49 protein-coding genes and 2 pseudogenes (1 of these 51 only partly in view) are annotated in these 57,671 nt (G+C 41.2%); 6 read left to right on the forward strand and 45 right to left on the reverse strand.

Annotated features, from left to right (window positions below):
* From BQ7344_RS08830 to BQ7344_RS08905, 17 genes and pseudogenes are all read right to left on the reverse strand, one after another.
* Positions 1-180, reverse strand: partial view of an MFS transporter gene (locus BQ7344_RS08830; protein WP_072522290.1) — the 5' end (the start) only. It extends 1,185 nt beyond the left edge of the window; 180 of the gene's 1,365 nt are visible here — the first part of the coding sequence; it begins with the start codon at positions 178-180; its stop codon lies off the left edge, out of view.
* Between the two features lie 32 nt (positions 181-212).
* Positions 213-1,241 carry a zinc-dependent alcohol dehydrogenase gene (locus tag BQ7344_RS08835; RefSeq protein ID WP_072522291.1) on the reverse strand — a complete coding sequence of 343 codons (1,029 nt, stop codon included), beginning with the start codon at positions 1,239-1,241 and terminating at the stop codon, positions 213-215.
* 252 nt (positions 1,242-1,493) lie between these two features.
* Positions 1,494-2,597 (reverse strand): ROK family transcriptional regulator, encoded by a 1,104-nt coding sequence (locus BQ7344_RS08840; protein ID WP_072522292.1) that lies wholly within the window; start codon positions 2,595-2,597, stop codon positions 1,494-1,496.
* A gap of 140 nt (positions 2,598-2,737) precedes the next feature.
* Positions 2,738-4,087, reverse strand: coding sequence for an alpha-galactosidase (locus tag BQ7344_RS16505; RefSeq protein ID WP_330392832.1), 1,350 nt, complete (start codon positions 4,085-4,087; stop codon positions 2,738-2,740).
* Between the two features lie 16 nt (positions 4,088-4,103).
* Entirely contained in the window at positions 4,104-4,685 is a 582-nt protein-coding gene (locus tag BQ7344_RS16510; protein WP_235816083.1) for a glycoside hydrolase family 36 N-terminal domain-containing protein, read from the reverse strand.
* A gap of 29 nt (positions 4,686-4,714) precedes the next feature.
* Positions 4,715-4,939, reverse strand: coding sequence for a hypothetical protein (locus BQ7344_RS16515; protein WP_235816084.1), 225 nt, complete (start codon positions 4,937-4,939; stop codon positions 4,715-4,717).
* Between the two features lie 12 nt (positions 4,940-4,951).
* Positions 4,952-5,083, reverse strand: a pseudogene (locus BQ7344_RS16815) (DUF624 domain-containing protein); the annotation flags it as partial.
* Positions 5,084-5,237: 154 nt separating this feature from the next.
* A complete protein-coding gene (locus BQ7344_RS08860; protein WP_072522294.1) occupies positions 5,238-7,460 on the reverse strand; it encodes an alpha-galactosidase in 2,223 nt (740 codons plus the stop codon).
* A gap of 226 nt (positions 7,461-7,686) precedes the next feature.
* Complete coding sequence (locus tag BQ7344_RS08865; RefSeq protein ID WP_072522295.1) at positions 7,687-8,247, reverse strand: chromate transporter; 561 nt, start codon at positions 8,245-8,247, stop codon at positions 7,687-7,689.
* The gene (locus tag BQ7344_RS08870; protein WP_072523401.1) at positions 8,244-8,861 is read right to left on the reverse strand and encodes a chromate transporter; all 618 of its coding nucleotides are present in this window, start codon (positions 8,859-8,861) and stop codon (positions 8,244-8,246) included. Before BQ7344_RS08870 ends, BQ7344_RS08865 begins: the two co-directional genes overlap by 4 nt.
* A gap of 248 nt (positions 8,862-9,109) precedes the next feature.
* Complete coding sequence (locus tag BQ7344_RS08875; RefSeq protein WP_072522296.1) at positions 9,110-10,324, reverse strand: carboxynorspermidine decarboxylase; 1,215 nt, start codon at positions 10,322-10,324, stop codon at positions 9,110-9,112.
* Positions 10,324-11,583, reverse strand: coding sequence for a saccharopine dehydrogenase family protein (locus BQ7344_RS08880; protein ID WP_072522297.1), 1,260 nt, complete (start codon positions 11,581-11,583; stop codon positions 10,324-10,326). The genes BQ7344_RS08875 and BQ7344_RS08880 overlap by 1 nt, the downstream gene beginning before the upstream one ends.
* A gap of 85 nt (positions 11,584-11,668) precedes the next feature.
* On the reverse strand, positions 11,669-12,526 hold the full coding sequence (gene speB / locus BQ7344_RS08885) for an agmatinase (protein ID WP_072522298.1): 858 nt from the start codon (positions 12,524-12,526) through the stop codon (positions 11,669-11,671).
* 3 nt (positions 12,527-12,529) lie between these two features.
* The gene (gene speE, locus BQ7344_RS08890) at positions 12,530-13,384 is read right to left on the reverse strand and encodes a polyamine aminopropyltransferase (RefSeq protein WP_015541672.1); all 855 of its coding nucleotides are present in this window, start codon (positions 13,382-13,384) and stop codon (positions 12,530-12,532) included.
* 2 nt (positions 13,385-13,386) lie between these two features.
* Positions 13,387-14,859 (reverse strand): aminotransferase class I/II-fold pyridoxal phosphate-dependent enzyme, encoded by a 1,473-nt coding sequence (locus tag BQ7344_RS08895; RefSeq protein WP_015541671.1) that lies wholly within the window; start codon positions 14,857-14,859, stop codon positions 13,387-13,389.
* 566 nt (positions 14,860-15,425) lie between these two features.
* Positions 15,426-16,049, reverse strand: a complete 624-nt coding sequence (locus BQ7344_RS08900; RefSeq protein WP_255367538.1) for an Rpn family recombination-promoting nuclease/putative transposase — start codon at positions 16,047-16,049, stop codon at positions 15,426-15,428.
* 212 nt (positions 16,050-16,261) lie between these two features.
* Positions 16,262-16,621 (reverse strand): annotated as a pseudogene (locus BQ7344_RS08905) (bifunctional 4-hydroxy-2-oxoglutarate aldolase/2-dehydro-3-deoxy-phosphogluconate aldolase); the annotation flags it as partial.
* Positions 16,622-16,797: 176 nt separating this feature from the next.
* Here BQ7344_RS08905 and BQ7344_RS08910 point away from each other — a divergent pair.
* Entirely contained in the window at positions 16,798-17,646 is an 849-nt protein-coding gene (locus BQ7344_RS08910; protein WP_072522301.1) for a DegV family protein, read from the forward strand.
* Positions 17,647-17,670: 24 nt separating this feature from the next.
* Here BQ7344_RS08910 and BQ7344_RS08915 read toward each other — a convergent pair whose 3' ends face one another.
* The 7 genes from BQ7344_RS08915 to BQ7344_RS08945 form a co-directional block, all read right to left on the reverse strand.
* Positions 17,671-19,023 carry an MATE family efflux transporter gene (locus tag BQ7344_RS08915; protein WP_072522302.1) on the reverse strand — a complete coding sequence of 451 codons (1,353 nt, stop codon included), beginning with the start codon at positions 19,021-19,023 and terminating at the stop codon, positions 17,671-17,673.
* A complete protein-coding gene (locus BQ7344_RS08920) occupies positions 19,013-19,465 on the reverse strand; it encodes a MarR family winged helix-turn-helix transcriptional regulator (protein ID WP_072522303.1) in 453 nt (150 codons plus the stop codon). The genes BQ7344_RS08915 and BQ7344_RS08920 overlap by 11 nt, the downstream gene beginning before the upstream one ends.
* Positions 19,466-19,719: 254 nt before the next feature.
* Complete coding sequence (locus BQ7344_RS08925; protein WP_072522304.1) at positions 19,720-20,787, reverse strand: Rpn family recombination-promoting nuclease/putative transposase; 1,068 nt, start codon at positions 20,785-20,787, stop codon at positions 19,720-19,722.
* Between the two features lie 215 nt (positions 20,788-21,002).
* On the reverse strand, positions 21,003-21,890 hold the full coding sequence (locus BQ7344_RS08930) for a putative ABC transporter permease (RefSeq protein WP_072522305.1): 888 nt from the start codon (positions 21,888-21,890) through the stop codon (positions 21,003-21,005).
* 189 nt (positions 21,891-22,079) lie between these two features.
* Positions 22,080-22,922, reverse strand: a complete 843-nt coding sequence (locus BQ7344_RS08935) for a 4Fe-4S binding protein (protein ID WP_072523402.1) — start codon at positions 22,920-22,922, stop codon at positions 22,080-22,082.
* A gap of 7 nt (positions 22,923-22,929) precedes the next feature.
* The gene (locus BQ7344_RS08940; protein WP_015541666.1) at positions 22,930-23,082 is read right to left on the reverse strand and encodes a CD1871A family CXXC motif-containing protein; all 153 of its coding nucleotides are present in this window, start codon (positions 23,080-23,082) and stop codon (positions 22,930-22,932) included.
* Between the two features lie 59 nt (positions 23,083-23,141).
* The gene (locus tag BQ7344_RS08945) at positions 23,142-24,317 is read right to left on the reverse strand and encodes a TlpA family protein disulfide reductase (protein WP_072522306.1); all 1,176 of its coding nucleotides are present in this window, start codon (positions 24,315-24,317) and stop codon (positions 23,142-23,144) included.
* 278 nt (positions 24,318-24,595) lie between these two features.
* Here BQ7344_RS08945 and BQ7344_RS08950 point away from each other — a divergent pair, with 278 nt between their 5' ends.
* Both BQ7344_RS08950 and BQ7344_RS08955 read left to right on the forward strand, forming a co-directional pair.
* Positions 24,596-25,273, forward strand: coding sequence for a response regulator transcription factor (locus BQ7344_RS08950; protein ID WP_015541664.1), 678 nt, complete (start codon positions 24,596-24,598; stop codon positions 25,271-25,273).
* Positions 25,270-26,445 (forward strand): sensor histidine kinase, encoded by a 1,176-nt coding sequence (locus tag BQ7344_RS08955; RefSeq protein ID WP_072522307.1) that lies wholly within the window; start codon positions 25,270-25,272, stop codon positions 26,443-26,445. Before BQ7344_RS08950 ends, BQ7344_RS08955 begins: the two co-directional genes overlap by 4 nt.
* A gap of 50 nt (positions 26,446-26,495) precedes the next feature.
* On the opposite strand, the gene BQ7344_RS08960 is transcribed toward BQ7344_RS08955, so the two are convergent.
* The 8 genes from BQ7344_RS08960 to BQ7344_RS08995 form a co-directional block, all read right to left on the reverse strand.
* Positions 26,496-27,704, reverse strand: a complete 1,209-nt coding sequence (locus BQ7344_RS08960) for a phosphopentomutase (RefSeq protein ID WP_072522308.1) — start codon at positions 27,702-27,704, stop codon at positions 26,496-26,498.
* Positions 27,705-27,809: 105 nt separating this feature from the next.
* Complete coding sequence (locus tag BQ7344_RS08965) at positions 27,810-28,511, reverse strand: response regulator (protein ID WP_072522309.1); 702 nt, start codon at positions 28,509-28,511, stop codon at positions 27,810-27,812.
* Positions 28,504-30,276 (reverse strand): DUF4118 domain-containing protein, encoded by a 1,773-nt coding sequence (locus BQ7344_RS08970; RefSeq protein ID WP_083585518.1) that lies wholly within the window; start codon positions 30,274-30,276, stop codon positions 28,504-28,506. Before BQ7344_RS08970 ends, BQ7344_RS08965 begins: the two co-directional genes overlap by 8 nt.
* Positions 30,277-30,288: 12 nt before the next feature.
* Complete coding sequence (locus BQ7344_RS08975; protein ID WP_072522310.1) at positions 30,289-30,939, reverse strand: potassium channel family protein; 651 nt, start codon at positions 30,937-30,939, stop codon at positions 30,289-30,291.
* Positions 30,940-30,951: 12 nt separating this feature from the next.
* Positions 30,952-32,289 carry a TrkH family potassium uptake protein gene (locus tag BQ7344_RS08980; protein ID WP_072522311.1) on the reverse strand — a complete coding sequence of 446 codons (1,338 nt, stop codon included), beginning with the start codon at positions 32,287-32,289 and terminating at the stop codon, positions 30,952-30,954.
* 263 nt (positions 32,290-32,552) lie between these two features.
* The gene (locus BQ7344_RS08985; protein WP_072522312.1) at positions 32,553-33,563 is read right to left on the reverse strand and encodes a hypothetical protein; all 1,011 of its coding nucleotides are present in this window, start codon (positions 33,561-33,563) and stop codon (positions 32,553-32,555) included.
* Between the two features lie 40 nt (positions 33,564-33,603).
* Positions 33,604-35,010 carry a hypothetical protein gene (locus BQ7344_RS08990; RefSeq protein WP_072522313.1) on the reverse strand — a complete coding sequence of 469 codons (1,407 nt, stop codon included), beginning with the start codon at positions 35,008-35,010 and terminating at the stop codon, positions 33,604-33,606.
* Positions 34,977-35,345: a helix-turn-helix domain-containing protein gene (locus BQ7344_RS08995; RefSeq protein ID WP_143143550.1), complete on the reverse strand. Its 369-nt coding sequence runs from the start codon at positions 35,343-35,345 to the stop codon at positions 34,977-34,979. Before BQ7344_RS08995 ends, BQ7344_RS08990 begins: the two co-directional genes overlap by 34 nt.
* Before the next feature lie 174 nt (positions 35,346-35,519).
* Here BQ7344_RS08995 and BQ7344_RS09000 point away from each other — a divergent pair, with 174 nt between their 5' ends.
* The gene (locus tag BQ7344_RS09000; RefSeq protein ID WP_072522315.1) at positions 35,520-36,329 is read left to right on the forward strand and encodes a hypothetical protein; all 810 of its coding nucleotides are present in this window, start codon (positions 35,520-35,522) and stop codon (positions 36,327-36,329) included.
* 57 nt (positions 36,330-36,386) lie between these two features.
* Here the strand turns inward: BQ7344_RS09000 and rhaD are convergent, their stop codons facing one another.
* From rhaD to BQ7344_RS09050, 10 genes are all read right to left on the reverse strand, one after another.
* Complete coding sequence (rhaD, locus tag BQ7344_RS09005) at positions 36,387-37,217, reverse strand: rhamnulose-1-phosphate aldolase (RefSeq protein WP_015541647.1); 831 nt, start codon at positions 37,215-37,217, stop codon at positions 36,387-36,389.
* A 153-nt stretch (positions 37,218-37,370) separates the two neighbouring features.
* On the reverse strand, positions 37,371-38,831 hold the full coding sequence (locus BQ7344_RS09010; protein ID WP_072522316.1) for an ATP-binding cassette domain-containing protein: 1,461 nt from the start codon (positions 38,829-38,831) through the stop codon (positions 37,371-37,373).
* Positions 38,806-39,861 carry a sensor histidine kinase gene (locus BQ7344_RS09015; protein ID WP_072522317.1) on the reverse strand — a complete coding sequence of 352 codons (1,056 nt, stop codon included), beginning with the start codon at positions 39,859-39,861 and terminating at the stop codon, positions 38,806-38,808. The genes BQ7344_RS09010 and BQ7344_RS09015 overlap by 26 nt, the downstream gene beginning before the upstream one ends.
* Positions 39,854-41,464, reverse strand: coding sequence for a response regulator transcription factor (locus tag BQ7344_RS09020; protein WP_072522318.1), 1,611 nt, complete (start codon positions 41,462-41,464; stop codon positions 39,854-39,856). Before BQ7344_RS09020 ends, BQ7344_RS09015 begins: the two co-directional genes overlap by 8 nt.
* 206 nt (positions 41,465-41,670) lie before the next feature.
* Entirely contained in the window at positions 41,671-42,651 is a 981-nt protein-coding gene (locus BQ7344_RS09025; protein WP_072522319.1) for an ABC transporter permease, read from the reverse strand.
* 38 nt (positions 42,652-42,689) lie between these two features.
* Entirely contained in the window at positions 42,690-44,177 is a 1,488-nt protein-coding gene (locus BQ7344_RS09030; protein ID WP_072522320.1) for a sugar ABC transporter ATP-binding protein, read from the reverse strand.
* 94 nt (positions 44,178-44,271) lie between these two features.
* On the reverse strand, positions 44,272-45,348 hold the full coding sequence (locus BQ7344_RS09035) for a sugar ABC transporter substrate-binding protein (protein WP_072522321.1): 1,077 nt from the start codon (positions 45,346-45,348) through the stop codon (positions 44,272-44,274).
* 17 nt (positions 45,349-45,365) lie between these two features.
* The gene (locus BQ7344_RS09040) at positions 45,366-46,253 is read right to left on the reverse strand and encodes a D-psicose 3-epimerase (RefSeq protein ID WP_072522322.1); all 888 of its coding nucleotides are present in this window, start codon (positions 46,251-46,253) and stop codon (positions 45,366-45,368) included.
* Positions 46,254-46,274: 21 nt separating this feature from the next.
* Positions 46,275-47,339, reverse strand: a complete 1,065-nt coding sequence (locus BQ7344_RS09045) for an alcohol dehydrogenase catalytic domain-containing protein (protein WP_072522323.1) — start codon at positions 47,337-47,339, stop codon at positions 46,275-46,277.
* A gap of 19 nt (positions 47,340-47,358) precedes the next feature.
* The gene (locus BQ7344_RS09050; protein WP_072522324.1) at positions 47,359-48,405 is read right to left on the reverse strand and encodes an NAD(P)-dependent alcohol dehydrogenase; all 1,047 of its coding nucleotides are present in this window, start codon (positions 48,403-48,405) and stop codon (positions 47,359-47,361) included.
* A 193-nt stretch (positions 48,406-48,598) separates the two neighbouring features.
* Between BQ7344_RS09050 and BQ7344_RS09055 the strand changes: the two genes are divergently transcribed.
* Positions 48,599-49,150 carry a prolyl-tRNA synthetase associated domain-containing protein gene (locus BQ7344_RS09055; RefSeq protein WP_072522325.1) on the forward strand — a complete coding sequence of 184 codons (552 nt, stop codon included), beginning with the start codon at positions 48,599-48,601 and terminating at the stop codon, positions 49,148-49,150.
* Complete coding sequence (locus tag BQ7344_RS09060; protein WP_072522326.1) at positions 49,147-50,001, forward strand: YitT family protein; 855 nt, start codon at positions 49,147-49,149, stop codon at positions 49,999-50,001. The genes BQ7344_RS09055 and BQ7344_RS09060 overlap by 4 nt, the downstream gene beginning before the upstream one ends.
* 97 nt (positions 50,002-50,098) lie before the next feature.
* Here BQ7344_RS09060 and BQ7344_RS09065 read toward each other — a convergent pair whose 3' ends face one another.
* From BQ7344_RS09065 to BQ7344_RS09075, 3 genes are all read right to left on the reverse strand, one after another.
* Positions 50,099-50,458 carry a hypothetical protein gene (locus tag BQ7344_RS09065; RefSeq protein ID WP_072522327.1) on the reverse strand — a complete coding sequence of 120 codons (360 nt, stop codon included), beginning with the start codon at positions 50,456-50,458 and terminating at the stop codon, positions 50,099-50,101.
* 42 nt (positions 50,459-50,500) lie between these two features.
* A complete protein-coding gene (locus tag BQ7344_RS09070) occupies positions 50,501-56,239 on the reverse strand; it encodes a SpaA isopeptide-forming pilin-related protein (protein ID WP_072522328.1) in 5,739 nt (1,912 codons plus the stop codon).
* 219 nt (positions 56,240-56,458) lie between these two features.
* Entirely contained in the window at positions 56,459-57,466 is a 1,008-nt protein-coding gene (locus BQ7344_RS09075; RefSeq protein WP_072522329.1) for a PD-(D/E)XK nuclease family transposase, read from the reverse strand.
* Between the last annotated feature and the right edge of the window lie 205 nt (positions 57,467-57,671).

Here is a 57,671-nt window from a genome sequence, read left to right on the forward strand (position 1 = left end):
GAATCTTGAAAAGAGCATCAGGGCTGACACTGCAGCCATACTGATTCCAAACACGTCTGTATAAAAAATCATCAGAAAATTACTGACAAACATCCAGCTGAAATTACAGCCTACATCTCCAAATCCATATGCGATCTTACTGATCAGTGGCACTTTCCCATTATTACTTTCGTTCCCCATATCTTCCTCCCTGTCAGAATGTTGTTGGAATTCTATTTTTCCTGAACGTTAATGATAACCTTCATGGTAGTCTCGCGGTTGTCATCAATATACTGATATGCCTTCAGATAATCCTTAAATGCAAATGTTTTGGATATCAAAGGTCTTAAATGTACCTTTTCATCATTTACAAGTGTGATTCCATCGATATAATCATCGTGACGATACATCATAGTACTCTTAATATCCAGTTCATGATCATTTGCGACTGCAAGATCAATTGATGCCATGCCTGCAAATACAGCTACCAGAACAATCACGCTTCCTTTTCTTGCATATTTGATAGCCTGTCCCATTGTGATATTATTTCCTGCACAATCATAGATCACATCCGCTTTATCCGGTCCAAATGCTTCAACCATTGCCTCCCCGAAATCTTTCTCTTTTGTATTTACACATACATCAATGCCGCATTCCTTCGCTTTATCCAGACGAAGATCACTGACATCAGTAATCATAACCTTTGCTGCTCCCATTCCTTTCGCAGCCTGTGCAACCAGATTTCCAATCGGACCAGCACCAAGAACTGCAATGTTCATTCCTTTTACATCGCCCATTTGCTTCACAGCATGTACAGCTACAGCAAGAGGCTCGATCATTGCACCTTCTTCATAAGACATCTCTTCCGGAAGCAGTGTTACCTTGGATGCATCTACTGCAAAATACTCTGAAGCAGTTCCTGTTGTCTGGAATCCCATAACCTTCAATTCTTCGCAAAGATTGTATTTTCCGTGACGACATGGATAGCAGTGTCCGCAATAAACCTGCGGTTCAATTGTTACTTTCTGTCCCTCCCGAAAAACTGAAGCATCTTTTCCAACTTTTACGATTTCTCCTGATACTTCATGTCCCTGCGTAACCGGATATTTGGTAAATGGATGTTTTCCATGATATACATGAATATCAGATCCACAGATTCCAATGTTCATGATCTTGACCAATACCTGATCATCTTTTATTTCTGGAACCGGAACTTCTCTGAAAATAATTTCTCCTGGATTTGTCATTACCTGCTGTAGCATAATTAATTCCTCCTTTATTTATTATCTTTTATTAATCGTTTTATTAAAGTAATTACATTATTATTCACTTGCCAGTATTTGTCAATATCCTTTTATTCACTTCTGCCTATTGCACAAGTTTGTTCCTCTGATTTTATGCATTTTTACTACAATATTAAGGAGTAATTTCCTTCAAAGCAAAAAATCCAGAAAGAAAACACTCTTTTCTGTGTTTTCTCTCTGGATTTTAAATTTATGATGCTGACATCATGATTATATATTTTTTATAAATTCCTGCAGGAAATGCTTTGCCGCCCCCACTGCAGATGCCTCTCTCTTGTAAGAACACATTTTCAGATATCGCACATCATGGTCGAAACCATTATATTCCATTACTTTTTCTCCTAATGGAATCATATACTCTGTAAGATATCCTCCAATTTCACCTCCCAGAATAATATCCATATCATATGCCATTCGTAAATTTGATATCAAAATTGCCAGATTTTTCAAATATTCCTGCCAGAGGTCTTCTGCTTTGGTTTCCTTATTTTCCAAACTCTTCATAAACTCTTCCAGTGTCTGGCATGTTTCATCTGTCAATGCACTCGCTGCACAATAAGCATCCGCACATCCCAGCTTTCCGCAATAACATTGCTTTCCTTCCGGGACCAGAATCATATGCCCAAATTCACCGGCTTTCTGATTCTCTCCCTGTATTAATTTTCCATCAATACAAAATGCTCCACCAAGAGTATTATTCAGAGACAGATACAGTGCATTTTTATATCTGTCTAAATCTTCTGCCATCATTGCTGCATTTGCATCGTTCACAAAATATACAGGAAGCGAGAATGTCTGCTCAAGAAAACCAAGACCATAGTTTTCTAATTGAAGCGCATGTGATTTGATCAGTATTCCATCACCTGGCTTTATAATTCCCGGAACAGAAATACCAATTCCAAGAATTCTGTCCTGATTTTCTACATCTGCAAGAAAATGATGCAGTTCTTCTCTGAGCCGTGAATAATAAGAAGCTTCTGTTGAAAATTCCAGCCGGATTCTTTTATACTTTTCAATTTCGGATTTCAGATTTACAAGCACAAACTCTACATGTTTTGCAGTAATTCTAATTCCAACTGCATAACGATATGCAGGATTGATACTGATCATTTTTGCTTTTCGTCCGCCTGTAGATTCATACTCTCCCATTTCAACTGCAATTCCACTGGCAAGCAGCTCATTTACATTAGACAAGACCGTTGGCATACTGAGATTCAGATTCCTGGACAATTCCACTTTAGACGTTGCCTTATGATTTATAATATAATTGATAATTTGAAATTTTGTACTGTTTTTCTTTTCCGTTCCAGCCATCTCAAAGTTTCCTTTTATAAAATATTTTATAAAAGAATCTTACCTTTTCCGAATGGATTTGTAAAGTCACTTTTGTACAAAAAACATTATACTCCGCTTATTCCTCTCCAAGATAATATCTGCCATACGCATCTGCTGCCTTAATTGCTGCAAATACACTCTCCGGTGTAACTGTAAATGGCATATTGTGAAGTGTATCCCCTTCTGCACAGGGCGGCTTTGGCAACTTCCATCAGGGTATCAAAGCAAAGCTCTGCAGGTGCCATAGCAGCACCTGTATACACTTTTCCAGTAACAACATCTTCATATTTCATATCTGCATCCAGACCCTGTGGGTAGAACAGATAGATATGTGGATTTGCTTCGCTGTGAAGTCTGACTCCGCATACAACAGTCTCTTTCTTATCCTTGGAAACAAACTGCCAGAGCACATGGTTGTTATTTTCAAATGGATTCACAAGACGATAGTAATCCCCGGTCTGCACCAGATGTTCCATCTCTTTATATTTCAGAATCTGCTCTCTTGCAATCTTTTTCTCTTCTTCAGACATCTTTATCAGATCCAGCTCGTATCCGAAAGTTCCTGCTGATGCTACGATTCCTCTTGTCTCAAACGGTGTGATTCTTCCGGACTGGTGGTTCGGACATACACTCACGTGAGACCCCATTGCACTGATCGGATATCCAAAAGATGTACCGTACTGAATCTTCAGTCTGTCGATTGCATCTGTATTGTCACTGCACCAGATCTGCGGAGAGTAATAAAGCATTCCGGCTTCAAATCTTCCGCCACCGCCAGAGCAGCCCTCAAATAAAAGATCCGGATATCTCTGAACGAGACTTTCCATCATTTCGTAAACTGCAAGAACATATCTATGATAAACCTCTCCCTGACACTCTCGCGGAAGTGCTGCTGAGAAGACATTATCTACGCTGCGGTTCATATCCCATTTCACATAATCCACTTTGCATGCATCCAGAACACTGAATATCTGATTCATGACATGATCACGAACTTCTTTTCTTGTAATGTCCAGATTCAACTGATGACGGCTTCTGTTCATGGCACGTCCCGGAATTTTTAATGCCCAGTCTGGATGTTCTCTGTAAAGATCACTGTCCTCATTGATCATCTCAGGCTCCACCCAGAGTCCAAATTTCAAGCCGAGACCATGGATTCTCTCTGCAAGTGCCGGAAGTCCGCCTTTGATCTTCTCTTCGTTTACTACCCAGTCGCCAAGTGCACAGAAATCATTGTCTCGCTTGCCAAACCAGCCATCATCCAGAACAAACATATCAAGACCGATATTTTTCGCCTCTTCTGCGATATGATACAGCTTATCTGCGTCAAAATCAAAGTATGTAGCTTCCCAGTTATTTACCAGGATCGGTCTCGGCTGCTCCACATATTTACTGCGGATCAGGTTGCTTCTGTATGCATCATGATAATTTCTGGAAAGCTTTCCAAAACCTTCTGCGGAATATGTCATGATCACTTCCGGAGTCTCAAAAATGTCTCCGTTTTCCAGAGTCCATCTCCATGGACATTGCTTTTTTTACTGTGACCGGTGCGGTACCTGTATTTTCCAGGCGTACTGCTCTTGTGATCACATCAAGCTGCGGAAATACTCCATAAAGAAGATGCGCACGCAATCCGCTTGCATGGTCTTTCAGAACGATTTCCAGTGTTTCTGCCTCATCTTCCTTTGCAAACATTGCCGGAAGTCCCTCGAGGCTGTATTTACCTTTTGAGATCTCATAGGATTCATATTTCAGATTTGCAGTGTCACTTCCGTCCGCCTGCTCTGTCTCCAGACCATTGATACGATAGTCTCCATTTCCATATGCTGTATATTCCTGTGGAAGTGTATCCAGGGAAAATGTCTTATCTTTTCCTGCTTCATAAGGATTTCCGGAAAATCCTCTGTCCACACCAATGATTCTGTCTGTGATGAGTGTATCTCCTACCGGACTTCCATAATACAGATGAACCAGAGTATCATACTCTCTTACCTGCATCTGATAAGTGCTGTTTTTTGTTTTTAACTCAAATACTTTTTCTTTTTCGTGATACTTAATCCATTCCATAATCTGTACCTCTCGTTTATAAAATATTTTTAGAAGACGTATTGATCCGGTTCTGTATCTTTCACAAACTCTTCCCCGTCATCCTGGGCAAAATACGGGCGGAACAATTTCCACATAAACCATGAATCTGCATAAGCTGTCAGTGAAAATCCCACCATCGGCCAGATCAGCATATATACCGGGAAAAGTTTGGCGTCTACAAGTGTCATTGTCATTGGCAGGATTGTAATCACTGCCAGAGCGCTTTTTTCCATATGGATCAGCACTCCGGCTGCCAGCATCAGAATCCAGATAAGTGTCGACTGTTTAAAATTCTGTTTGAAACTCCTAAAAAAGTCATGAATTACTCTGATATCTCCATCTTTATGGAGCTTTAATGTACAGTAGAATAATGCAATGGTCGATGCCCCTGCCTTTTATCACTTTTAATCATTTATTTTTTTAAAGTTTACCACCTGATGTTGCAATACCTTCGATGAACTGCTTCTGGAAGATCAAATAATGAAAAGCAGATAGATGATCCTGTGTGATCATCTATCTGCTTTTTTATCTCTACTCTGCAGTTAAAACATAGATTCTGGATTCATAGTCAGTACAAGGCAGATCTTCGTTTGTCGGTTCTCCTGCCGTCACATCTGTAGTAAGTAACCCCAGATTCATCAGTTCATCTCCATAGTTCTCAGTTCCGTTATACTCATTTTTATAAATAAGATCCGGATCCAGTCCCTGCAGGCGAACTCTGGTGAACTCTGCATTTACAACATTTCTCTCTCTGTACCAGAATACAAGTGCTTTTCTCTTATCCTCGCTTACAGTCATCCACACTGTCTCATTTCCGTCAAACGGACTCTTAAGTCTGTAGAAGTTTCCAAATTGGATAAGCTCTCTGTATTCTTTCATAAATACGATCTGTGCTTTTACCTCTGCGATTTCCTCATCTGTTAATTTATTCAGATCCAGTTCATATCCAAAGGTTCCAAAGTACGCTACATTTGCCCGAGTATGCAATGATGTGATTCGGTTTAACTGATGATTCGGAACTACCGAAACATGGCTTCCCATAGAACTTATCGGATAGCACATGCTGGTTCCATACTGAATCCTTACACGCTCCGCCGCATCAGTATCATCACTGATCCATCCCTGTGGTGCATAATAAAGCATTCCCGGATCAAATCTTCCCCCGCCGCTTGCACAGGATTCAAACAGAATCTGTGGAAAAGCAGTGGTTAATCTGTCATACAAATTATAAACTCCCAGAATATATCTGTGAAATACCTCCCCCTGACGATCTGCCGGAAGTGCCACAGAATAGCATTCGGTAATGCTTCTGTTCATATCCCATTTGATGTAAGATATTTTTGACTCTGAAAGTATCTTGTACATCATATCATAAATGCAGTCCACAACTTCTTTTCTGGAAAAATCCAGTACATACTGATTTCTACCGTGGCAGGAAGCTCTCTGAGGTGCATGCAGAATCCAGTCCGGATGTGCACGGTAAAGATCAGAATCTTTATTTACCATTTCAGGTTCAAACCACAGTCCGAATTTCATTCCCATTTCTTCTATACGGTCTGCCAGACCTTTGATTCCAAATGGTAACCTCTCTTTATTCGCTACCCAGTCACCCAGTCCCGTATAATCATTGCTTCTCTTTCCAAACCAGCCATCATCCAGAACGAACAGCTCTACTCCACATTCTTTCGCTTTTGCTGCTATCTCAACCAGCCGGTCTTCCGTAAAATCAAAATAAGTTGCCTCCCAATTATTATTGAGAACCGGTCTTGGCCGGTCTCTCCAATAGCCTCTCACCAGTCTCTTCTGATATAATTTATGGAAAGTCTGGCTCATTCCATTTAATCCCTGATTTGAAAATACTACCACTGCTTCCGGCGTCTGAAAGCTTTCACCACAGTCCAGCTTCCAGTCAAAATTCTGCGGATTGATACCTGTTGTAACACGAGTTGTATTATGCGTATCCACCTCTGCCTGCATTCTGTGATTTCCACTGTAAATTAGAGAGAATCCCATGACTTCCCCGGATGTTTCAGTTGTCGATGGCCGTCTCAACACAATAAACGGATTATGCTCGTGTGAAGAATTTCCTCTGATGCTGCCAACTGCCTGAATTCCCTGTTCAAGTTTACGTTCTATGATATGGCGTTCCCTTGCCCATACACCAGAAAACTGCATCCACACATAATCACTGTCCGGCAGATCAAGACTAAGACTCATTGCATTTAACAAGTGTACTGGAGCGATTCCCTCATTGATAAATCTGGCACTTCTGGCCAGAATGCCTTTTCCGGAAAAAATGCTATAGAGAAGCTCCAGCACTATGCCTGTCACCTCATCCTTCAGTCGCAGACACAGAGTCTGGGCTTCCTCTGGTTCTTCCACATAAGTAGCCGGAAGACCTGCAAGCTCCGGTTTGCCATCTGTGATCTCGTGACTGATATATTTAAATTCTGAGATTCTGCTTCCATTCTCCTGCAGGATCTCAACAGCAGGATTACGATAATCAGATGTTCCGTATACCGGATACTCCAATTTCAGATGTTCAAGTGAATATTTGCGGTTTCCCTCATAGACACACGCTGTCATCGGTCTCTGCTTTGATTCGATCAAATATGAAAAATCTTCTCTGTCATGAATTTTTTTACCAAAATACAAATTTCCGATATGTCCATTTGAAAGCACACAAATGATATAGCTGATCTCCTCATTAAACAGATGAAATGTTTTTGATCCTTCGTGGAAAATAATACTCATATCCTTTCCTCCGTCACTTTGAAATTATCAATATGATATATTAATTATTATCGTATGTCCATCGTTATAACACTGCTTCCAGTATTTATAGGTCTGTTTTTATGGAATCAGTTGCCAGATTCTCATTTAGTATGGTCTGACCGTTTCAACTGGCGTATTTGAAATTGTTTCAGGATTCTTTGGAAGCCTGATTGTAGCTGTTATTGTTGCAAAACTAACTACTGAGTTATCTTTGTAAAAACGACAACCCCAGTTTCATAATCCCTGCGAAAACCATAACCCCTATAGGATTCATCTTTAATTTTTGCAGCAATGCAAAACATATCACAAAAATTATCATCAGACTCCAATTTGTATTTATCAATTTAATGGCTGCATTCCCCCAGAATGCAGTTATTAAAATTGATATACCTGCAGAAGCGATCATCGCTATGACTGCCGGTCTTAAGGCATTCAATATTCCCTGCAGCATTCCCATTTTTCTATACTTCAAATATACTTTCGCAATGATCATAACGATCACACAGGATGGCAGGACACATCCTCCTGTAGCTACAATTGCTCCCGGAATCCCTGCAATTTTGATCCCAACAAAAGTCGCCGCATTTATTGAGATTGGCCCCGGAGTCATCTGAGAGAGCGTAACCAGATCTGTAAATTCTGATATATCCAGCCAGTGATGGATAGTCACCACCTGTTCCTGGATCAGCGGCATTGCCGCATATCCACCTCCAAAGCTGAACATTCCCACCTGCAAAAAACTTACAAACAAATATAAATAGATCATTTCTCTCCTCCCTTCTTTGAAAGGAAGGTTCTGATTACACCAATCATTCCACAGACAATGATTATATATACAACATTGATCTTATATACGCACGAAGCTGCAAATGCTCCAGCCATGATCAATAGCGAAATCTTGTCTTTTTCCTGTGCAATTCCCACACCCATTTCATAAACCACTGATGCAATCACAGCTCCAACACCAGCCTGCATTCCTTCAAGTATCTGACTGATAAAATAACTGTCACTGAAAGAATGATAACCAACTGATATCACGGAAATGATCAGAAACGGTGGAATGATCGTTCCCAGGATTGCGGTCACAGCACCCAAGATCCCAGCCAGTTTATATCCAATAACAATTGCACCATTTACTGCGATCGGCCCTGGTGAAGATTGGGCAATTGCAACCAGATCCAGCATTTCATTCTCATCGATCCAATGATAATCATCCACAAATTTCTTTTTCATCAAGGTCACGATCACATAGCCGCCGCCAAATGTAAATGTGCTGAGATATAAACATGAAAAAAATAATTTTCGTAGTATACTTTTCTTATTTTTCACAAGTTTTCCCCTTCTCAATCTTATACTTTCATATGAACTCTCGTAATTCATATCTAGTATACCAGAATTCGGTTCATAAAGAAAAGCCCCTGGCATTTTGCCACAGACTTTCTTCTTATTTATGGAAGATATTTCACAGCCTCATCTTTAGAAATTACTCTCTTTTCTGTTTGTCTGCTCTCTGCCAGTCCCAGAACTACCTGATTTTCTCCGTCATGAGCAGTTAATCCGCTGACATGCACTCGAGAACAAAGCGGACAAGTCCGCTTCAAACTCCCTTTACATAAAAAAGGAAGCCGTTATTCACGGCTTCCAAGTCTTTCCTTAAAATCCATATAACCAAAATCTGTAAGCTGCTGCATCGTATTGTCAGCACGTCTGAGCCAGATATCCGGCAATGGCATTCCATTAAATGTATTGTTTTTGCAGGTAGTATAGATGGCCATATCTCCAAACATAAGGATATCTCCGTATTCCGGGAACTGCCTGAATTTATAATCCCCGATCACATCTCCTGACAGGCAGGTCGGTCCTCCAAGGCGAACTGTAATCCCGTTTTCTTCTGTCTCATCTGTTCCCAAAAGCGGTGGAAGATAAGGCATTTCCAGTACATCCGGCATATGACAGGCTGCGCTGGCATCTACGATCGCGATCTGTGTCTCTCCGTTTTTCAGGACATCCAGTACGCTGGTCAGCAGAAAGCCTGCATTTAATGCCCACGCTTCTCCGGGTTCAAGATAAACCTCTGCCTTCCATTCCTCTTGTACCATCCGGATACAGCGTTCCAGTCGTTCAATATCATAGCCTGGTCTTGTAATATGGTGGCCGCCGCCAAAATTGATCCACTTCATTCTGGAAGCGAGATCACCAAAATGCTTCTTTACGGAAACAAGCGTTGTCTCCAGATCATCGGAATCCTGCTCACAGAGAGTATGGAAATGAAGTCCGTCGAGTAAATCCAACAGTTCAGGATTTTTCTGAAATGCTTCATCCCACTGTGCTCTTGTTGTACCCATACGGCTTCCCGAAGCACAGGGATCATAGATATCGTGTCCTTCCTGGGTAGAACATTCCGGATTGATCCGCAGTCCGACGCTCTTTCCTGCTTCCTTTGCCCTTACACCAAAACGCAGAAGCTGAGAGGGTGAATTAAACACAATATGATCCGCATACTGAAGAAGTTCTTCAAATTCATCAGCCCGGTAGCCTGCACAGAATACATGAACCTCTTTTCCCGGCATTTCCTCTGCTCCAAGCCGTGCCTCAAACAGCCCGCTTGCCTCTGTTCCTGCAAGATATGGTTCAAAAAAACGATAGCAGTCATAATTGCTGAACGCTTTCTGTGCCAAAAGCATCTTACATCCTGTCCGTTCAGATACTTCACCGAGCAGCTTTGCATTTTTTATAAGTGCTTTTTCATCCAGAATGTAGCAGGGTGTTTTTATGTTCTGGAATTCCGGCGGAATGATTCCGCCGGTGGCTGTAAACGGAGCTCTTTTATCCAATCCTTCCATCAGTCTACCAGCTTCGGATCATAACTTTCACTGCGTGGCAGACCATAACGGTCAAGAGCATCCAGGAACGGATCCGGATCAAATTCTTCTACGGTATATACACCTGGTCTGATCCATTTTCCTGTCAGCATCATAAGTGCTCCGCACATTGCCGGAACACCTGTTGTATAGCTGATTGCCTGACTTCCTACTTCGTGATAGCATTCCTGATGATCACATACATTGTAGATATAGTATGTTTTTTCTTTTCCGTCTTTTACACCGGTAAAGATACAGCCAATATTTGTTTTTCCTTTTGTACGTGGTCCAAGGCTTGCCGGATCCGGAAGCAGTGCTTTCAAAAACTGGATCGGAACAATTTCCTGTCCATTGTACTGGATCGGTGTTGTAGAAAGCATTCCTACATCTTCAAGACAACGCATGTGATCCAGATAGCTCTGTCCAAAAGTCATGAAGAAACGGATACGTTTTACACCTGGGATTGTTTTTGCAAGAGACTCAATCTCTTCATGGTGGAGCAGATACATATCCTTGTCGCCAACCTGGTCGAAGTTATATTCTCTCTTGATATCCATCGGCGGGATTTCCACCCAGTGTCCATCTTCCCAGTAGCTTCCCGGTGCACTTACCTCACGAAGATTGATCTCCGGATTAAAGTTTGTCGCAAATGCATATCCATGATCACCGCCGTTGCAGTCCAGGATATCAATTGTATCAATCTGGTCAAATTCATGCTTTAATGCATAGGCACAATAAGCCTGTGTAACACCCGGGTCAAATCCACATCCAAGAAGTGCTGTAAGTCCTGCATCTTCGAATTTTTTACGGTATGCCCACTGCCAGGAATAATCAAAGTATGCGGAAAAGCCTTCTTCTTTGCAGCGTTTTTCATAGATGGCACGCCACTCTGGATCATCGGTATCTTCCGGCTCATAGTTTGCTGTATCCATATAATTTACGCCACATGCCAGACACGCATCCATGATTGTCAGATCCTGATAAGGAAGGGCGATGTTCATTACCAGATCCGGTTTATAGCTGTTGATCAGTTCGATCAGCTGATCTACATCATCTGCATCCACCTTAGCTGTAGTAAGGACAGTTTTTGTCTTTCCTTTCAGTTTTTCTACAAGCGCATCACATTTTTCCTTTGTACGGCTTGCAATACACATTTCTGTAAATACCTCATCAACCTGGCAACATTTCTGAATTGCCACACTGGCTACTCCACCGCAGCCGATCACTAATACTCTGCTCATAATTCTTCTCCTTTTTATGTTGATATGTTACTGTTTTCTCTTAATGTTGTTTTATGATGTCGGGACTTTTGACCCTGGTATCATTCTATTTTGCAATTGCCAGAAGCAGTTCACGAAGAACCTTGCAGGCTGTTGCAGTTGAAACACCACTCGCATCCAGCATGGGTGCAAGTTCATTGACATCTGCCCCTACCACATTTGCCTGAGAAACGGTACGGATTGCTTTAAGAAGCTCTAAAAAGCTCACACCTCCCGCCTCCGGAGTTCCTGTCCCCGGAAATACCGATGGATCCAGGCAGTCCAGATCAATTGTAAAATATACCGGAACCTGTTTCTCTTTCAGTTCTCTGATGGTCTCTTCCAGTCCTTCAAAAGTAAACGGATGAAAATCTGTATGTCTGGAAGCAAACTGAAATTCTTCCCTCTCTCCGCTTCGGATACAGAACTGATGGATATGGCCATCTCCCACAATTTCATGGCATCTGCGAAGAACACAGGCATGACTTAATTTTGCTCCGAGATAATCATCTCTTAAATCTGCATGAGCATCAAAATGGATAATATGAAGATCCGGATATTTTGCGGCTACAGCACGCACCGCTGCCAGTGTTACCAGATGTTCTCCTCCAAGAAGCAACGGGAATTTTCCTGCTCCCAGGATTTCTTCTGCTCTCTTTTCAATGTCTGAAAGTGCCATTTCACTGCTGCCAAAGCAAAGCTCCAGATCCCCGCTGTCAAATACGCTGATGTCCATAAGATCTTTATCCTGATACGGACTGTAGGTCTCCAGGCCAAAGCTCTCATGGCGCATGGCTGATGGGCCAAATCGGGCACCCGGACGAAAACTTGTTGTAGAATCAAACGGTGCACCATAAAGAACAATGGATGCTTCCTCAAAACTGCTTTCGCAGCCGATAAAGGTTTCTATATTAGGTAAAATCATAAATTAATCCTCCACTTCTTTCAGCATGTCTTCCAGAAAAGCCGGAAGATAAAATGCCCCTTTATGGAGTCTGGTCGTATAGTAGCGTGTACGAAGATTTAATGCGTTCCAGGCCTCTGCATCCAGATCATCTACCGGATGATATTTTTTACTTGCAAATCCGAACAGCCAGTAACCTGCAGCAAAGGTTGGAATATGTGCCTGATAAACACGGCTGATCTGGAAGGTACTGGCAATCCTTTTATGGCTGCGCTGCATGGCATGTGCATCTTCTGCATAAAACGGGCTTCCCTGCTGGTTTACCATAATCCCGTCATCCTTCAGTGCATTATAACAGTTTCCGTAAAATTCACGGGTAAACAATCCTTCAGACGGACCAAACGGATCAGAGGAATCCACGATGATAAGATCATATTTTGCTTCACATCTTCGGATAAATCTCAGCGCATTTTCATAATGAAGATGAACTCTTCTGTCATCCAATCTGCAGGCATTTCCCGGAAGATAGGCACGACAGGCCTCAACAACCATAGGATCCATTTCTACAAGATCAATATGACGTACTCTGTCATATCTGGTCAGTTCACGGACAACGCCACCATCTCCGGCACCGATCACCAGAATATCTTTTGCTTCTTTATGGACCGACATCGGCACATGCGTGATCATCTCATCATAAATAAATTCGTCACGCTCTGTCAGCATTACATTTCCGTCCAGAGTCAGCACACGGCCGAATTCCGGTGTCTCAAAAATATCAATTCTCTGATACTCACTCTGTCTGGAATAAAGATGGCGGTTTACCCGGATACTGTGTTTCACATCCGGTGTATGAAATTCTGAAAACCACATTTCCATTGTCATTCCCTCCCTGTCAGAACATTCAGTCTCAAAATATCAGGATCTTCAGGTCCCGTCATGTTACAGCCCTTTGCTTTGGCATATTCAATATAATCCAGGATCTCTGCTGTGATACGTTCCCCCGGTGCAAGAATCGGAATTCCAGGCGGATAGCACATCACAAATTCACTGCAGACCTTACCCTCGGTTTCACGAAGCGGCAGACTGCATTTATCCGCATAAAAAGCATCCTGCGGGCTGGTCACTACCTGAGGATCAATATATTCCTGACTCAGAAGTCCTGAACCATCTGTCTGAAAACGTCTGCGGATCTCTGCGAGCGCACTCACAAGCCGCTCTACTTCCTGTGCACGGTCTCCTATGGAAAGGTAGGCAAGAATATTACCGATATCTCCAAACTCTATCTGAATATCATATTCGTCACGCAGAATATCATACACTTCGATTCCTGCAAGTCCGATATCCAGCGTATGTACGCTTAATTTAGTTATATCAAAATCAAAAACAGAGTTTCCGTTTACCAGTTCTTTGCCAAACGCATAATAACCGCCGATCGCATTGATTTCCTCTCTGGCATATTCTGCCATATCTGCTACCTGATGAAAGATCTGACGGCCGCGCTGTGCAAGGTTTCTTCTTGAGATATCAAGGCTTGACATCAGAAGGTAGCTTCCTGAGGTCGTCTGTGTCAGATTGATGATCTGGCGCACATAGCCGGCATGTACATCCGGACCTGTAAGAAGAAGGCTTGACTGTGTAAGACTTCCTCCACTCTTATGCATGGACACAGCTGCCATATCTGCACCTGCTGCCATAGCAGAGACAGGAAGACCTCCTCCAAAATAAAAATGCGTTCCATGTGCCTCATCTGCCAGACAAAGCATTCCTGCATCATGAGCCATCTTAACGATCGCACGCAGGTCACTGCATATTCCGTAATAAGTCGGATTGTTTACCAGTACTGCAACTGCCTTTGGATGTTCTTTTATCGCTTTCTCCACCTGTTCCCTTTTCATTCCAAGGGAGATTCCAAGCCGCTGATCTACTTCCGGGTTTACATAAACAGGAATCGCACCACACAAAACAAGTGCATTCAAAACACTCCTGTGAACGTTACGTGGCAGTATGATCTCATCTCCACGTTTGCAGGCAGTCAGGACCATCGTCTGAACAGAACTTGTCGTGCCTCCTACCATCAGAAATGCATGTGCTGCTCCAAAGGCATCTGCTGCCAGTTCTTCTGCCTCCCGTATTACAGATACCGGATGACAGAGATTATCCAGTGGCTTCATACTGTTAACATCAACACCTACACATTTTTGTCCCAGAAATTCTGTCAGCTCCGGATTGCCTCTTCCGCGCTTATGGCCAGGTACATCAAATGGTACAACCCTCATACGACGGAAAGTCTCCAGAGCTTCATGTATCGGTGCATGATTCTGATTTAATTTAAAACGACTTCCTTTCATCATTCCTCCAATTCCAGTTTCCTTTGTATCACCCCTTAATATACATTCCACAGACTGAATAAAAAAACGCAGATCAGGGCACTAAGCCACAAACCTGCGTTTGATCTGTATTCGCATGCGTATCAGAGTCTATATAGCAATCATACTTTTACTACTCTTATTGATCGTTTCACAAGTCTGCGCTTCTGACGCATCTCGGTTATCAAAGGAACCTACTTATAAAATTTGAGCTTTTAACTCAATCAATAAGGTAACCAAAGTTACCATAATCGGCAGTGGACCCGGCTGTCCGTATGGCCTTAACCCTGACGGGTGGTCCCAAACAATTGCTTTGAAAAGACTCTGTCTGTTACTCTGCATCTTCGTCTCTCAAAATTGACCTAATCATATCATGTTGAAAAAAAACTGTCAAGTTCCGCTTCATCCTCAACATGTGGAATCAAAAATCCCTATAACGTAAAAATGTCGTCTCACCATCCTTAGACAGTAAAACGACATTTTCTTACTTACATCTTTTGATTTGGTTTGTTTCCATTTTTAGCTTTATTAAATGATACGGTATTTCTATATTACTTCTGTTCCTGACTCTTTAACAGCTTCCTGAGACGCTGAATTTCCTCTTCAAGCGCATTTGCTCGCTCTTCTGCCTCAATCTTTAACTGTTTTTCCTCATCCGCGCGCTGTTTCTCTTCATCCGCGCGTTGCTTCTCTTCATCCGCGCGTTGCTTCTCTTCATCCGCGCGTTGTCTTTCAGCCTCTGCACGCTGTTTCTCTCTCGCAGTATTTCTTTTTTGAGCCCCTATGTCTATTTCTTCCATATTCTCAAACAAATATCCCATACCACGACCTCCTATTCCACCCATTAGCTCCCGGGCATTCTCACTTGGTACTTTCATTTTCATTAGTAAAGACCACAGTATCTTTTTATAAATTTCCTTTATTTCGTCTGGTGCATTCACATAAATAGAATCCACCATTGTTTCGGAGACTTTTTGAAATTCCTTAGTATCCTCCGAAGACTGTATTTTATTAATCAGCATTACCAAAGACATTTCATCATGTTTCTTGCTGAGCTCCTCATTCGTATATTTATTCAAACTCACTACCTGGTATGTAAAATCTGGTATATACTCGATCATTTCCTCAGAAAAATCAATTCTGTCTTTCAAATGCAGTCCCGCTGTCCACTCGATATTTGTAACTGTTCAGTTCCCTCGCGGGATACTGCCTGCTGAATAGTTACAGATATTTACATTTTTATTGTAACATGTTGATTTTGATGGAACAACTGAAAACTTTCTAAAATACAAAAACTATCGCTCAATTCCCTGCTCTTGTCGCATCCTCGCGGAGCGTTTTTCTGAATATGAATATGTATATTAACTCCGATTATTTTCGGATAGAAGCAGGAAAGATACTCTTCAAGATTTTTTGCATTGATTCCGCCTGTCGGCATAAACTTAAGTCCTCTTTTAACTGCCTGAGCAACCTCAGATGGTGAAACACATCCCGGGTAAACAGGGATTTCTTTTTTCAGACAGTAGTCTACAATCTCCGGATCAAATCCAGGGCTAACTATGAACTTGGCACCTGCTGCTGCAGCTGCATCAACCTGTTCCTTAGTGAGAACAGTTCCTGCTCCTACAAGCATATCCGGAAACTGCTCTGCCATAAGACGGATAGATTCTTCCGCTGCCTCAGTACGAAATGTAACTTCTGCACATGGAAGTCCACCTTCAACAAGTGCCTTTGCAAGCGGAACTGCATACAGCTCAGCAAAACCCTAAATGTCTGAGTCAATAGAGTTCTTTTATGGCACACAAATTTGGATTTCCATGTGAATTTGTGATATGATTACAGATATACAAAAGAGATATGCGTGAATACGCAAAAACTGTTATACCTTGTCAACGGAATAAATACAGAAAGGACCTATCTCATATGGTAAAGATTATTTCAGACAGCACCTGCGACCTCTCTCCTGAGCTGATTGCAAAATATGATATCGACATCCTGCCGCTCCACATTCTTCTCGGCGAGGACGAATATGAAGATGGCAGAAACATTACGCCGCAGCAGATCTATGACTGGTCTGATGCACACAAAACAACGCCCAAAACATCAGCCCCGTCTCTGGCTGAAGCCATTGATCTTTTTCGCCCATATATAGAAGAAAAACGTGAAATCGTCTGTTTTTCCATTTCCGGCAGCATGTCCACTTCCGGAAATGTCATGCGCCTTGCGGCTGAAGAATTAGAAGCATCTGATCTTGTTACGGTCGTTGATTCGGCAAACCTCTCTACCGGAATTGGGCTTCTCGTCATAGAGGCAGCAATTATGGCCGAAAAAGGACAGTCCGCAGCCGAAATCGCAGCTACAATAGCATCTTTAAAACCCAATATCCGCGCAAGCTTTGTCGTCGATACACTTACTTATCTGTACCGCGGTGGCCGATGCAACGCTGTTTCTGCCATGGCAGGCGGAGTTCTGAGACTCCACCCGAAAATCGTCGTCGAAAACGGTGCCATGGACGCGTCCAAAAAATATCGTGGCAAAATACATTCTGTCATTATGTCCTATGTAAAAGACATGGAAGAGGATTTAAAATCAGCAAGACCTGAGCGCGTATTTATCACACATTCCGGCTGTGACCGCACCACCGTTGATGCCGTCCGCTCCTACCTGGAAAGTCTCGGGATCTTCCATGAAATATTAGAAACCAGGGCCGGCGGTGTTGTTTCCAGCCACTGCGGTCCTGGTACACTTGGTGTTCTGTTTATTGCAAAATAAACGATTACACCGGATGCGGTCTGCTTAAGACAGGATTGACTTCCGCTGTTCAGTCTGATTCAGATATATAAAGAATCCTACGTTCAGGACGATTCCCACAGTCGTTGCCACCGGAGCAGCCAGACCGATCTTTGTCAGGCTTGCGTTCGGCTGGATACTCATAAAGTATGCAAGCGGCAGACGTACCAGAAGTGTCTGGATCAGGCCCTGCGTCATAACCCAGACAGTCTTGTTATTTCCATTGAAATAACCAACCATACTGAATAGGATCGCTGTCACAAGTGTCTCCGGTGCAAAACCTTTCAGATATGCAAATCCATTCTGGATAACCGCTGCATCTGTAGAAAAAGCACTGCACAATACATCACCTTTAAACAGAACCAGTACAAATACCACACAGCCGACAGCCAGACCCACACCGATTCCTGTAAACATAGACTGTTTCGCACGTTTTTTCTTGCCTGCACCTATATTCTGGGAAACGAAAGATGCCATTGACTGCATCAGTGAACTCGGTACGAGCATTGCAAAGTTAACAATTTTACATGCAACTCCGTAACCGGACGAAGCTTCCAGTCCAAGTCGGTTGACAAATGCACAGAGTGCCAGGAAAGAAATCTGTGTCAGAAATTCCTGCAGTGCAAGCGGAAGACCGATCTTCAGGAATTTCCGGCACTGTGGGTTCAGGCGAAACTCCTTCTTTGTGATCGCAAACGGAAGATCTTTTTTCAGCAAAAGCATTACTGCAAATACTACGCTGAGCGCCTGTGCGGTAACTGTTGCGATCGCAGCTCCTGCTGCATCCATGTGAAGACCGGCTACCAGTACCAGGTCGCCGATAATATTTACGATACATGCCACCAGTACAAAAAGAAGCGGTGATTTACTGTCTCCCAGTCCACGGAAGATTGCAGACAACAGGTTGTACGCTACAATAAAGAAAATACCTGCACCGCAGATTCTTACATAACTTGCAGTCAGATCTACAGCCTCCGCCGGTGCCTGCATCAGAACGGAAATAGGACGGGCAAATCCAACCATCGCAATAAACAGCACGACAGACATCATGGTAAATACCACTGTTCCACCACCAATGACAGCCCCGATCCTTTCCGGTCTTTTTTCACCGAGATAGCGAGCGATCAAAACGGTGATACCCATTGCGAACTGAATTACTACAAATGTCACCAGATTCAGTACCTGGCTTCCGGTGGAAACCGCAGAAAGTCCGGATGTGGAACCAAATCTTCCTACAACCAGCAAGTCGACTGCGCCGTATGCCGCCTGCAGAATCAACGCCCCGAGAACCGGCATCATAAAGGCGACCAATTTCTTCAGTATATTTCCCTGTGTAAAATCAGCTTTATCATTTGTCATGATGACTCCTCCTCTCGCACATGATCTGATAAAATTTTTCAATCGTGCGGATCATACAGTCTGCATCTTCTTCTGAAATGTCACTCAGATCTGCAGACAGTTCACCGAAATATTTTTCATCATACTTACAAAACAGCTTCCAGCCCTCTTCTGTGATAGATATGTAAGTGACGCGTCCGTCATCCGGGGATGCAATCTTGCTAAGATAACCTTTTTTCTCCATCTCTTTTACCGTTCTGGTGACTCCCGGCCTTGGGAGATTCATTACATCGCTGATATCAGACACTTTTACACGAATGTCTTTTTTTTCCAGTTTCTGGATTGCATCCAGATATTGAATATAAGACGGCATCACCCCTTCCGGCAGAGGCGGCAGCATCTCCCGGATCCGCTTCGCCTGATAACATGCATCAAGCATTTCTTTGATTTTTTTGGTTGTCATAATATATGCCTCCATATAATTATCATTGTTAATTACCTTTGATAATTATATAGGAAACTGAGGATTTGTCAAGAAGTATCGCATCCTCGCGGAGCATTTTTATGTAATAGGAACATTACGAAGTAATTTCCTATTACATAAAAAATATCGTTTTACCATCATTTAGACAGTAAAACGATATTTTCTTACTTACATCTTTTGATTTGACTTGCTTCCATTTTTAACTTTATTGATATGTTACGGTATTCTATATGTTACTTCTGTCCCTGAATCTCTAACCGCTTCCTGAGTCGCTGAAGTTCCTCCTCTAGTGCATCCGCTCGCTGCTTCTCTTCATCCGCTCGCTGCTTCTCTTCTTCTGCCCGCTGCTTCTCTTCATCCGCTCGCTGCTTCTCTTCTTCTGCCCGCTGCTTCTCTTCTTCTGCCCGCTGCCTTGTTAAGGCAACCTTCCTTTTTAGAGCCCCAATATCTATTTCGTCCATATTCTCAAACAGATATCCCATACCATGACCTCCAATCTCGCCTATAATATTGCTGGCCTCCTCATTCGATACTTTTAATTTCATTAGTAATGACCATAATATTTTCTTATATATCTCTTTTATCTCATCCGGTGCATTTCCATAAGTGGAATCTACCATTTCCTCCGAGACCTTTCTAAACTCCGAAAGATCTTCCTCCGTCTGTATCTTATTAATCAGCATCACCAATGACATTTCATCATGTTTTTCGCTGAGTTCTTCATTTGTATATTGTCTCACACTCACTACCTGATATGTAAAATCCGGAATATATTTTTCCATTTCTTCTGAAAATTCAATGCGGTCTTTCAGGTTCAAATCTGCAGTCCATTTCCGTTTTCCCTCATAATATACAATTGGAATAATCAGAGGATAACGAAAATTTTTACGTCGGCTGCTTCCTTCCTGGATTTTATTCTGAGTCGCTTTATATTCCTGCCAGATTACACACATGTACCGAAGCAACTGCATCGCCACATCATAATCAATATCACTCTTGTGCTCAATCAATGACAATACATAAACTTCTCTTTCTATTGTGCCATCTGCTTTGCGGATATATACCTTTTTGATCGTATCCGACTCAAATTCCACCCCCAGAAATGCCTGATATTTTTCCGATACATCCTCAATATCCTCCGGCATCACATTCGCCAGCAGCGGAATATCTGTATAATTTCTCAGAAACTGACTTGTCAGCCTGTTATTCTTAAATATCTCCCGGCTGTTTGCATTTCTCACATGCATTTCCGGCTGGTAGCTCGCGTTCTTTTCTCTTTTGTCCTGTGATGCTTTTTCCATTTTGCCTCCTCGCTGGAAACAAATCACAGATCAAAAGATATTTGCTCTTTTATTGTAGCATGGAGATTTTAAAGGAACAACTTAAATAAAAAAAATTTTTCGCATACCAGGCTTCCCTCCATGGCGGTTACCTGCACTGCACACTCCGAACAGAACAGGATCATAATCAGCAGGGAATCTTCACTTGTCGCAATAGCGAAGCGTTCTGTTAATATTTATTTCAGTTTCTTCTTCAGTTCCTGAATCAGTTCAAAGTAATCTCTGTGTCTCATCTCAGGGAATGCTTTGATGAGTCGTCCCTGTCCAAATACAGTGTGGTTTGTGATAGAACTGGACAGCTCATCAAACTGTGCCTGAAGTTCTGCTTTTTTCATTCGAAGCATTTCGATTGACTTATCTTTCTGCGCTATTGTAGCATCACGGAGCTCTGCTTTTGCAAGTGTAACCTGCACTTTACCCTCACCGACTTTCTGAGCAGTGTCGATCGTGGTCGTCGCCAGTGTGTTGCTGAGTTTGTCACTTACAATTCTCATATCGGAGCTGACTTTATCCAGTCTGGTAAGCTTCTTGTTCAGTCCGCGGATCGTTGCTACAGTCACTACAAAATCCGCAAAATATGCCGCATACAAAATTGCTATCACAACCCATTCCCAGGTTGCCGGTATATGTGATGCCTGATTCTCCACATACTTCTGGAAAACTTTTACGACCATCACGATTGCAAGTCCCCAGATCAGCGAAAACTCCAGACAGATATACCCGTGAAAATTCAGCGGCTTATCTGAATAATCCCACCATCTTGCATGAAAGCATACGTCAAGCAGCCATCCGGCGATCAGCTCTACCAAAGTAGCCAGGACAAATCCAAAGACAAAGATCATTCCTTCACTCATCACATGTCCGCCGCTCTGAATCGTATTGAGCAAAGCAAAAACGGACAGTACTCCGAAACCATACACCGGGCAGACCGGACCATTCAGAAAACCTCGGTTTATCACCTTTCCAAGTGCAACCGCATGAAAGATAACTTCAACAACCCATCCTCCAAAAGAATAAAACAAAAAATACAAACATATCTGAAAATATGTCATTCCACAAATCATTATCTATACCCTCCTCCATCTTTCCTTTTTGATATAAGTAAATTTATTATACCAGACACGCCAATATTTACCTATACAAATCTTATGAAATATTTCGTCACGTTTTTACGTTATTGGAACATTACGGGGTAATGTCCTATTACATAAAAATACCGCCAGTTAGCTCCAGGCTATCTGACGGCATTAATATTATCTCTTTACCCCACACTGAATCGCCTGTGTCGGGCAGGCTTTCTTACATCTTCCACAACGGATGCACTCTGCACTGTTCGGGTTTTCCACAGGGTTGACTTCCATCTGACATGCTTTTGCACATTTTCCACAGTGAATGCACTTCTCCTCGTCTACACGATAACGAAAAACAGATACTTTATTGAATATAGAATAAAATGCTCCCAGTGGACAGATATATTTACAAAACGGCCGGTAAATAAGAATTGCCAAAATGATCATAATCACCAGAATCACATTTTTCCATATGTAAAGCCATCCGACTGCACTGCGCATGGACTTATTCAACAATACAAGCGGAAGACCACCTTCCAGTGTTCCTGCCGGGCAGATCAGTTTGCAGAAATACGGTGCGCCCTGTCCCATGATATCTACCACAAACATCGGCAATAAAATTACAAATATAAGAAAAATTACATATTTCAGCTTGCGAAGCAGTTTGTCTCCGCGAAATGTCCTGATTTTTTTCGGAAACGGAATCTTATTGAGCAGATCCTGAATCAGTCCAAACGGACACAGGAATCCGCAGACCAGCCTGCCCAGCAATGCTCCCACAAAAATCAGAAATCCGACCACATAATATGCCATTTTGAAATTCCAGCTTCCAATTACCGCCTGAAGAGAACCAATCGGACAGGCGCCTGTCGCACCGGGACAGGAATAACAGTTCAGCCCCGGAACACAGACATTTTTCAGCTTTCCGGTATAGATCTTGCCGGTCACAAAACCAGACAGATGACTGTTAGTCAGCAGTGCCCACAATGCCTGGATTCCATGTCGCGGCCATTCGTTTATTTTCATTTTTTTATTATCCAATTCCAATACACTCCATGCAGATATTAATTGCTTTTGTAAAAACTACGGACATCTCGCCTCTGTAGATTCCAAAGATCATCAGAAGGATTCCAAGAATTGCCAAAACAACTCCTGCCCATTTTGTTTCTGTTATTTTTTTTATCATAGTTATCTTTTATCTTTCTGCCGGAAACCGGCATTGCTGGTTATCACAACTATACTCTTTTATTTTGAAACATTCGCAAGCTCTTTTTCTACGATTTTCTTCCACTCATCCAGGCTATGGCTTCCGGAATATGTTTCTCCTACAATATTTCCATCTTTGTCAACAAAGAAGGTTTCCGGGAAAGCAGAGATGCCATTCAGACGTCCATTCATCATTGTTGAATCCGGAATCAGGAAAGGATAAGAAGCTTTTGTCTTTTCCTGAAGAACACCAGCTTTTTTCACGGTAGCATCATCCTGTTTTCCGTCATCTCCTACTGTATCAAGAACCACACCAACAACTCCTACTCCCTTGTCTTTCATCTCCTCATAGAGTTTTTCCAGTTCCGGAATCTCATTGACGCATGGAGAACACCAGGTAGTAAAAATATTGACCAGAGTCAGGTCATAATCGCTAAATACTTTTTCTGTATAGTCTTTTCCGTCAACACCCTTTGTCTCAAATTTACCCACAGTTGTAGAATCACCTGCATTGCTGGTATCCTGTGGCTGATCAAATGCGGAAAGCTGCTGGAATGGTGTCATCTCTGTGAGTGTCACATCAATTTCTTCCACTTCTTTTTTCAGGGATTCATCTGCATCTTTATTAGTGCTCAGATAATATTTATACTTTCCATCACTGCTGCTTCCGATTTCTTTGTGTTCTGTACAGCCTGTGATCTCATCCAGTTCTTTCTCAGAATCTTCGTCATAGATTCCAATCACTCCAATTTTTGCAAGACTATTGCACCAGTCATCATACGCTGTTCCAAGCTTGTCAACCTCTGCCTCTTTCTGCTCCTCGGTCATTTCGCTCCAGCTTATATATGCATATTTAATTGCATCTGCAGTGTCATTCCATCCTTCATTTGAGATCATCGCAATAGTCTGCGCTTTTATCTGTTTAAGCAGTTCCTCTGGAAGTTTCATGTTAAGTCCAAGGAATGGATACTCATAAGAATCCTGTGCCTGCACAGTTGTCTCAGATGGTTTGAAAGTACCCTGTATAAAATCAGACGGGATTGCATCCCCCTCTGCAGCAACTGCATCATCATCAACTACCATTCCGGCCTGGTCTGCCGGAACCGCCATTGCTTCTGTACTTTCTGCTGCCATTACGGATACTCCTCCAAAGGTGGATGCTCCTAATACTGCAGCTGCCATAAGTGCTGTTATTTTTTTCATTCTGAATTTCATGATATATATCTCCCTTCAATTGATTTCGTTTGCATTTTACAGCGTGAGCTGTGCTCACTGCGATTACTATAGACAAAACTATACCATACTGTACATAAAATTGGTGTTAAGAAAACACGAAAATGAATTTTTTTAATCAAAATGCCGATTTCATTGAAATATGTGATTTTTTTACAGGAATTTTATGTCCAACATGATATGATAGTATCAGACAGAATTATCGAAATACCTGATACAAAACAATTCTCAGGTACTACCACTTAAAAAGGAGAACTTACATGCATATATTAATTATAGAAGATGAAGAACAGCTCTGCTGCTCCATTGCAGAGGGTCTTCGCATGAATGGATACGAAACAGATACCTGTTTTGATGGAAACGAAGGACTGGAATTATGTATGACAGAAAGTTACGATCTGATTCTTCTGGACCTGAATCTTCCGGGAACAGACGGTCTTGACATTCTGCAGCAATTCCGTACATCTGACAGCACCACACCGGTTCTGATTCTTTCCGCGCGTGGACAGATTCAGGACAAAGTAGAGGGACTGGATCTTGGCGCCAATGATTACCTCACCAAACCTTTTCACTTTGAAGAACTGGAAGCCAGAATCCGCAGTCTCACCCGTAGAAAATTTATTCAGGAAGACATCTGTCTGAAATGTGGCCGCATCATTTTTGATACACGCACACGGAAAGCCAGTGTAGATGATGCGACTCTTTCCCTTACCCGAAAAGAAAGTGCACTTCTGGAATATTTCCTGCTCCATCAGGGTCGTATCATCAGCCCCGAGGAAATGATCGAACATCTCTGGGACGGAAGTGTTAACAGTTTCAGTAATTCAATCCGCGTCCACATTTCTTCTCTGCGCAAAAAACTTCGTGCTGCACTGGGCTTTGATCCGATTCAGAATAAAATCGGACAGGGATATATTCTGATGGAGGAAATATCATGAAAAATTTTTCCAGAAAACTCTCCCTGCAATGGCGTCTGACACTGATCACCGCTCTGCTTGTAACAATCACCTGCATACTGATGTACTTTTTTATCAGTCAGTCCGCAGTTACCGGTATGGACCACCTGCAAAATTATATCGTACAAATTAATAAAACCGATTCTTCACCAATTACTTTTAACATAGATCCAACTATCTTGTTTCCTGATCTCACAGAACAGGTAACAACGACCAAACATCTTTTTCAGATTCGAAGCCTCATTGCCACAATACTTATCATTCTGCTGAGCAGTGCCTGCACATATTTTGTCAGCCGCCGGGCATTAAAACCATTGCACAGTCTCAGCACAAAAGTTGAAAAAATCCAGGCACAAAACCTCTCCGAACCACTTGAAGTACCGGACAGTAACGATGAAATCTCGAAGCTGACACTTTCTTTTAACGAAATGCTTTCCCGTCTGAATGACGCCTTTACAGCACAGAAACAGTTTTCTGCCAGTGCCGCGCATGAGCTTCGTACACCCCTTGCGGTCATGCAGACAAATCTGGAAGTTTTTTCCCGCAAGAAAGAGCCCTCCGCTGATGAATATCAGAAGCTTTTTTCCATGATTCAGGAACAGACCGGACGACTCTCCCATCTGGCAGAAATACTTCTCGATATGACCGGGATACAGACGATTGAACGTTCTGAAACAATCTCGCTGGCAGAGCTTACAGATGAAGTTCTCTGCGACCTGACTTCAATTGCTGAGCAAAAACAAATTAAGCTGATTCAGGAGGATGGAGACTGTACCATCACCGGAAGTTATCTTCTTCTCTACCGTGCTGTGTATAATCTTGTGGAAAATGCAATTAAATACAACCATCCCGGTGGAAAAGTAACGGTAAACATCCAGCAGAAAAATTTCCTTCTGAACCCCGCCACCCCTCCTGTTCCGGCAGACTGCGCCCTCGTTGAAGTATCTGACACCGGGATCGGAATTTCTCCGGAATATCAGGAAAAAATTTTCACCCCGTTTTTCCGTGTAGACAAATCCCGAAGCCGCGCTATGGGCGGCGCCGGACTTGGGCTCGCGCTCGTAAATGAAATTGCCAGACAGCATGGTGGCGAAGTAAAAGTCCTGAAAAGCAATAAAAACGGCAGCACGATTGCCCTCATACTGCCACTGTAAAGCATCAGGCACAAACCACTGTTTTATGTGATCTGTGCCTGTATTGATTTTCAATCTAAAATTTCTTTCATCGGTGTGCCGATCGTTCCTTCCGGCATCGCAACTCCGAAATTTGATGCAATCGTCGCGCCGATATCAGCAAAGGAATCAGACTCCGGCAGATTTCCGCTTATTTTCAGTTTCGGCGAATACAGAAGAAGCGGTACATATTCTCTTGTGTGGTCGGTTCCTGTATAAGTCGGGTCATTTCCATGATCCGCAGTGATCATCAAAAGATCATCATCCCTGAGAACTTTCAGAAACTCACCTAATTTCACATCAAAACGCTCAAGCTCTGCCGCATATCCTTCCGGGTTTCTGCGATGTCCCCAAAGCGCATCAAAATCAACAAGATTTGTAAAACAAAGTCCTGTAAAATCCGTCTTTGCATAATCAATCGTCTGATCCATTCCGTTAACAGAGCTTACGGAATGCACGGAATCTGTGATTCCTTCACCATCAAAAATATCATGGATCTTACCGACTGCCAGCACATCATAACCGTTTTCTTTCAACGCATCCATTGCTGTTTTATTTGTCGGTTTTAATGCATAATCATGGCGGTTGCTGGTTCGCTTGAAATTCTCCGGTGAATCACCGACATACGGCCTTGCAATTACGCGACCTACTCGCCATTCCTCTTTGAGCGTCAGCTTTCTCGCGATCTCACAGCAACGATACAGATTTGCCAGATCAAATGTCTTTTCATTTCCGCAGATCTGCAATACAGAATCTGCAGAAGTATAAACGATCATCGCATTTTCCTGCATCTCCTGCATACCAAGTTCTTTAATGATCTCTGTTCCACTTGCGCTTTTATTTCCGATAACCTTTTTGCCACACTGCTTCTCAAGCTCGTCGATCAGTTCCTGCGGAAAACCGGTTTCCGTAAATGTCTTAAACGGTTTTGTCGTATGGATACCCATCATTTCCCAGTGTCCGGTCATCGTATCCTTGCCATTGCTCTGCTCTTTCATTCGCTTGTAGCAGCCCAGCGGTTTCTCAACAGGATGAATACCTTCCATTGCTTTCAGGTTTGCCAGACCCAGACTCCGTAGATGAGGCATCTTATCCTCATGCAGATATTTGCCCAGATGACCGAGCGTATCTGCGCCTTCATCTCCAAACTTCGCTGCGTCCGGCATATATCCCATGCCGACCGAATCCAGCACAATTACAAATATTCTCTGATATTTCACTTTATCGTTTACCTTTGTCATATGGAACTCACCTGCTTTCATTATGTTATGATAATTATACCCCGATGACCATAGAATTACAATTACATCGACAGGCTGCTCCTGTTTCTTTTCGCTAATTATTTTTTATTCTATCCGCAGCATCCGATAGCCTATTCCAACATGAGTCTGTATATATGAGACATCACTCTTTTCTGTTTCCAGTTTCTTTCTCAAAGTCGCCATAAACACACGAAGAGAAGCTACATCACTCTCTGCGCTTCTGTTCCAGATCTGCTGCGTGATATATGTATGCGTCAGTACCTTACCTACATTACGCGACAAAAGGCACAAAAGTTTATATTCAATAGGGGTCAGATGCAGTTCTTCACCTCTCAGATAAGTACAACCGGCCGTATAATCAATTTTCAGTTCACCATTGGTAAAAGTCGATTCTTCCTGCATCTCGCCTGTCTGGAGCAGTGCAAGTCGTCTCTGCGTGACGCGTATCCGTGCAAGAAGTTCCTCGACTGAAAATGGTTTCGTTATATAATCATCTGCGCCTGCATCCAGCGCTTCTATCTTATCTGTGTCTTCGTTTCTTGCACTTATAACAATAATCGGCATATTTGACCACATTCTGATTCTTTTGATCACTTCCACTCCCTCTATATCCGGCAAGCCCAGGTCCAGCAAAACAATATCCGGATTATGTGAGGAGGCCTCCAGAATGGCAGAGGTACCATTCTCTGCTTCCAGATATTTATAATCATGTGTCTTTAATGCTGTTATGATCAGGTTTCGTATCGGACGATCATCTTCAACAACCAGAATCGAATTTTTATTCATTTAATATCACCTCACTTAATGGCAGAGTAAACGTAAAAATACATCCTCTCGGAATATTATCTGTCAGCATCAGAGTTCCCCCGTGTGCTTCAATAATTGACCGACAAAGGGCAAGGCCAAGGCCAAGACTTCGATGACTGTCAGCGATTGTATTATTGCCTGTATAGAACATTTCAAATATATGCGGTTTTACTTCATCTGAAATACCCGGTCCGTTATCAGCTACACTGATCTGTGCTTTACCGTCCTTCTTTATTCCTCTGATGCATATCTTTGAGCCCGGCAGTGTATATTTTATTGCATTATCAATCAGATTTACAAGAACCTGGATTATAAGCCGCACATCCATATATACGAGAATAAATTCTTCACATTCTACGTCAATCTGATAATCCTCATGTTTTCGGCTGATGTGGCGCAATGATTCTGTAATGACTTCGTCCAGAAGCTGATCTGTAAATTTAATCTTTAATCTTCCATCATTCAGCCTCGTGATAGAAAGCAGATTTTCCACAACATCAATCAGCCAGTCTGCATCATCATAAATATCTGAATAAATTTGACGTTTTGTTGCCTCATCCAGACAGCTTCCATTGTTTAACAGCATATCTGCATTTCCGGATATCGAACAAAGAGGTGTTCGAAGATCATGTGAAATCGCACGCAAAAGATCCGCACGAAGCTGTTCATTTTTAGCAAATACTGCATTTTTTTCTTTTTCTATTGCATTATGTGAATTTTCCATCGTAAGTGCACATTCATTAAGAACAGAAATCAGAATGCTGTTCTCATAAGAATCCAGTTTTTTCTTCTGCAATGGAATTCCAATTACACCATATACATTGTCTCCACTTTTAATAACAAAGTATAAACATCTGGCACTGCTGAAATGATTCGTTGTTGCACCTGCATTCTGCCTATTCTCATATGCCCACCTGGCTACATACTGTTCTTCTGATGTCAGAAGTTCTCCCTGCCTTCCACTTTCGTCATTATGAAAAAACAGACTGCCGCCGGACAGTTCTCCGTTTTCTTCAATATACGCAACAATATTACAGTTTAACAGACGCACCAGTTGTTTACAGGTAACACAAAGGATATCTCTTCTGTCTTTTACCTGTTGGAGTAGACGGTTTGTATCAAATAAAATCTGTGTGCAAAAAGCCTGCTGTGCCGATAACCTTGCATGCTCTTTTAGTTTTGCCGCAAGTGTTCCTGTCAGTACGGATGAGATAAGCATGATCAGAAATGTCACAGGATAACCAACTGCATATGTCTGAAATGACATTCTTGGTTCTGTAAGAAAAAAGCAAAAAAGAACGACACTTAAAAACGAACCGGCCAGACTGCAAAGATATCCATCTGTTAAAATTGAGGTGAGCAATACTCCAAGGATATATATGGTAACTATATTCGCATCTGTGAAATACAGTTTCTGAAATATCAGTCCAATCAGTGTACAGCCAATAAATATTGAAACTGTCAGAATATAATCTTTTACTGATGGTGTTTCAATATGGAGCTTAAACTTCTGCTTCTGACCGGTTTCCGGCATAACTGTACCCGGAATAACATGCATGTATGCATTCTTTTTTCTTCCTTTTGAACTCATCTCGACTTTTTTTAATAACTGCAGATTTGAACGTTCATCAGAAAGTTCTTTTCGGCTTTCCTTAATAAAGCATCCCAGTTTTGACACCATAAAAAGTCCCAGTCCAAATATTACACATACAATCAATATCAGAGTTCCCTTTTCCATTATCATCACCCACTATCTTCAGATATGAAAACATTTTTGAATTGTTTTATAATCACCCAGTACCAGAAGTGTACTCCCATCGTTCAGAACTGTATCAGCCGATATTGCCACACCGATTTCGCCGCCTTCATTTTTGACTGCCAGAATATTTATATTATGTTTCTTTCTTATGTCAAGTTCACCTATAGTTTTTCCAATCCACTCATACGGTATTTCTACTTCGAAGATTGCATGAGATGCATCGACTTCCATATAATCAAGGATATGATCATCCGCATAACGAATGGATGCCCATTTTGCCACCTGTTTTTCAGGATAAACCACCTTATCTGCACCATTTCGCAAAAGGAATTTTTCATGGACATCCCGTTCCGCTCTGGAAATTACCAGTCTGGCTCCCAGTTCCTTTAGTAAAGAAGTCGTCTCAAGCGAATTCTGAAAACTACCTCCAATCGTCACAAAACAGATATCATAATTTCCGATTCCCAGAGATTTCAGAAATTCAGCATCTGTGCTGTCTCCAATCTGAGCATTGGTAACAAACGGAAGAACTTTCTCTACTCTTTCCTCATTCAGATCTACCGCCATAATCTCATGTCCCATCTGATTAAGCTGCATTGCAATGTGTTTTCCAAATCTTCCAAGTCCAATAATTAAAATATTCTTCATAAAAAAGCTCCTTTAACCCACTGTGATTTTTTCCATTGGCATTCTTGCATTATTATTATTTTTTCCTGAAAATACTGCATAGATCAGTGTCAGTCCACCCACGCGCCCCAGGTACATAAGTACAATCAATATCAGTCGTGATATTATATGTAGATCGGGCGTAACACCCAGAGTCAGTCCTACCGTTCCTATAGCTGAAGCTGCCTCATAAAAACAGGTTAGCACAGGTAAGCCTTCATAAGCACTGATTATGATCCCGCCTCCAAAGAACAGCATCAGGTACAGCATAGCAATTGTTGCCGCATTTTTTATCACCTGAACATCAAATCTTCTTCCAAAAGCACCTGCATCTTCACGGCTTCTGAATGTAGCAAATGCATTCAGGATCAGTACTGCAAAAGTTGTTGTCTTCATACCTCCCGCTGTGGAACTTGGTGATCCTCCGATCAGCATCAGCAATATCATAACCGACTTTCCTGCTTCTGTCATCAACGGGAGATCTGCAGTATTAAACCCGGCTGTTCTCGTTGTAACTGACTGAAATATTGAATACAGCAGACGTTTTTTAAACAGAAACTCTCCAAAATCATTGGCAAAAAATAAAATTGCCGGCAATATAATAAGAAGAACAGTTGTTATCAGAATCACCTTGCTCTGCATACGATAACGTCTGAAATTTAATTTATTTTTATAAAAGTCTTCCCAGGTAAGAAATCCGATACCTCCGATTATAATCAGAAGCATGATCACCATATTCAGCCATATATTATCGCCATATCCTGAAAGAGATACAAACCTGTGCCCTTCTGTTCCCAGTATGTCAAACCCGGCATTGCAAAATGCAGATACTGAATGAAATACGGACATCCAGATTCCCCTCCGCCCAAAATCATGGCAAAATACCGGGAGAAGTAAAATTGCTCCAATCGCCTCAACCAAAAAAGTTCCTCTCAGTATGAATTTTGTCAACCGGACAATTCCGCCTACCTGCGGTGCCGATATTGCGCTCTGCATAGTGCTGCGCTGCATAAGAGATATTTTTCTTCCGGAAAGCATAAATGCAGCGACAGCAACTGTCACTACCCCCAGCCCACCTGTCTGTATAAGTATAAGAATAACTGTCTGACCAAATCCGGACCAGTAGCTGCCTGTGTCCTGTACAACAAGTCCCGTCACACAAACTGCAGAAGTTGAAGTAAAAAGTGCTTCGTCAAATGGAGTTACGATTCCATCTGCAGACGAGACCGGAAGCATCAGAAGAAGCGTTCCCAAAAGAATCACTCCTGCAAACCCTAATATGATCATCTGAAATGACGTCAGATGTTTTTTTCTGTGAAAATTCTCCTGCATAAATGTATGGCTCCTTTTTTAATATTTTGCACATGCAGATTTTAATCTTTTTATTCCAGTCTTATTATATATATAACTCCTCAAAGATTGTATAAAATTATCGGAATCAATATTAAGATTTTATAAAGAAAATAAATAGACGACACTGTGAAACGACAAAACTGATCTGTACCGAAAAGGAGAAGTCTGAAAGATATTTTCAAACTTCTCCCTTTATAATTATGTCTTAAAAGATTATATCAATAAAGAAAACAACATCACAACTATTCTTCCGGCAGCCACCTTACGGAACGCAGGACGGTCTCGACAACCTGATCGTTCCCTCTGTTTTCACCTGCAAAGATCACCATGTCAATCTGTGTCGCATCTTTCCGGTCAATAAACACGATTCCGTAAAGGCTGTCTGTCGAGCAGAAAACACATGGAATTCCATTGATCTCTGCTTCTTTTTCCAGTTTGAATCCCTGCTCGTTGATCTGTTCTTTCAACACATCCATCATTGTCATGTTATTATCGGCAAGCTCCTGCTCAATCTCTTTCCTCGTCTCTTCATTGTCAGGCTCCGTTGCCATCGCCATACAGATATAGGCTTTGTCTTCAGATACAGAAATATATTTCACACCACCTGCAATGTCTTCTTCGTCCGGCTGGCAGGCATCCCATTCTGTCGGAAGATACAGTTCAAACAAATCTTCTATCTTTGTCCATATACCATCGTATCCGGCTTTCGTTTCATCAAAAGAACTTACTTCATCTGTCGGCTCCGCATGACGCATGCATACATGATCTTTTACATAATCAATTTCCGAGAAAAGCTGCTGATATTCCTCGCTGATGCTTTCATCTTCCATATATCCCTGCACATCTGTCGGAAATGTCAGGAAATAATTCATCACAGACTCCTCGCCGAATCCTACATAATAATAGGACGGCAGCTCTGTGAAATCACTGTTTACGGAATAAGATAAGGAAAAAAGTTTCCCGCCAACTGTCCCATAATTTTCCTGCCATTTTTCTTTGCTCGCCTTATGATAAAAAGTAACACTGGTGTCCTGTGCCTGCACCGCAACCTTTCCCTGCCAGTCTGCCGGGAGTGTAACGGCAACCTCTTCAAAATAGTAAACCTGCGAGCCGTCATCCATTGTATCATTTACAAAAGTCAGCAGATTCTGCGTATCGACCGCCCCAAAAGCTGTCGTCGAAGTCAGGGAAACAGTCATCAGAACCATTCCCATACCAGCTGCTGCCAGTGTTTTTTTCCAGTTCTTTTTCATTATTTCTTCCTCCTTTTCATCCCACATTATAAATCATGCCTTATTCGATCTCGTCATCACGAATCGGTAATACCATATTTTCCAGTGCATATCGAAGTTTTGGATGATGAATTACAAAGTGGATCGCCGGAGCCCGGTTCTTCGATATCATGCACCATTTTCCCTCAAAACAAGTGATCTGGATATTGTGAAAACCTTTTATCTTTGTCAGATTGAACTGATAGTTTTCGTTTGCTTTCGCATAGTCCCGGCCTGCCTTTATACATGCCAGATACTCTTCATAGGTCAGGTGGATATCTTTTTCCAGAAAACACTCTACAATCGGAAGCACCGGCGGATATTTTTCATACTCCGCTTCAGAAAGCACTGATACTTCATCCTCTACTACACTGTGCTTCAAAGTCGTCACCAGACATGTTACAGATCTTTTATAGCATTCCAAAATCACAGTTTTTTCATTCAGCACAACATGATTGCGTTCCAAAATATCTTCCAGCAGTTTTTCCGGCAGAACGCCCAGATCCGGAACCGCCAGTACACGCCTCCGCCGGCCTTCTTTCCCGGCATTTTCAATCAGAGCAGCATACAGTTCTTTTTTGCGCTCTTCCCTGTAAATATCCATCAGTGGATGTGCTTTTTTCAAAAGAAATTCCATATTTTTCTGACTGATCGATACTTCCTCTTTGCAACTGGTCAGATAATAATGTGCCAGATCATGATGCCCGCTGATACAGTCGCCTGTCATCGCCACCTGCCCGGAACAATAATGCAGATGAGAATAGACACGATTCTGTACACCTTTCAGATAATATGGTGAAATCTGCCCGGTCATATAAAGTGGCACCCAGTTTTCCAGACCGAGCATCATATCTTTCATAGGACGTTCCACATCGTGGATGATATGGATATGCAAACCCTTTTTAAGAACCATCGCAAGACCGAACATGTATTTTTTTGCAAAATCCTTGTCTGCAGCCATATCTTCTACCGGCATGTCACTGCATATGTACAAGGGCTTCATTGATTTTGAAAGCACGGTATGCTTCAGAAAATCCAGTTCCCCCTCGCGCATTTCTTTCAATCCATAATAATGTCTCGAAACAGGAAGCTGAAACGGTACTTTCGGCACCTTGAAACTGTCAAAATGAATGGCACGTATATAATCATCCAGATTAAAAGAATCCACTTTACGCAGAAAACCAGATACATAATCAACGTCTTCCGGTTTTGAAGAACTCAGCCACTCCCTCAGTTTTTTCCTGTATAGAGAACTGTCTGTAATTTCGTCTTCATTGCATTGAATAAGATATGTCACCTTTTTCCGATCCTGCTCATCCTTATAATTAGATGCAACATACTCGCAGATTTTTTCGATAAACTGCTGATGATGTGCCGGATTGCGCTTGCCCGTCCTTATCTTTGACAGGTAGGACGGATCATAATGCAAAATGCCGCAATTCTGGAAATATTGATATCCAGTTCTCTCAGCAGAATGTCGAGTTTCTGACTGTTAAATACCGGTTCGTCCCGGTTATCCTCCAGACTTTCACGCAGTGTCTGCAAAACTTTGTCCGCCTTAAAATCCCGGATGCCTTTTTCTGCTGCAGTCTTGATGATTCCATCGGACAATTTCTTTAAATATTCACTGTCAGCTGAAGGTGCACGCTCACCTTTGCGGTACCGGCTGATAACCGTTTCGGATATTTTGCTGTTACGCGCCAGTTCTTTTCCATTACAGCGGATCTGTATGATATAGTTATTCAGACATTCCTGAAAATTCATCTTCTCCATCCCCTTCCGAATCATTCCCATATTTCCTGCTTACAGTATAAAGGATTTTCGGCAAATACTCAAAAAATTACCACCTTTGTCTATGACAGATATGGCAATACTTTTGAGCATCAACAGAAACTTTGTTATACTGATTTTACCAATACTCAGAAGGAGGATACAACAATGAAAAAGTTTAAGAAAACATTAGTAAGTCTTGTTATGGTACTTCTGTTAGCAGTCACAATTGTCCCTTCAACGAATGTAACAGTTCAGGCCGCTTCCGTCGGAAAAGTGACAGGATTAAAAGCAGTCTACACCAAAGGCCAAACACGACTTACATGGAAAAGAGCATCCAGAGCCAGAGCATATGAAATCTATCGCTCAACTAACGGTCAGAAATATCAGAAGGTAAAAACTGTCAGAGGACTTTCCTGGCAGGATACAAAGAAAGGAGAGCTCTGGTACAAAGTACGTGCTGTCAATGGGCGACAGAGAGGTCGTTTCAGCAATGTCGCATCCATTTATACGATCGGGGGCCGCATTTCATTGCGAAAAACAGGGAATTCTTTTCTGAGCGCCGGAACCAGCATATTTGCTCTGGAAATCTGGAATTATGCATCGAAAAAGCCAGCTTTCATAGGATGCAGCAATAACGACAGAAAAATGACTGATTTTCCGATATACGTTTATAATAAGAAAAAGCGCAGATATGAAAAATCATTAACAAATGAACCTTACTATCATGGAGCACTTTCATCTTCCGCAGGAGAAACAGATCTGAAAACCAGTATTCTGCACAGGGGAAAAGGGAATTATATTGTTTATGTTGCCGGTCTTGGAATGATTTATCCATATGTAAATGCTTACGATAACGGTAATATTTATACGTATTATATCTATACATATTTTAAAATCGGATCAAGAACATATCGTTTCCGAGTAAGTTCTAATTCGTCATATTACAAAGATTATCATGTACAGCGTATAAGATAGATTTTGACTGAAATTAAGGAGAAGTCCGAAAAGACTTCTCCTTTTGCTATTGTTTTATTATTCTTTTTCATACAGAAATTCTTCCGGCAGACTTACCTTGAAGTCTTTTGCCAGTGCACGGAAATTATCCGGCTGGATCGTCTGCAGTTTGTGCGGTGTCATAGAGAGGATCTTTACAAGGATCTCTGCTGATTTCTCAACAGTATGAAGCAGGCCAAATGTCAGGTCAAAATCCTCTCCGGAACAGAACATTCCATGGTGGGCCCAGATTACAACATCATATTTTTTCATAAGTTCCGCTGTCTTTACAGCAATTTCTCTTCCGCCCGGAACCATCCAGCCGACAACTCCGACACCGTCCGGAAATACGACCGGACATTCGGTTGCAGATTCCCAGAGTTCTCTGGTAAACACTTTGTCATCCAGTGGGAGCACAAATGTCAGTGCAATCGTATTTGTGGTATGTGCATGGTAAATAACACGATGCTTTCCATTGGTAAGTTTTTTCTTTACTTCATGATTCATCAGATGTGTCGGAAGCTCACTTGTCGGTCTTCCTCCCTCTACCAGCCCCCAACGGATACGGTAATTGCAGCCAGTCTCATCCAGTTCGATAATTGCAAGACATACTTCCGGGTCAACAATGATATTTCTGAAATATTTACCACTTCCTGTCACAAGGAAAAATTCGCCCGCCAGTCCCGGTACTTCAGTTCCGATCGGTGTCCATTCTCCCGGTGCGTTCAGACGCGGACGGATCATTTCGACTTCCTCTGCCTTCAGACGATAGCTTAAGTTACCACCGTTTCTCTCATGCCATCCCTGCAGATAACCGTCATTCGCCATTTTGATAAAACCCTGTACAAATTTTGACTCTAAGATCCTCATAATAAAATTCCTCCGATTTCGTCCATAAATGGGCAGTTTTGTTGTGTTGTGGTTTTATGTTGTTTATTCTCTTGATTTATGTTGTTTCTCTTTGTTTTTATTTGCATTATATATGGTTTCTTGTGGTTTGTAAAGACCTTTTTGAAAAAAACTTCAAAAAACCACATCCGTATCACTCTGCATATAAATCGAATATATTTTTTTATGATGGATTTCTATGATTACATCTGCCAGATGTGTTTCTCTCATATACGTTGAGGACAATATTAATAATGTAATATTATTTTTCCTCAACTGAAAAATTAAATCTGTAATGAATGCGCGTGACTGATAATCACTCTCAACAAACGGACTACATATAACCGCCAGCTTTGGGTGTATAAATATCACATGCTGATAGAGTAAGTGATATTTTTCTTCTTTAGAAAGTTCTGCGAGATACTTGCAGGCTACTACATTGCCCAGTTCCTTTTTTGCCTCTGTAAATAACAGTTTCTGTATATTTTTTCTTACAAATTTCTGTCCACTCTTTTTTTCAATACCCTGGGTCAGATTTTCCATATAACTAAGGTCCATGTACGGCATCGTCCTGTATGCATTGGCAAGAATAAAGGAGATACCATACGGGTAAATTTCTTTCCTGGGATATCGTTCCAGAAGTACTCCATTAAATCGCACCTCGCCGAGGTATGTAGCTCCTTTGCGTTGCAGAAGAGCCATAATATTATCCTGTACCTTGCGATTTGCCAGCAGAACAATACACTGACCTTCATATAGTTTGAACGAAATGTCCTTTATATCTTCCGTGTATACATTTCTAAATTCCAAAACAGAATTTTTCATATTTATCTGATGAGTGGTGTGTGCTCTTTCCAGACCGTTCATATCTGCTGCTATACATCTCCAAAGTTCCTGTTCATCCGGATGTTTTTCTCTCGTCAGATATTTTATATTCGTTCCGTCTCTCATTAATATTGTAAAATCTGCAAATCCTATAATTTCACTGTAATCATTTCCGATCATCAGAAACGTCACTCCCTTTTTACGGAATTTCTGAATAATCCCACGTACCTTTTTATATTCACGTTCCGTAAGAAAGTTTGACAGACCAACCATAACAATCATAGCAGCTTCCGCTGTAACAGCACGCAAAATCTCAATAATACACCTGTCAGCGTTTGAAATATTTTCACAGTTTTTGCTCTCCGGAAGATCTATATTTAATTCTGACTTTATCCATAAAAACCGGCTTCGTTCCTTTTTGCTGGAAATTACAAGTCCATGTCTTTCTCTTCTTGGCGTGACAAATATATTATCAATCGTCGATAATCCCTTAAACAGACGATTATTGTAGTCTATAATGGAAATGTTATTAGGCGCAGACTCACAATAATCCTGATTATGAACCAACTTTCCTCTTACATAGATTTTCCCGGTGATATTATCTCTCGTATTTGTTTGTAACAAATTCAGCAAAACCTCAATTCCGGTATCATTTACCGCAACCATTCCAGCCATTTGCCCCTCATATATTGAAAAGCTCAGATTTTTAACATCTGATTGTAATGCATTATAACTTGTCACATTTTCAAAGCGTACCAGTTCCTTTTCCACTTTGACCTCCCACATCTTCTTTATCAATGCGTAGTTTTTTCTCCAGATCATCAGGTGTCAGCACTACCGGAAGTTTTATATGTACGTCTGTCCCAATACCATAAATACTGTTCAACCAGATGCCATACTCTTCTCCAAACAACAGCTTAATTCTTTGGTTTACATTCCGTATCGCAATTCCACCACTCTTTTCGGATTTTTCATATCCATAATTCTCACTGTCAGTCCACAAACGATTATTAATCTCAGATAATTCTGTATCTTTGATTCCAATTCCATCATCACTGATCATAATATCCAGATTTTGCTTTGTATAACTAATTGAAATCGTCACCTGACCAGCACCTAACTTCTGTTCGATTCCATGATAAATCGCATTTTCCACAACTGGCTGCATAATCAGTTTCGGTATATAAAGTCTCAGAATATTTTTGTCCTCTTCATCATACGTTATCTGAATTCCGATTTTATTTCCGAATCGATAGTGTTGGATCGTAAAATAGTTCTGGATATTTTCCAGCTCATCCTCTATCTGCACCAGATAATCCAAATTAGAAATCGTATAGCGGAAAAAGGTTGCAAGCGCTTCTGCCATTGTACCGGCATTCACTGCTCCGTTCATAATAGCTTCACTTCGAATCGTTTCCAGAGTATTATACAGGAAATGCGGATTGATCTGATTCTGCAGTGCCAGAATCTGTGCTTCTCTTTTAGATGCAAGAAATAAATTTCTGTTTTCGTCTTTGTTATTGATCATAAACTCATAGAGCTTTCCTTCTTCCGGCGAATGAAACATATATAATTTTCGAAGATATTTATTCTCATGATTCAACAAAAAATTCTTTATATACACGTCCTGTTTATTCAGCAACATTAAAACAACACTGAGAATTACGATTTCCGCTAATAATACTGCCAAAATCAGCACCGACACCTGCAAAGTAAAACAAAGAGCCAGCAAAACAACATTTATCATAATCAATACTGCAAAAATATAATTCGTGTATATTACTTTTTTCTTATTATCCATAAATCTTCCTATACTGGCTTGGCTTTACTTCTGTATATTTTTTGAAGTTCTTTGTAAAACTCTTAACATCAGAATACCCTACGGCCGCTGCTATACTTTCTATGGTTTCTCTCGTATTTTTGAGAAGTTCTTTTGATTTTTCAATACGTGATTCCATGACATAATCACTGAACGTAATTCCACATTCCTGTTTGAATCGAACACTGAAATGCGCGCTGCTGTAACCTACATATTCGCTGACTTCCTGTATTGTCAGATTTCCCGCCAGATTATTTCGAATATATTCTTTCGCATCGCGAATAGGCTTCGATCCACTTAGTGCACGTTTATGTCGGTACTCACTTAAGGACTGTTCCAGCGTCCCACTGAGTAATTCCTGAATTTCTCCTAATGAAATACAATTTTCGATGGATTTCATAAAATCTTTCAGAAGATTATCATCCTCATCCAGTGTATAGTTATTTTTTTGCATGGAAAGCAGATATGAATTCACCAATGCTTTTGCAGACTGCTCGATCTGATATCCATTGATTTCTTTGTCTTTGCTTAATGCTGTTCCACACTCCTGAATAATATCGCTGATTCTTTTATCGTCCAGATTTTCTACCACATTCTCCAATTCCCTGACTGTATGCAAAAAATAGTCTTTGTAGTCCTGAACAACTATTTTTTCTTTTCCTTCAATAATCCTGTCTGTCCCCACCAGAATACGGTCTTTTATCGCAAGATATGCTGTTTCGTACGATTTTCCCACTTCTGCCAGACAATTTACGCGCTTTCCCAGTCCAATTGTAAGATGCAGTTTCTTGAACACATCTTTCTGAAGAAGCATCTGATTTAAAAGGCGATGAAGCTGTGATTCTATTTCTGCATATTCATTTTCATAATTAAACAAAAAGATATATGTTCCATTATCAAGCATTGTTCCCTGCATTTCCTGCATAACAGGTGCAAAAGCAAATGACAGACTCTGTTGGATTTTTTCATACAGAAAACTGCTTTCTGTCTTTTCTTCAAAATTCAAACCATCCGCTTTTACGATCACAATTGTAAAAAAGCCGGGAATAAATTCGTATTTATACTGCTCATTTAATGTATTCATATCTTTTGTTAAAACATCGAATCCCTTCCCATGTGCAATTTCCATAATCAGTTGTTCTCTGTACAATCGTCGATTCTGCTGTTCCAGTGTCCATGCTTTTTTCACCTGACTGTACATCTGATTATTTTTGTCAATGCGGCTTTTTATACGCAATAAAGCTTTTGTCAGTTCTTCCGCCTTTACCGGTTTTAAGAGATAATCACTCACTCCATAATGGATAGCATTCTGTGCATAGTCAAACTGACTGTATCCACTGATAATAATGAACTGGATGTCAGAATTGTACTCTTTACCAATTCTGATCACATCTACACCATTGTACCCGGGCATACGTATATCGGTTATGACAATATCCGGCATTTCATTTTTTATTATTTTAATAGTTTCTCTGCCGTCATGTGCTACGGCAATTACCGACATCCCCAGAGATTCCCAGTCTATAAGTCTGAAAATCAGCTCACATATCCTTAACTCATCATCTGCAATCAGTACTTTTATCATTTGTACGTTTCCCCTCTCCTGCATAAACTATGACTTTCTCCATTTGGTTGCTTACAATGACATTTTTACTTTTTGTTCATAACAATCCCCTTTATTTTACATGTTTTCGCTCAATTTGCAAACAACAAAATCCGGATTGCATATACCAACCCGGATTTTGGAAAAAGTTTTTCATACAATACACCTGAATATCAATTGTCAGAAAATCAATTGAGAACTTTAACTTTTTTCTTAAGTTTAATATACTGAAGACTGTCAATAACAACTGCCAGGATAAGAACCAGACCTTTGATCATCTTCTGCATAAAAGGATTGAATCCCAGAAGTGACATACCATTACTAAGAACACCGATAATAAGGATACCACAGAACGCTTTAATTACACTTCCTTTTCCACCGTTCAGACTTACACCACCAAGAACGCATCCGGTAAGAACGTCCATCTCATAACCTTCACCTGCACTCGGCTGTCCACTTCCAATTCGGCCAAGCATTACAATTCCGGCAATACCAACCAGGAATCCACACATAGTATACGCCATAATTCGGAATTTATCGGAACTGATACCTGAAAGATCTGCTGTTTCTTCGTTACTTCCTACTGCATATAAGCTGCGTCCGATATACATTTTAGAAACAAAGAACTGTCCAAGGATTACAATCACAACCATCAAAAGTGCAGATACAGGAATGACTTTAAACAAATATGTCTGTCCAATCCATGTCAGTGATGCAGGAATGCCATAAACCGGTTTTCCCTCACAGATAGAATATGTAAATCCATAGAGGAAAATCTGCATTCCAAGTGTCATGATAAGCGGTGGAACTTTAATTTTTGCAATGATCACACCATCGATAAATCCCAATGCAGTAGCAACCAGTACTGCAAGAATTAATGCAATCGCTACACTGAAGCCCCTCTCTGTTACAAACTTACTGATCAGTACTACAACCAGAGAAATAACAGAACCCATGGAAAGCTCGATGCCACCGCCTCCGGAAACAAGTACCAGGGTCATACCAACGGAAAGTATTGCCATGATCGCTACCTGTTTGGAAATGTTAATAATGTTGGCACCCGTCAGAAATGTAGGTGTTGCAAAAGAAAAAATTGCAACCATTACCAGTAAGATTAAAAGAACTCCATATTCATCATAAAACTTTTTAAATGTTAATTTTTGTTTCATAAGCTAAAACCCCCTGTGATCTATATAGTTAGCTGAAATTATAAGCCGGAAGAATACTGCATAACTATTTCCTGACTAAATTCACCTTTAGAAATTTCACCTGCACTGACACCCTCATGCAGAATAAGTATTCGATCAGACATTCCGAGAAGTTCCTCCATCTCTGAGGAAACAATAACAATTGCAATTCCCGCCTCTGCCAGCTCAGCAAGTAATTTATAAATTTCCTGTTTTGCACCTACATCGACACCTCGTGTAGGTTCATCCATAAAAATTACTTTACAGTCTGCTGCAAGCCATTTTGCAAGAACAATTTTTTGCTGATTACCTCCGCTTAGTGTACTTGCTTTTGTATCTATACTCGGTGCTTTGATTCTCAGATTTTCCCATTCTTTTGTCGCAATTTTTCGTTCTTTTATCTTATTGATAACTCCCAAATTTGAAATTCTCTTCAATATTGGTAATGAAGTATTGTAACATATGCTGTAATCCAGAAGCAATCCCTGTCGTTTTCTATCCTCGGTTACAAATCCGATTCCCAGTTTTACCGCATCTTCCGGACGATTAATCTTAACTTTCTTTCCTTCCAGATAGATTTCTCCTGCATAACGAAGATCTGCTCCATAAATTGCTCTGAGAAGTTCTGTTCTTCCAGCTCCTACCAAACCTCCGATTCCAAGGATTTCACCTGCTCTTACTTTAAAAGAGATATTCTGTACTTTTTCAGAATAAATGTTTTTTGCTTCAAATATAACATCTCCAACCTTTCCTGATTTTTCAGGATATTCATAGGAAAGTTCACGGCCTACCATCGCTTTGATAAGTTTAGGTGTATCAAAATCTTCGATAGGTCCTGTCGTGATCAGTTTACCATCTCGCAATACTGTAATTCTGTCTCCAATCTTAAAAAGTTCCGGCAATCTATGAGAAATATAGATGATAACATATCCCTTTTTTTTCAGCTTCATAACAATATCGAGAAGTTTATCTACTTCGTCTTCGGTAAGAGGAGCTGTCGGTTCATCCAGAATCAGTACTTTAATATCTTTTGCCAGTGCTTTCCCTATTTCTACAAACTGCATATATGAAACCGTCAGATATTTTACAATTTCTCCGGTATCGATTTCTATATTCATTTTTTTAAAAACTTCATCTGCCCGTTTTTTCAGCTTTTTCAGATTAAATAATTTTGAGTCTGCATGCTGCTCGCCCAAATACATATTTTCTGCTACTGTAAGATCTTCCGCCAGATTAAATTCCTGATAAACAACTTCTATTCCCAGATCTTTTGATAATTTGGGGGTCATTGCGTTGTATTCTTTTCCTTCAAAACTGATAACACCAGAATCCGGCTGGTCGGCTCCGGATATCATCTTAATAAAAGTCGATTTACCCGCGCCATTTTCTCCTACAAGACAATGCACTTCGCCTTCCATAAAATCTATTGAAACATTATCCAGAGCCTGTACTCCCGGATATTGTTTGGAAATATTTCTTAATGATAAAACAACTTTCTTATCAGCCATAAGCGTTCTCCATATCTATCCAGTAAAGTGATTCTCCGACCATACGAAGTATGTGTCGGAGAATCCTGTTCATTAATCAAGTCAACAATTTTTATTACTTAACATATAATGTCGGATGGGAAATCCAATCTTCTTCTGCATTTTCGGAAGTAACAGAAACCATAGGAAGAATAACACTATCTGTTTCAACACCGTCAAGCTGTTTTACACATGCAAGCAGTGCCATTGCGCCACCATCGTAAACATCAAGACCAACATCTCCTCTGAGGATAGATCCCTCAGCAACCATGTCAATTGCATCGTTTACACCATCATTACCAAACATACCAAAGTTTTCATCTTTCAGATCTTTGCCTGCTGCCTGCCATGCCTGTGCATATCCAAGAAGACATGTATCATTTGTAGCTAATACACCTTTCAGATTCGGGAATGCCTGTGTCCATGCTTCACATGCTTTTACACCATCTTCTGTTACAAGGCCTTCCTGTTCGTCAACAAGTTTGATTCGTGGATCTTTTTCTGCAATTGCAGCTTCAATACCTGCAAGTCTTGCCTGCTGATATTCGAATTCATGATGCCACAGAACACCAAATTCCAGATCGCCTGTTTCATCCGGGAACTGTTCTAATGTCCATTCTGCTGCCATGGTACCTACGCGATATCCAATCTGATAGTTGTCGCAGAGGAAGGATAATGGATAGAGACATGCCTCTCCTGTTGAAGGATCAATGATATTATCATCATATGCGCAGATAACAATGCCTTTTTCGATAGCTTCATTTACAACTGTTGCAAAAGCCTGTTTATCAAATGCATGAATAATAATGGCATCATAGCCCTGTGCGATCATGTTTTCTACATTGGCAACCTGTGCTGCAACGTCATTATTTGCTACCATACAGGTATACTCAACGCCGATTTTTTCTGCTTCATCAGCCATACCTTCTGACATGGTGTTCCAAACAGCTACGTCCATACTCTCAAGGGCAAAACCAACTTTGTATTTTTCTTTTGCTGTGTACTCATCTTCCAGTACAGATACATCATCGGTTCCCTTCACTTCTGCCGGAACTGCGTCAGAATAGTCTGTTACATCCGCGTACACGGTTCCTGCCATAGCACCTAATGCCATCATCCCTGCCATGAATCCTGCCATCACTTTTTTCTTCATTATTTGTCCTCCTTTTTTTATGCCAAACCGTATTTGGCTAATTTTTCTTTTTCGTACTGAAGCAGATATGCTGCTTCTTTATCACGATATTCCGGTGACATATCTGGTTCCAGATCTCTCCACAGAGCAACTGCATTTCCTACTTCTCCGCCAGTAGCAATAAATGGTTCAGACACGATTCTACCTGTATAGTGAATATCACCAAGTGCTTTAAAGATTTCATCAAAATCAATGTGACCTCTGCCCGGGCATCTGCGGTTGTTATCTCCTGTGTGGAAGTTAACAAGTTTATCTCCTGCAAGATGAATAGCTTCACTGAAGCTGCTTTCTTCGATATTCATATGATATGTGTCCAGAAGGATTCCAATGTTCGGAGAATTAACTGCATTTACATAATCCAACGCTTCCTGTGCTGTATTGATAAGACATCCTTCAAAACGGTTTACCGCTTCTACGCAATATGTAATGTCGTTATCAGCAGCAACTTTTACGAGCTCTCTCATGGATTTCAGTGAATTTTCAAGAAGAGGTTTCTTGCCTTCTACCGGATCTACATCTGTACAGCCCCATCCCTGATAACTTACACCGGAGATTACTTTGCCGCCCATATATCCTACTCGCTCAACAATATTTTTCAGATATTCTACACCACGAAGTCTTGTAGCTTCATCTCTGCTTGAGATATCATAATATGGATCCAGACCAAGGCTGTATGTAAGTTCAATCCCCAGATCTGCTGCTGCTTTTTTCATTTCATCCATGTGCTCATTTGTCATCTCGAGTAACGGCTGTGCCTGAAATTCCAGGATATCAAAACCGATATCTTTTACTTTTTTCATATATTTGATATGGTCAACATCCCAACTGTTTTCCCAAAAGTTTATAAAAATCCCCAATTTATTCATTTTTGCCACTCCTTTTATCTTTTACGGAATCAATGCCACCTTAAACGCTGCCGGGTCCTTCTCTGCAACTTCAAATGCTTTTTCCCAGTCGGTGAGTGCAAATCTGTGTGACAGTATTCCATTTGTTTTCATCGTTCCATTTACCATGCCTTTGATTACTGCATTATAGCAATGTCCGGACAGATGTGAACCAACTACATCCATGTGCTTTGTATCGCCAATTACGTTCCAGTCTGCGGTAACATCTTTCGCAAAGACACCAAACTGCACATATCTTCCCATATTTCGTACCAGATTCAATCCCTGCGGTACACTCGCCGGACTTCCTGATGCTTCAATATATACGTCGCATCCATATCCGTCTGTTAAGGAATTAATAATTTCCTGAACATTTTCTTTTGCAGGATTAATGACCAGATCAGCTCCAAATTCTTTCGCTTTGTCCAGTCTTTCCTGTCTGAGATCGAGTCCGATTACCATTTTAGGAGAATGTGTCTGTGCTGCACAGATCATTGCCAGCCCAATGGTTCCAAGTCCGCTGATAACAACGATATCTTCATATCCGATGTTCCCACGTTCCACTGCATGCATGCCACAGGCATATGGCTCAACCAGCGTTGCCTGATCATCTGTCAGTTCATCCGGAAGTTTATGAATCACACTGTTTTTAGGAAGCTTCATATATTCTGCAAAGCCGCCTTCTGCCTCATGCTTAAATCCGAAAATTCGATGTGGCTGACACATCCAGTAATTTCCCTGTCTGCAGAACTTGCACTCTCCACATGGTAAAATCTGTTCTGCAAGGATTCTGTCGCCGATTTCTACCTTCGTTACGTTTTTGCCTTTCTCTGCAACTACACCGTGGAATTCATGACCGCCAATGCAAGGAGCTTCAATGTATGCTGTTTCAGGGCTGATTCCCCATACTCGCTGTCCGCCATGATATGTTTTGACATCCCCGGAGCAGACACCGCATCCTTTTACACGAATGAGAATATCATCATCTCCGATTTCCGGAATTGCTACTTCATCAATCCTGAAATCATAAGGTGCGTACATTCTCAGCGCCTTCATAGTTCCTTTCATTTCACGCCTCCTTATATATTTAATCCATTTTAATTACTGATTTCACTATATTGGCTTTGTCTGCAATACTCCTATTCATTGCTTCTTCTACATTGTCAAACTCAAATACATCTGTTACGATTCCTTTAAGATTGATAAGACCACTTGCGACAGCCTTGATTGCCATTGGATAAATATGACGATATCTGAAAACTGATTTTATGGTGATTTCTTTGTCACAAATCAGTCCCATATTCAGATTCATGTATCCTGATCCGCTATATGCTACCTGCACCAGTGTACCGGCGCGTACCAGCATTTCCAGCCCCTGATTTGCACACAGCTCCACTCCGGAAGCCTCTACAACAATGTCTACTCCTCTGCCTTCTGTCAGTTTCTGGATTTCCTCTACCGGATTTTTTTCCTTACTGTTGATTACTCCGGTTGCACCGAGTTCCATTGCTTTATCAAGTCGTTTATCCATAATGTCTGTTACGTACACCTGAGTAACTCCGAATGCTTTTAATGACATCATCGCGCACAGTCCAATGCATCCTGCACCTGTAACAACAGCTGTTTTTCCAAGAGAGGCACCTGCCTGATTTGCTGCATGCATACCAACTGCCAGAGGCTCGATCAGTGCACCTTCCATTGTGCTCACATTTTCCGGAAGTTTAAAACACAGATCTGCTTCATGAGCTACATATTCCTGAAATACTCCATCAACCGGAGGTGTTGCAAAGAACTGTACATCCGGACATAAGTTATATTTTCCGCTTCTGCAGAATTCACAATGTCCACATGTCTTTCCAGGTTCCAGAGCTACACGGTCGCCTATCTTAAGATGTTTAACATCCCTTCCTGTTTCTACAACTACACCACCTGATTCATGGCCCAGTACAAATGGTGGTTTTACGATATATCCTCCGATTCTTCCATTTTCATAATAATGCATATCGGATCCGCAAATTCCTACGCAGTCAATTTTTACAAGGACTTCATTATCTGCCGGAGCAGGTATTGGTCGTTCTTCCCACCCCATTTTCATTTTGTCCAACATGACCGCAACCTTCATATTTTCTTTCACTGTCGCGTCCCCTTTCTTTATTTGTTGATTAAATTCTATCAATGACGGGCTTTTTAAACAAGGTGGGGACAATTTGAAAAAGGGGGGCGTTGATTCGATTTTCATATTTCGACAATCATATATATAAAGGGTTTACACATCACTTAAATACCGTTACAATGAAATACGTAAAAATAAAAAGGAGAACCACGAAATGGAATTACAGAATGGAAGACCGGAAAATGTAAATGACCGTCTGGACAAGGAGATTCGTGTCTATGACTTTTTAGATAAACTCAGCGTTACTTACCAGCGTGTTGACCACGAAGCCGCCATGACCATGGAAGCCTGTGAAGAAATTGACCGCACACTCGGTGATGATACCGCTATCTGCAAGAACCTGTTTCTGTGCAACCGTCAGGAAACAAACTTTTATCTGCTCCTGATGCCGGGCGACAAACCCTTTAAGACAAAGGATCTTTCCGCTCAGATCGGCTCGGCACGTTTATCCTTTGCAAAACCGGAATATATGGAAAAATATCTCGACATCACCCCGGGCTCTGTCAGCGTCCTTGGCCTGATGAACGACCGCGAAAAGAAAGTTCAGCTTCTGATCGATGAAGATGTTCTGAAGGATCCTTATTTCGGATGTCATCCATGTATCAATACATCCAGTCTGAAATTTACTACAAAGGATTTTACAGACAAGATCATTCCGGCACTTGAACATGAACCGATCATTGTAAATCTGGAGAATTATCGATGAAAAAAGAATTGAATTTTGCAAAATTGCTTTTAGAAACGCTCATTTTGACCGGTGCTGTGGCAATCATTGCTGCTGCCGTTTATTTTTTCCTCGTACCGAGCCATGCTTCTGTCAGCAGTATTTCCGGTCTTGGAATTGTTCTTTCCAACTTCATCCCACTGCCCCTCTCTGCGATTACCATGATCCTGAATGTTGTTCTTCTGATTATTGGTTTTATCACATGTGGGAAAGAATTTGGAGTAAAGACCGTTTACACAAGTATCATACTTCCTGTCTTTCTCGGAATTTTTGAAAAAGTTTTTCCGAATTTTACTTCCATGACCGACAGTCAGGAACTGGACGTGCTGTGCTATGTCCTTGTTGTCAGCATTGGTCTGAGTATTCTTTTTAACAGAAATGCCTCATCCGGCGGGCTGGACATTGTAGCAAAGATCATGAACAAATATCTGCATATGGAGCTGGGCAAGGCGATGTCACTCTCCGGTATGTGTGTCGCACTGTCCGCTGCACTTGTTTATGACAAAAAGACCGTCGTACTGAGTATTCTTGGTACATATTTTAACGGAATTGTGCTTGACCATTTTATTTTTGACCACAACATCAAACGCCGCGTCTGCATCATTACAAAAAAAGAAGAAGAACTGCGAAATTTCATTATTCACGATCTGCACAGCGGAGCCACCGTTTATGAAGCATACGGTGCTTACAATATGCAGAAACGAAATGAGATCATTACGATCGTAGACAAAACCGAATATCAGAAGCTGATGAATTATATCAATCATGAAGACCCACAGGCATTCATCACTGTGTACAATGTATCTGATATGAGATATCAGCCTAAAGTATAAATCAGCGTAGGCGCCACCGGCGCCTCCTCGACAGGAAATGTAAAACTCCGCCAGAACAGGTAGTTACGTACCCGAACTGGCGGAGTTTTGTTATTTGTTATTTTTTGCGGCGTTTGAGGCAGATTCCTCCACCGATCACTGCAATCGCAGCAATAAGAAGAACTACAAAAATTCCAATCGGTGTGTTATCACCGGTTTTTACTGCTTTTGTGGATGTTGCGTTAGATGAGGTTGTGGTTGTTTTATCTTTGTCCTTGTCTTTATCCTTATCTTTATCCTTATCTTTATCCTTATCTTTATCCTTATCTTTGTCTTCATCCTGTTCCTGATTGGTAATGGTTACTTTTGCGGAAGTATTGCTCTCATCAAATGTAACTTCCTCATTCTCCAGCGATACATCATATTTAAAGGTTTCTGCATCGATAACCGGTTTTCCATCCTTATCAACCTCTGTCACATAGAAAGTCTTGGATGTTCCCTGTGCAATGGATACTTTAATCTATGCTGTCACACTGGAGCTGCCATTCAGATTCAGTGGAATAATATTCTGAGACACATTCTCTGAAAGTTTTGTACATTCTTCATCATCAAAAATACCTGCATAGAATGTCTCATCGCTGTTCTTTGCCTTACCTGTGCTGTCCTTAAACAGTTTGGTAATGCTCAAAACACCCTCTTTGTAGAAACCATCAGGGAATTTCATAAAGCGGTTGTCAAAGTAAACTGCTTTACTTCCGTTCGGAGTTTCTACGGTAACTTTGTTGCCATCTGTGAAGAGTGCTACATATTTTGTTCCTGCAACAACGCCGCTCAGATAACGAACGCCGTCTTTTGTACATTCACCTACATAATATGTCTTGTTCGGTTCCACGCCCTCAAATGTAACTGTTTCAGAAGTGGAATTCTTAAATGTAAGTGCTTTAATTTCGGATGCAAGTTTTGTGCAGTTCTCATCTTCATAAAGTGCTACGTAGAAAGTCTGATCCACTGCATAAATGTTCTCACCTGCAACTGTCTTCAGGTTCTTGGTTACAGAAATGGATGCGGATGTATCTTTCTTCTCATCCTTCATGGTAACTTTGTTGCCTGTAACTGCATCTGTTGTTTCGCTTGTTACTTTTCCTTCTTTGTCAATCGTGAACTTGATGCTTGCAGCAATGTTGTATCCATCCGGAGCTGCTGTCTCAGAAAGGATGTAGGTTCCGGCTGTAAGTTTCACTGTATGTGTCTTAACTGTTCCGTCTTCATTCTTTCCATCATCACCGGATTTCCACGTGATTGCTTCAAATGTGTCATCATTATCTTTGGTGATCTGAAGGAATGCACCTTCGAGTTCAATGTTGTTGGTAAGGTCGACTTTGCTGATCTCGATCTCCCGTTTGGTCAGGGCATCTTTCATTGTGATGGTCGTTTTATCCCCATCCTTTGACACTGCATCTGCCGGTGTGCTTGTCACTGTTCCATAAAGATCTACTGTAAATGTGATCGGATTGGCTCTATCATAGCCTGTCGGCGCTTTTCCCTCGCTTAAGGTGTATGTTCCAGCTACAAGTTTCACTTTATGCGGTTTTGCACTTCCGTCTTCGTTCTTGTCTTCCGCTTCTTTTCCTGATGTCCAGCTTTCTACAACTTCTCCATTTTCATCGGTGCCTTTCCTGATCTCCAGTTCTGCACCCGCAAGTTCTTCATTTCCTGTCAGGCTTACCTTGCTGATCTCGATCTCCCGTTCGGTCAGGGCGTCCTTCATTGTGATGGTCGTTTTATCCCCATCCTTTGACACTGCATCTGCCGGTGTGCTTGTCACTGTTCCATAAAGATCTACTGTAAATGTGATCGGATTGGCTCTATCATAGCCTGTCGGCGCTTTCACCTCGCTCAGGGTATATGTTCCGGCTACAAGTTTTACTTTGTGCGGTTTTGCACTTCCGTCCGCGTTCTTGTCTTCCGCTTCTTTTCCTGATGTCCAGCTTTCTACAACTTCTCCATTTTCATCGGTGCCTTTCCTGATCTCCAGTTCTGCACCCGCAAGTTCTTCATTTCCTGTCAGGCTTACCTTGCTGATCTCGATCTCCCGTTCGGTCAGGGCGTCCTTCATTGTGATGGTCGTTTTATCCCCATCCTTTGACACTGCATCTGCCGGTGTGCTTGTCACTGTTCCATCAAGAGCTACCGTGAATGTGATCGGATTGGCTCTATCATATCCTGTCGGTGCTTTTCCCTCTCTCAGGGTATACGTTCCGGCTACAAGTTTCACTTTATGCGGTTTTGCACTTCCGTCCGCGTTCTTGTCTTCCGCTTCTTTTCCTGATGTCCAGCTTGCTACAACTTCTCCGTTTTCATCGGTGCCTTTCGTGATCTTGAGTTCTGCTCCCGCAAGTTCTTCATTTCCTGTCAGGCTTACCTTGCTGATCTCGATCTCAATTGGTTTATTCTTTATTGTAAGTTCGCCACCGTTTTCGCAGTATGTGACATTCGGATCATTCGCTGCCAGTTCCTGTGAAAAAGTAAATTCATGTGGTGTAGTATCCAGAATATATCCATCCGGAGCTTTCGTCTCTATCAGACGATATTTATAATCTTTCCAGAGAACCCATCCCCGGTCACCTTCATGCCCCTGGAGGACAGCCTTTCCATTCTCCTCTGTTGTGATCGTTACAGGCTTTCCGTTTCTCTCACGAACCGGTATATACTCACCATTTTCATATATTTCAAGACTGAACTTAGCTCCTGAAAGTAATTTAATATCGTTGCCATCTTCAACCTTGTAGATTGTAAGATGCAGATTACTGTAGCCTCCGCTTCCCTGAGAAGATACATTTGCTTTCTTACTGACACTTTGAGAATAACCATATACTGTTACTTCATTTACATGGTCTACATTTCCACTTCCTGTCCACTTTGCTTTATATGTTATCTCGACTTCTGTAGCATTTGGAACTGTGAAGTCAATTCCATCATTTTTAAATACAGCAGTAACTTTATCTTTATTGCTTTCCGGTACGGTCTTAATCTTAACATCATCACGCTTAATTGCAGTCATATTCGTCATTTTGTCTTCTACAACAAGCGTATCTGATTTTCCATACTGTTTCTTTCCCGGATTGATTATAAGCTTGTATTCCGCAATATATTTATCAGCTGCAATCGTTGCTTCATTCGACAACTCCTTTTTAATAATTCCCGGAGTTCCTACTACCTTTGTATCTACTGTCGCTGATTCTCCGCGGAATGTTGCTTTGTTCTGTACAGTTCCGCCTTCACTGGAGGTTTCAATTGATTCCAGATCCTTTACGTTCAGATAATATGTCAGCTTATAATACTTATAATTGTTTTCCCCGTTCCTGGAGAAATCAGAAATAACAAATTTCCGGCCGTCATCTGTTTTCTGAGCGTCTACGGTCGCTTTACTGTCAGTTGTATAATTTTTTCCGTCATTACTGTATTTTACTTCGAGTTTTTTTGTTGAATCCAACTCTAACTGGCTTGTATTAAATTCATCTGTAATTTCAATCTTATCGCCTTCAACACCTGAGACGGCAATTTCATACCTGATCTGTTTTGCATTTTCTTTTGCATCTCTCGAAGACACGGTAGCTTTCTTGCTGATCTCAGGATTATTTTCATACAGCTCTACAGAAGCATATATATCATTACTATACTGATTTCTGGCAGTTACTCCGACTCTATTTGTATGCGTGTTATTTACTGACGCTGAACTGTTCTTTAACCATGTCTCATTCGGTATTGTTAAATAAGTAAATTTAATCACCCTGTTTTTATCAGACTTACCTAAGTTCGTAAAATAGACAGTAATCTTATTGTTTGCAATATCGTAGACAAGGTTATATGCCGTATCTTCTTCGAGTGTTGTTGGATCTGATCCGTCAACAGTTTCCATAATCTCCGCAGATCCATCGACATAGGCATCCGCATACGTCTTATTATCGATTTTTGTTGAAGGAAGCCAGTCTTCTATTTTGCATCCTGTATACTCCTTGCCTGCCGGAATATTAAATGTTACATTCCACTGAATTCGTTTCTCTCCACTTTCCTGATCTGTGACAATACTGCCTGTTTTTTCTACTTTAAGCATTCCGTCAAGAGGATATATACGTGGCTTGGAGGTTGCACTTCCGCCAGTGTCATAGGAAACAGTATTGGTAATCGTTGCGCCTGTAATTTCATGATTTTCACCCTGAAATGTATAGGTAATTATATATTTATATTTTCCCCTGTGCTCGGATGGAATCCGATAGCTCCAGGTATAATCTTTGGCTTCAGGGCTGATGATATTTTTCCAGGGAACCTCTACTGAATCAACAGGAGTCGTGTTTCCGGAACTGTATCTGGTTACGGTGATTCCAGTTCCTGAATATTCACCGAATCTGCGTGCAGCAGACGGGATTACATCCGTAATTGTTTTTCCTGAAATATCGTAACGGTAATCACTGTTTAATGTAATTGTATATGTAATTTTATTATTTGCATTAACTGATGCTGTTTTTGCTATTGCAGGTTTATACTCAACATCTGCATTTACTGACACATTTTCTACATCTGTGCGGTTTACACTTACTGTATTAAGTGTATTTGCCTTTTGAATATCAGTTGATACAGATGCCACCTTGTCATAATCAACCTGTACTGTGTATGTAATTGTTATGACTTCTCCATGTGTCATGGACGGAATCGTAACTGTCATAACTCTGCCACTGACAGATTTTGTAACTTCGCTGAGATCATTGTTTTTATTGGATGTAATCGTCACATCATCAGCACTGTACATCTTGAGCCAGCTGCCGCTGAGCGTATCTGTAACAATTACATCTTCACTGATTCCTGTGGAAGTCACTGTTACAGTATAAGAAACTGTTCCATTATCAGAATTATATTTTGCGATTTTATCAAGAGCCAGACCATTCGTGCTGTCTACATATACTTTAACTGTTTTTGTATTTCCAAAAACAATCTGCTCCATATTTCTCTGGAACTGTACATTAAATTCAAGGTCAAAGAAAGCATCTCCTGCTCCTTTGAATTCATTGTATTTATCGCCGCCGTTTATGTTGATCTGTACTTCTATCTGATTTGAACCGGCATGATAACTGAATGTGTTTCTTTCTAAATCACCAATTTTAAACTGCGTTGGTGCAATATCGTCTGGAATTGTAATTCCCGCCGGCAAAGTGTAATATAATTTTCCATCTTCATTATTGGCATACTGCAGGTCTTTGTTTTCCTGAAATGACAGCTTCAGTTTATAGTCTGTCTCAGGTCTCAGCTGATATACTCCATTTTCCTGCGGTATATCATTGCCATTGCTCTCCTTAAGAGATATGTTGGTTACAAATCTATTCAGGTCTGTTGTCTGTTCAGCTTCTGTTGTCTGTACCGCATCCCCATTTGTTGCTTTTATAAATACAAATGGGGAAAAACCATCTGTGCTGATATTTGCTGCTGTAACTGCTCCGTTGCTGTTCTGAGTCGCTGTTCCGGCAGATACTGCCTGACCGTTTACTACATGAAGTACATAAACCTGTGATGGTACATCTATATCTGCTGTCTGACTCAGTATCGGACTGCTGAAACTCAGATTCACATCTGCATGCTGTGATACAGAAATTTCCTGTCCGTTTTCCTCAAAATGCATGTCATATGCAACAGCATCCAAAACGGTAAGATTGTTTGCCTCAACCCACTGTGTTATTGCAGCTTCTGCATTATTTGTAAAATAATCTGATTCTACACTGTACTGATTTGCAACAAAAATCGCCTTGTCGGAAATCGGCTGTGACAGGCTGACATTTGCAGTCGCATTATCTACAGCTCCACTGAATTCTGTTGTAGTTGTAGCTTCCACCGGAGTTTCTGTGATGCTTGGCTTTGCAGTATCATCTTCTGCATCTGCTTTCGCTGCCTCGGTTGGTGTAGCAGTTATTTCCGCTTCTTCCGTTGCTGCCGGAGTCACTGTAACCACAGCATCTTCTTTTTCTTCAGGCTGTTCGTCTGATGACGTTTGCTCATCTTTGTTTTCCGGTTCCGGAGTTACTGTCTCCTGAACCTTTTCCTCAGGTGTCTCCCAGGTCTTTTCCTCCGTTGATGTTTCTTCCTGATTTTGAACATTATGGATGTCTGCTGACTGTTCATCTGCCAGAATTGTGACACTGCTCTGCTGAACAACCATCAATGCAACGAGAAGAAATGCTAAAACACGTTTGCTTTTTTCAAATCTTTTCATTATTTATTTTATCCTCCTGTATAATCTCTATAAACAACAAGGGATAAGAATCAGCTCATCTTATCCCCCTTATATCTCTTATTATAATAGATATCTGCAAGAAAAAAATAGAAATTAATGAAAGTTTTTTGCAATATCATGTCATTTTTGTCAAAAAAACATGTATTATGCCTTCTGATTCAGTCTGGCTCAGTACTTTTCTTATCCTGACGGGAGCGGTTATTTCTCCTTTAACTGTTTTTGTAAGAATGCTATTTGGTCCTGTAGCTTATCTATTTCATTTTCCTGTGCTTTTATTTTGTTTTGCTGTGTTTTTATCTGTATATTTTGCTCGTCTATTGTTTCCTGCATTTCATCTACCATATATTTTACTGTGTTTCGGTCAAGTATTTTTAATTCCTCTGAAAATATTCCCATGACATCCTCCACATTCCGGCACATATTGTACACATGTTCATACATGGCTTTGAATTCGGGATATTCCGTGATCAGCCTGATAATCTGCTCCGGTTCATCTGTACTCAGGAAAGTAAGCCATGCGTCCAATTTGTTCTCTATACCTTTATATTGTACATTTTTGCGGAAGATGTCAAGTGGTATAAAAATATAGTTTTGCAAAAGATTCATTTTTATTCCCGTGTCTGATTCCTGCTGAAACATATGTACATACTTATTAGAAAACTCTCTGAACATTTTCGGGCTTCTGTCCATCAAGATGATCGTAAAAACTCCCTTTACATCTTTATATGTGAAATGTTCCTTTTTCTGGCTGCGCGCCATTTTGTATTGACGTAACAGCAAATCAGAGGAATAGTAGGCGCTTCGCTCGCCGGGAAATGCATAACCGATTTTCTGCACTTCCACATTGCAATAAGTGCCATCTTCAAACCGCACCAGTATGTCCATGATCAGTAATGACTGCTCATCTGCGATCCGGCTCGAGTCTCCCGGCAGTACATCGACGATTTTTACCTTTCTCTGAAGTAAAACACTCAGGAAATCTTCCAGTCTCTCTGGTACTGTTTCCGGATTCATGATCTCCTTGAAAAAAGAATCATACAGGATTTTTACTCCGCGAACTCCTGTACAGAAATCAAGAAACTCCTGCCTTTCCGATTCTCTCCAGCTGTAAAATTTCTCTGTAAATTTTATGTTGTCCTGTATCTCTTTTAAAATCTCCTCCCGGCTCCTTATCATTGGAAAATAGTCTCTCAGCTTTGATGTCATAGGCAGTTCTCGCTTTCTTTCGATCTTTAATGGGATTTTGTTTCTGAATTGAATTTGTAGAATGCTCAAATGAGCATATAAGATTTAAGATAAAGACAGTGTAGCATGTTGTTTTCCCTGATTGCAAGAAAAATCGCTCGACATTTTATCAGCTATTATGACATGACCTGCATCGGCAGTGCTTTCCCTGGCTCTCTTCCGATGC

Source organism: Blautia sp. Marseille-P3087 (assembly GCF_900120195.1).
In the GTDB taxonomy this organism is placed as follows: Bacteria; Bacillota; Clostridia; order Lachnospirales; family Lachnospiraceae; genus Blautia_A.

Coding starts and splice junctions, on each gene's coding strand:
- BQ7344_RS08835 (WP_072522291.1), bottom strand. CDS start 1,241: ATGCTACAGCAGGTAATGACAAATCCAGGAGAAATTATTTTCAGAGAA.
- BQ7344_RS08840 (WP_072522292.1), bottom strand. CDS start 2,597: ATGGCTGGAACGGAAAAGAAAAACAGTACAAAATTTCAAATTATCAAT.
- BQ7344_RS16505 (WP_330392832.1), bottom strand. CDS start 4,087: ATGACATATTCCGCAGAAGGTTTTGGAAAGCTTTCCAGAAATTATCAT.
- BQ7344_RS16510 (WP_235816083.1), bottom strand. CDS start 4,685: ATGGAATGGATTAAGTATCACGAAAAAGAAAAAGTATTTGAGTTAAAA.
- BQ7344_RS16515 (WP_235816084.1), bottom strand. CDS start 4,939: ATGGAAAAAAGCGCTCTGGCAGTGATTACAATCCTGCCAATGACAATG.
- BQ7344_RS08860 (WP_072522294.1), bottom strand. CDS start 7,460: ATGAGTATTATTTTCCACGAAGGATCAAAAACATTTCATCTGTTTAAT.
- BQ7344_RS08865 (WP_072522295.1), bottom strand. CDS start 8,247: ATGATCTATTTATATTTGTTTGTAAGTTTTTTGCAGGTGGGAATGTTC.
- BQ7344_RS08870 (WP_072523401.1), bottom strand. CDS start 8,861: ATGAATTACGAGAGTTCATATGAAAGTATAAGATTGAGAAGGGGAAAA.
- BQ7344_RS08875 (WP_072522296.1), bottom strand. CDS start 10,324: ATGGAAGGATTGGATAAAAGAGCTCCGTTTACAGCCACCGGCGGAATC.
- BQ7344_RS08880 (WP_072522297.1), bottom strand. CDS start 11,583: ATGAGCAGAGTATTAGTGATCGGCTGCGGTGGAGTAGCCAGTGTGGCA.
- speB (WP_072522298.1), bottom strand. CDS start 12,526: ATGATTTTACCTAATATAGAAACCTTTATCGGCTGCGAAAGCAGTTTT.
- speE (WP_015541672.1), bottom strand. CDS start 13,384: ATGGAAATGTGGTTTTCAGAATTTCATACACCGGATGTGAAACACAGT.
- BQ7344_RS08895 (WP_015541671.1), bottom strand. CDS start 14,859: ATGATGAAAGGAAGTCGTTTTAAATTAAATCAGAATCATGCACCGATA.
- BQ7344_RS08910 (WP_072522301.1), top strand. CDS start 16,798: ATGGTAAAGATTATTTCAGACAGCACCTGCGACCTCTCTCCTGAGCTG.
- BQ7344_RS08915 (WP_072522302.1), bottom strand. CDS start 19,023: ATGACAAATGATAAAGCTGATTTTACACAGGGAAATATACTGAAGAAA.
- BQ7344_RS08920 (WP_072522303.1), bottom strand. CDS start 19,465: ATGACAACCAAAAAAATCAAAGAAATGCTTGATGCATGTTATCAGGCG.
- BQ7344_RS08925 (WP_072522304.1), bottom strand. CDS start 20,787: ATGGAAAAAGCATCACAGGACAAAAGAGAAAAGAACGCGAGCTACCAG.
- BQ7344_RS08930 (WP_072522305.1), bottom strand. CDS start 21,890: ATGATTTGTGGAATGACATATTTTCAGATATGTTTGTATTTTTTGTTT.
- BQ7344_RS08935 (WP_072523402.1), bottom strand. CDS start 22,922: ATGAAAATAAACGAATGGCCGCGACATGGAATCCAGGCATTGTGGGCA.
- BQ7344_RS08940 (WP_015541666.1), bottom strand. CDS start 23,082: ATGATAAAAAAAATAACAGAAACAAAATGGGCAGGAGTTGTTTTGGCA.
- BQ7344_RS08945 (WP_072522306.1), bottom strand. CDS start 24,317: ATGAAATTCAGAATGAAAAAAATAACAGCACTTATGGCAGCTGCAGTA.
- BQ7344_RS08950 (WP_015541664.1), top strand. CDS start 24,596: ATGCATATATTAATTATAGAAGATGAAGAACAGCTCTGCTGCTCCATT.
- BQ7344_RS08955 (WP_072522307.1), top strand. CDS start 25,270: ATGAAAAATTTTTCCAGAAAACTCTCCCTGCAATGGCGTCTGACACTG.
- BQ7344_RS08960 (WP_072522308.1), bottom strand. CDS start 27,704: ATGACAAAGGTAAACGATAAAGTGAAATATCAGAGAATATTTGTAATT.
- BQ7344_RS08965 (WP_072522309.1), bottom strand. CDS start 28,511: ATGAATAAAAATTCGATTCTGGTTGTTGAAGATGATCGTCCGATACGA.
- BQ7344_RS08970 (WP_083585518.1), bottom strand. CDS start 30,276: ATGATAATGGAAAAGGGAACTCTGATATTGATTGTATGTGTAATATTT.
- BQ7344_RS08975 (WP_072522310.1), bottom strand. CDS start 30,939: ATGAAGAATATTTTAATTATTGGACTTGGAAGATTTGGAAAACACATT.
- BQ7344_RS08980 (WP_072522311.1), bottom strand. CDS start 32,289: ATGCAGGAGAATTTTCACAGAAAAAAACATCTGACGTCATTTCAGATG.
- BQ7344_RS08985 (WP_072522312.1), bottom strand. CDS start 33,563: ATGAAAAAGAACTGGAAAAAAACACTGGCAGCAGCTGGTATGGGAATG.
- BQ7344_RS08995 (WP_143143550.1), bottom strand. CDS start 35,345: ATGAATTTTCAGGAATGTCTGAATAACTATATCATACAGATCCGCTGT.
- BQ7344_RS09000 (WP_072522315.1), top strand. CDS start 35,520: ATGAAAAAGTTTAAGAAAACATTAGTAAGTCTTGTTATGGTACTTCTG.
- rhaD (WP_015541647.1), bottom strand. CDS start 37,217: ATGAGGATCTTAGAGTCAAAATTTGTACAGGGTTTTATCAAAATGGCG.
- BQ7344_RS09015 (WP_072522317.1), bottom strand. CDS start 39,861: ATGGATAATAAGAAAAAAGTAATATACACGAATTATATTTTTGCAGTA.
- BQ7344_RS09020 (WP_072522318.1), bottom strand. CDS start 41,464: ATGATAAAAGTACTGATTGCAGATGATGAGTTAAGGATATGTGAGCTG.
- BQ7344_RS09025 (WP_072522319.1), bottom strand. CDS start 42,651: ATGAAACAAAAATTAACATTTAAAAAGTTTTATGATGAATATGGAGTT.
- BQ7344_RS09030 (WP_072522320.1), bottom strand. CDS start 44,177: ATGGCTGATAAGAAAGTTGTTTTATCATTAAGAAATATTTCCAAACAA.
- BQ7344_RS09035 (WP_072522321.1), bottom strand. CDS start 45,348: ATGAAGAAAAAAGTGATGGCAGGATTCATGGCAGGGATGATGGCATTA.
- BQ7344_RS09040 (WP_072522322.1), bottom strand. CDS start 46,253: ATGAATAAATTGGGGATTTTTATAAACTTTTGGGAAAACAGTTGGGAT.
- BQ7344_RS09045 (WP_072522323.1), bottom strand. CDS start 47,339: ATGAAAGGAACTATGAAGGCGCTGAGAATGTACGCACCTTATGATTTC.
- BQ7344_RS09055 (WP_072522325.1), top strand. CDS start 48,599: ATGGAATTACAGAATGGAAGACCGGAAAATGTAAATGACCGTCTGGAC.
- BQ7344_RS09060 (WP_072522326.1), top strand. CDS start 49,147: ATGAAAAAAGAATTGAATTTTGCAAAATTGCTTTTAGAAACGCTCATT.
- BQ7344_RS09070 (WP_072522328.1), bottom strand. CDS start 56,239: ATGAAAAGATTTGAAAAAAGCAAACGTGTTTTAGCATTTCTTCTCGTT.
- BQ7344_RS09075 (WP_072522329.1), bottom strand. CDS start 57,466: ATGACATCAAAGCTGAGAGACTATTTTCCAATGATAAGGAGCCGGGAG.